Genomic DNA, 55,051 nt, shown 5'->3' with positions numbered 1-55,051 from the left:
ACCGCGTTCACCGTCAATCCGGCGTCGGGCGTCGCCACGATGGCCGAGTATGTCGAGTCGGTGCGCAAGAGCCCCAAGCAGGGCTCGATCGGCGTGCCCAGCCCGGTGAGCATGGGCGCGCTGGTGATCTACCAGCTGGGCAAGCAGCTGAACCTGCCGCTGCAGGCCGTGCCGTACCGCGGCGGCGCGCCGCTGCTGGCCGACCTGCTGGGCAACCAGGTCCCCTGCAGCGGCTCGATCCTGCCGGACTACCTGGAGATGCACCGGGCCGGCAAGCTGCGGGTGCTCGCCCATTGCAGCGACAAGCGCTCGCCGCTGGCGCCGGACATCCCGACGCTGGCCGAGGCCGGCTACCCGGGCTATGTCGCCGTGACGTCGTTCGGGCTGTATGCGAAGGCGGGCATTCCCGCCAACGTCGCGGCCGACTATGCGGCCATCGTCAACGAGGCGCTGGCCAGTGCGCCGGTGGTGGAGTCGCTGCACCGCATGGGCCTGGTGCCGGTGGGCGGCACGCCCGAGCAGTTCAAGGCCAAGGTGCTGGCCGACCGCGCGCGCTGGGCGCCGGTCATCAAGGAATCCGGGATCCGGATGGACAGCTGACATGGAAGACATCCAGCAGCGCGTCACGGCCATCGGCCTGACGCCGAAACAGACCAACGGCATGCAGTACCGGCACGTCGGCCGCTCGGGACTGATCGCCTCGGCGATCGGGGTCGGCTGCTTTGCGTTCGGCGGCTACGTCGACCAGGCCACCACCTGCGCGGTGGTGGACCAGGCGCTCGACCTGGGCATCAACTACTTCGACACCGCCAACAGCTACGGCATCGGCAAGTCGGAAGAGGCGCTGGGGACGGCGCTGCAGGGCGGCAAGCGGCAGCAGGCGCTGATCGCCACCAAGTTCGGCAACCGCACCGGCGACGGGCCGAACGACATCGGCGCCTCGCGCATGGCCACCATCCGCGCCTGCGAGGACAGCCTGCGGCGCCTGCAGACCGACTACATCGACCTGTACCAGCTGCACTGGCCCGACCACGCGACGCCGATCGAGGAGACGCTGCGGGCGCTGGACGACCTCGTCACCGCCGGCAAGGTGCGCTACATCGGCGCTTCCAACATGTTTGCCTGGGAGCTGTGCGAGGCGCACTTCACCGCCGAGAAATACGGGCTGGGCAAGTTCATTTCGGCGCAGGACCACTACAGCCTGCTGTACCGCGACATCGAGAAGCGCTTCGAGCCCTTCTGCGTCAAGTACGGCATCGGCATGACGCATTACTTCCCGCTGGCGGCCGGCATGCTCACCGGCGTGCACCAGCGCGGCGCCATCGTCGCCGGCTCGCGCCAGGACCGGAACCCGAACACCGCCGCCTGGCAGTCGGACCGCAACTGGGACGTGACCGAGAAGCTGCAGGCCTTCGCGCAGCAGCGCGGCTGGACGCTGGCGCAGATGGCGCTGGCCTGGCTGCTGTCGCGGCCGGCGACCTTCACCGTGATCGCCGGCGCCGACAAGCCGCAGCACCTGGTCGACAACGTCAAGGCGCTGGAGATCCGGTTCACGCAGCAGGACCTGGTCGAGATCGACCGCATCACGCTGGTGGACGAGGACCGCTCGGTCGCGCCGCCGTACCGCACGCTGCGGCCGGAGAAGGTCCACGAATTCGAGGCCATGCAACTGGCCCGCGCCGGCGCTCCCAGCCGCGCGGCGCATTAACCCCTCCGTTCGGGCCGAGCCTGTCGAAGCCCTTCGACAAGCTCGGGGCGAACGGTGTCTCAGGAGAAAGAAGTGCTCACCACCGTCAAGAACCAGCAACTCACGGTCCACAACCCGGTCGGCTATCCGCCCAGGGTCAGCCGCAAGCAGCCGGCGCCGCGGCCCTCCAGCCTGGACGGCAAGACCGTCTACCTGATCGACAGCCGCTTCGACGATTCGGTGGAACTGCTCAAGCAGATCCAGGTGTGGTTCGCCGCCAGGATGCCTGGACTCAAGACCGAGCTGCGCTCCATGGCCAGCTACTACGGCAAGGACGATCCTCACCTGTGGGCCGAAATCCGGGCCGCCGGCGGCGTCGCCATCATCGGCGTCGGCCATTGCAGCACCTGCGCGCCGGCCGTGTCCACCCATGCGATCACGCTGGAGACGCAGTACGGCGTGCCGACGGTGGCGATCCACACCGACAAGTTCGTCAAGGTGGTGCAGTCGGTCACCCGCATGGGCGGGCTGGCGATGGCGCCGCTGGTGTTCGTGCCGCAGCCGGTGATGGGCAAGAGCGCGTCCGAACTGTGCGCCTATGTCGAGGGCAACGACCCCTACACCGGCCAGCCGGTGATGAAGGAGATCGTCGATGCGCTCACCAAGGGCCTGGCCGCCGCCGCCCCCGGCGACGAGCCCTATGCGCGCAGCACGCCGCGGCTGGAGGAGCCCGCCACCGAGGACGAACTGCACGCGCTGTTCGAGCAGAAGCTCTGGACCGACCACCTGCCCATCGTGCTGCCGACGGAAGCACGGGTCGCCGCCATGCTGCGCGCCACCAGCCGCAAGCCCGACGAGGTGGTTGGCCGCATGCAGCCCACGCCCAACCGCGGGCTGTGGGAATACACGGTGGAGAAGGTCGCCGTCAACGCGGTGATGGCCGGCTGCAAGCCGGAGTACCTGCCGGTCCTGCTGGCGCTGGCGGCCACCGGCATCTCGGCCCGGGGCAGCACGTCCAGCTCCGCCGCCGCGATGACGGTGGTCAACGGCCCGATCCGCACCGAGATCGGCATGAACTGCGGCATCGGCGCGATGGGCCCGTACAACCATGCCAACGCCACCATCGGCCGCGCCTACGGTCTGCTGTCGCAGAACCTGCAGGGCGGCTCCGTCCCCGGCGAGACCTTCATGGGCTCGATCGGCAGCAACTACACCTACAACAGCATCACCTTCGCCGAGAACGAGGAGCGCAGCCCCTGGGAGCCGCTGCACGTGCAGAAGGGCTTCGGCAAGGAGACGAGCACGGTCACGGTTTTCCATGGCTGCCGTTCGACGACGTTTTGCCTGGGCCTGCGCAAGGAGCACTGGCGCGAGCACGTCAAGGACATGCTGCTGGGCACCGACGCGATCACCGCGCCGGTGCTGCTGCTGGACCCGCTGACCGCGCGCCAGTTCGTCGAGCGCGGCGGCTTCGACACCAAGGACAAGCTGATCCAGTGGCTGCACGAGACCGCCGAGATGCCGGCCGGGCGCTACTGGGACCTGCAGCTGGTGCAGAACTACATCTACACGCGCGCCACCTTCGGCGAGTCGCCCAAGGCCAGATACCTCAACGTGCCCGACGACACGCCGGTGCGCATGTTCGAGGCCAAGGACATCAACGTGCTGGTGGTCGGCGGCGAAGCCAACGGCTACTGGCAGATGATGGGCGCGCACCACAAGGCGACGGTGTCGGTGGACGAGTGGCGCTGATGCGGCAAGTCGATCTCGCCATCGTCGGCGCCGGCGTCGCCGGCCTGTCCGCCGCCACCGTCGCCGCCCAGCATGGCCTGAGCGTGCTGGTGATCGAGCGCATGGGCGCCGGCGGCCAGGTGATGAACGTCGAGACCATCCACAACATGCCGGGCTTTCCGAACGGCATCTCCGGCTTCGAGCTGGGACCGCTGCTGCAGGAGCAGGCGGAAGCGGCGGGGGCGCAATTCATGCTGGACACGGTCGCCACCGTCCGGGCTGCGCCGGTCCTTCGACAAGCTCAGGACGATGGTGAGTCGGGCCCTTCGGCAAGCTCGGGGCAAGCGGCATTTGTCGTCGAATGCGAAGGCGAGTCGGTCCAGGCCCGCGCGGTCCTGGTCGCCGCCGGTTCGATCCGCCGCAAGCTGGGCGTGCCGGGAGAAGAGCTGGAGGGCCGCGGCGTCTCGCACTGCGCCTCCTGCGACGGCCCGATGTTCCGCGGCCAGCCGGTATGCGTGGTGGGCGGCGGCGATTCGGCCTTCGGCGAGGCGGCGGTGCTGGCCGGCCAGGCCAGCCGGGTCACGCTGGTGTTCAGCGGACGGCGGCCCCATGCGCAGAAGCTGCTGGTCGACGCCATCGCCGGCCTGCCGCAGGTGCAGCTGGTGGCGGACTCGGAAGTGACGGCCATCACCGCGCAGGACGGCGTCACCGGCTTGCGGATCCGCCAGGACGACGGCACCGTGCGCGAGCTGCCGGCCCGGGGCGTGTTCGTCTATGCCGGCCTGCAGCCGGCCAGCGCATTCCTGGCGGACACGCTCAGGCTCGACGCCGCCGGCCGCATCCTGACCGATGCGCACTTCGGCAGCTCGGTGCCCGGTATCTTCGCGGCCGGCGACATCCGCGCCGGCGCCGCGTGGCTGCTGGCCAGCGCGGCGGGCGAGGGCGCCGCCGCGGCCGTGGCGGCCTGCCGCTACCTGCAGGAGGACAGCGGCAGCTGAGGCCGGCCGGCGGCCCTCTGCCGCGCCGAAACCAGGTCGGCCGCCGCTCGCGCAGGCAAAAGCGGTATCTAATGGGGCAGTGCCTCGCTGCCAGCGAGGCGGTACCAGGGGCAGCCGTGCTGTTTTTCAACGAATGGAGAGTCGCCGCCCGCGCCGCCTCGGCCGCCGAGCGCGCGGTCTCCGAAGCCTTCATGCTGTTCTTCAACGGCAAGGGACCGGCGCCATCGGAGGAGCAGGTGGAGCTGGCCAAGCGCAGCCGGGAACTGGCCGACGACCTGTTCAACGTGGCCTGCCGCGACTGGGGCGACCACCGCGGGCGCCCGCCGACCCGCGACTGAGCGCCGGCGCGGCGTTTGTGCCGGCCGGCCGGGCAGTGTGTAATGCCCGGAACGACCGGAGCCGCCCCGTGCTGTTTTTCAACGAATGGAGAGTCGCTGCCCGCGCCGCTTCGGCCGCGGAACGCGCGGTGACGCACGCCTACATGCTGTACCTCGGCGGCCACGGGGAGCCGCCCACGGCGCAACTGATCGACGCCGCCAAGCGCAAGCGCGCCCTGGCGGACGACCTGTTCAGTGTGGCGCTGGAAAGGTGGCGCGAAGGCGGCCGCGGCCCGCTGCGCGATTGAGCGGGCGCGTTGCCGCGGCCCGCCCCGGCTCAGGCCATGGCCTGGCCGGCCTTCTGCAGCAATGGCAGGGTGATGGTGAACTCGCTGCCCCGGCCCAGGCCTTCGCTGGTGACCGAGATCGAGCCGCCGTGGTCGCGCACCAGCCGGTCCGCCAGGGTGAGGCCGACGCCCAGGCCGGCCTGGTCGTCGGACGAGCGGCTGCGCGCCTGCACGAACATGCCGAACACCTGCGGCAGCATCTCGGCGTCGATGCCGGCGCCGTTGTCCCTGACCGCGATCAGGGCCTTGGTGCCGATGGTGCGCAGCTGCACCTCGATGCGCCCTTCGTCCGGCGTGTACTTGGCGGCGTTCTGCAGCACGTTGCCCACCACCTGCAGCAGCCGCGAGGAGTCGCCGTGCACCCACAGGTCTTCCTGGGTCGGCGTGAAGGCGACGGCGTGATGCCGGGCCTGGATCGCGGCGGCCGTCATCTCCAGCGCGTCCTTGACCAGCGAGTTCAGCTCCACCGGCGAGGCCTGCAGTTCCACCTTGCCCTTGTCGACCCGGGTGACGTCGGTGAGGTCGTCCACCAGCCGCACCAGGTGGGTGATCTGGCGCGCCATCACGTCGCTGCGCTGCACCAGCTCCTCCGGCGAGATGTTGGCCTTGCGGCGCAGGATGGCCAGCGTCATGTTGAGCGTGGCCAGCGGGTTGCGCAGCTCGTGCGCCAGGATCGCGAGGAACTCGTTCTTGCGCAGGTCGGCCTGCTCCAGCACCAGTTGCCGGCGGCGCGTTTCCTCCAGCGCCTCCATCATCTCTCGGTTCTGCTGCTCCAGTTCTTCCATCGCGCTGCGCGGCTTGCGCGTGACCAGCTCCTCCACCCGGGCGTTGACGTCCTGCACCGACAGCAGCCTGGCGCTGCGCGGCAGCGCCATCTCCATGGTGACGACGGTGCCGCCGCCGTCCGGCGTGCGCAGCACCATGTGGTCGACCAGCCGGCGGGCGCCGACGATGCCGGTGACGCCGTTGACGGCCTTGTCGCGCCGGTGCAGCCCCTGCGACACCAGCTGCAGGTTGTGGATGCCCGGGCCCTTGTCGGTGATCTCGGCCACCAGCGCCTGCCCGGCGCAGTGCAGCGACTGGGTGTCGAACAGGAAGGTCAGCGCGCCTTCGCCGGCGTACTGCGCGGTGTTGCGGGCGATCTCGGAGACGGCCGTGACCAGCCGGGTGCGCTGCAGGGTTTCCAGCCCGAACAGCTCGCCGACCTGGCGGGCGCGCTCGCGCGCCAGCGTCAGGCTGTGCGGTCCGATCTTGACTGTGACGAGGCGATGGCGCATCAGCTTCTCCTGGCCACCAGGATGGTGGCGTCGTCGGTGTCGCGGGCATGGTCGCGGAACAGGACCGAGGCGATCAGGCTGGGGTGGCGCGACAGCAGCCCCGGATAGCGGGCCGGGCCCCAGCGGCCCGACAGGCCGTCGGTGTAGAGCACGGCCACCGCGGTCGGCTCCCACGGCACGGTGTGGGTGCGGGTGGCGCGCATGCGGTAGCCGACGGTGCCCTCGATCGACAGCAGGTGCCTGGACTCGGTCCCGAGGTGGACGGCGGCGGCGATGTTGCCGATGCCGCAGTAGTCGGCGGTGTTGGCCTGCCGGTCCAGCGCCAGGATGCCCATCACCGCGCCGCGGGTCTCCTTGAGCTCTTCGTGGGCCTTGGCCATGATCCCGGCCGGCGTGTCGGCCGGCCCCGCCGCCTCGAACACCGAGATCGCCCGGGCCGAGGCGCGCGCCGCCAGCGGGCCGTGGCCCAGGCCGTCGACGATGCACAGCAGCTGGCGGTTGCCGAAGTCGCGCACGCTCCAGGCGTCCCCGCATTCGACCTGCCCCTTCTTGGGCGTTGAGCGAACCGCGAATTCGAAGGGGGCGAGCGCCGCCACCGGTTTGCGCGGCGCCGCATGGGCCACCCGCGCCACCATCGCGGTGCCCTGGCCGGACACGCTGTAGACGTCGAAGAAGGTGGACGAACGCATGATCACGCCCAGCCCGATGCCCAGGCTGCCGGCCGTGGAGTGGCCGTCGCGGGTGGCTGCGACGAAATCGGCGAAGCCCGGGCCGCTGTCCACCGCCAGCAGCTGCACGCCGTGCTGCTTGCCCTCGACATAGCGCGTGAGCGTGACCGCGCCGCCCTTGCCGTACTTGACCAGGTTGCTGGACAGCTCGGTGGCCACCAGCGCCAGCTTGCCGCTCTCCGGCTCGGTCAGGTGTTCGGCGCGCGCCAGTTCCGCCGCGACGCGGCGCACTTCCGCGACCTGGCTGGCCTCGTGGACTTCTATCGTCGTTTCCATTGGCGGATCGTGATGCGCGTGCCCAGCCCGGGCTGGGACGCGATGTCGAATTCATTGACCAGCCGGCGCGAGCCGCCCAGTCCCAGTCCCAGGCTCTTGGCCGAGCTGTAGCCGTCGGTCAGGGCCAGCTCGATGTCCTCGATGCCCGGGCCGGTGTCCTCGAACACCAGCTGCAGGCCGGCGCGCATGTCCTGGCGCAGCTCGCCGATGGTCATGGTGCCGCCCTTGCCGTGCACCAGCATGTTGCGCCCCAGTTCGCTGGCGGCGGTGACCAGCTTGGTCCGCTCCAGCGAGCTGAAGTCCAGCCGCGTGGCCCATTCCAGCACCAGCCGGCGCGCCGCATGCAGCTGCTCCAGCGTGCGGATCGGCACGCCGGCCGTTTTCAGGCCGCTGATGGAGCTTCTCCTGGCTCGTCCAGAGACTCGCGCAGCAGCCGCATTCCCTTGTCCACGTTCAGCGCGGTCTTGATGCCGGCCAGCGTCACGCCCAGCTCCACCAGCGTGATGGCGACGGCGGGGCGCATGCCGGTCAGCACCGTGGTGGCGTCCATCACGCGCGAGATGCCGGCGATCTGCGCCAGCGCGCGGCCGATGAAGGAGTCGACGATCTCCAGCGCCGAGATGTCGATCAGCACCCCGCGGGCGCCGGTCTTGGCCAGCTTGGTGGTCAGGTCGTCCTGCAGCGTCATCGCCAGCTCGTCGTGCAGCTCCACCTGGATGGTGACCAGCAGGAAGTGGCCCAGCTGGAGGATCGGGATCTGTTCCAAGGTCAGCTGCCCATGGCGGCGGGGGCCGGCAGCCTGACGATCGACAGGTTGCTCTTCTTCAGGGCCACCCGCAGCGCGTCGGCCAGGTTCGACTTGGTCGTGACGTCGCCCAGTTCCACGCCGAGGTGGACGATGGTCTGCGCGATCTGCGGGCGGATGCCGGAGATGATGCATTCGGCGCCCATCAGCCGGGCGGCGGCGACGGTCTTGAGCAGATGCTGCGCCACCAGCGTGTCCACGGTCGGCACGCCGGTGATGTCGATGATGGCGACCACCGCTTCGTGTTCGACGATCGCCTCCAGCAGGCTTTCCATCACCACCTGGGTGCGTTCGCTGTCCAGCGTGCCGATCAGCGGCACGGCGACGATGCCTTCCCACAGCTTGATCACCGGGGTGGACAGGTCCAGCAGCTCCTGCTGCTGGCGGTCGATCACCTGCTCGCGGCCCAGCTGGTAGGCCTCGATGGTGACCAGGCCCAGCTTGTCCAGCATGGTGGAGACGCCCCACATGGATTCGTTCAGCGCCTTGGGGTCTTCCTCGTAGGCCTTGCGCAGCGCCGCGAACAGCGGCTGCTTGAGCGAGAACACGAAGGTCGCGGTTTCGGAGGAGGAGAAGCCGGCGATGGCGCGGTTCTTCGACAGGTTGGACAGCAGGGCGCGCACGTCGTCCCAGTGCGGGCCGCTCAGTTCGTCGTCGTAGCCGTGCTTGACCGCCATCGACAGGCCGGACAGGAAGGAGCGCGACTGTTCCTGGACTTCGTTGGCGTCGAGGGTGCGGCGGCCGCTGAGCGTGAGCTGGGAGTCGACCCAGCTGCCAAGAATCGACGATTCCTGGTTCTTGAGGATGGCGGTCAGGCCTTGGGTGTTCACGGAGCGTCCTTCTGTTCAGCACGCCGTTGGCAACGGACAGGTCGGTGAACAGCCGCGATTATGCGCCTCCACCCGCTGAGCTCAGGCCTCAGGGGGGATCGCAAAACGGGATTGCTGCTCAAAGGTGGCCTCAGTTGGACGGAGGGTAGGCGTCCAGCAGTTTCTGCTGCATGAAGTGCAGCCGCGCCAGCTGCCACAGGCCGATCGGCTGGTGGCCGCGCCGGCGGTTGGCCGCCGCGATCCGGAACAGCGTGCGCTGCTTGGCGAAGATGATGCGCAGCGCCCGCACCAGGCCGAAGGCCGGGTCCCAGGCCTCGATCGCTTCCGAGCCGGCGCCGTTGACCTCCATGATGCGCACCCGGCCGGCGCGCAGCGCGTCCAGGCCGTCGAAGCGCACGTCGAAGCGGCCGAAGTGGAACTGCGCCATGTCGCGCGCGATGCCGTCGATGCGCGTGGCCAGGGCCGGCGTGATGCAGGCCGAGCCGTCGCGGTACAGGCCGCCGACTCGGGTGGAACCGATGGTGGCCAGCCGCACCCGCTCGCCGGCCGCCGGCACCCGCGCGCCGTCCAGCGCCAGGCTGTGGCCCGCGTGGCGCACCCGGCCGGCGCGCGGATCGGCCGCGATCAGCGCGTCGATCGAGGAAATGCCGTCGCCCGTGACCTGCGGAAAGTAGCGCAGCGCCAGGCCGATGATGCGGCCCTGGGCGGCGCCCGGATCGCGGGCATAGAAGATGCCGGCCTCGCCTTCCTCGGCGAGGTATTCCTGCAGCACGATCGCCTGCTCCGCCGGAAAGTCGGCGATGTAGCGGGCCAGCTCCGGCTCGCTGTCGATGCGCCGCACGCCGAAGCCGCACATGCCCAGGTCCGGCTTGGCGATCAGCGGATAGCCGATGCCTTCCTGCGCCAGCGCCGCGCGCACCGTCGCGAGCGAGCCGCGTGCCTGCGCGGGCAGGGCGCAGTGGCGGGCCGTGGCCGACATGGCGAGCGCGCCCATGCTGCGGAAGTATTCGAGCTTGGTTTCGCCCACCAGGCCGCCGGAGGTGATCGCGGGGTTGGCCGCCGAGGGCAGCGTCAGGCTGCCGTGGCGCAGCGCCAGCCACAGCCACTGCAGCACCAGCGGCACGCAGATCAGCCACTTGGGCATGCGCTCCAGCGTGCTGCGGGCGCCGCCGGCGCCGCGCTCAGGCAGCGGCGAGGCCACGGCGGTAGCGCGGGGGCAGGTCGGCCAGCCGCACCAGCAGCGGCAGGTCGGCGCTGTTGAAGTGCGGGTCCCAGGCCGGCGGGCCGAGCACCCGCGCGCCCAGGCGCAGGTAGCCCTGGATCAGCGGCGGCGGTTCGGCATCCAGGTGCTGCAGGTCGCGCTCGGCCGGCAGCGGCAGCGGCCGGCGCGGCGCGATGCGCAGCGGCGACGCCGCCATGTGGGTGCGGCGCAGCCGGTTCCAGACACCGGCGGCGGCCGTGCCGCCGGGGCTGAGCGGGATGCTGGCACAGCCGATCATCGTGTCCAGTTTGTTGTGCGCCATGAATTGCGCCAGCGCGCCCCACAGCGCCAGGATGACGGCGCCGCGCCGGTGCTGCGGATGCACGCAGCTGCGTCCCAGCTCCAGCATGCGGGAACGCAGCGGCGCCAGCGGCGCCAGGTCGAACTCGCTGTCGGCGTAGGTGGAGCCGGCGCGCCGGGCCTGCGACGGCGTCAGGGCGCGGTAGGTGCCGATCACTTCGCCGGTTTCCTCGTCGCGCACCAGCAGGTGCTCGCAGAAATCGTCGTAGCGGTCGACGTCGTGGCCCGGCAGCGCGGTCTGCAGCCGCGCCCCCAGTTCCCCGGCGAACACGGCGTGGCGCAGGCGCTGCGCCTGTCTGACTTCATCGCCGTGCCTGGCCCACGCCACCGACAGGCCGCGGGTCGCGACCACTCCCTCGTTGTTCATCGGTTCGAGCATAGGGGCTCGCCGGCCGCGCGGCTGTCGGACGAAACCGTGACTGCCGCGTCCAGCAAGGATGAGGCAGCGGCCTACACGCCGCGGCGGCGGATGCGGCGAATATCGGCCATCTATGACTGTCAATGCGCTGGGAGAGTCCCTGGTCCTGGTCGGCCGCTGGCTGCAGCAATCGGGCTACCGTTTCATCACGCCGACGCCCGCCACCCATGCGCGCGTCAATGCACGTCCCGACGCGCAACTGGGGCGCGATCCGAGGGACGTGTTCGGCTGGAGCCGGCCGTTCCAGCCCGGGCTGCTGCCTGCGCAGGTGCTGGGCTGGCTGGACGCGGGCGGCCTGCTGCAGCGCCAGGACGGCTTGCTGCGCAGCCGGGTGCGCTTCTCGACGCTCGGCGACCGGCTGTACGCCCATTCGGCCTATCCGACCTCCGACGCCGATGCGGTGTTCTTCGGGCCCGACACCTACCGCTTCGCGGCCCTGATCGACGCGCAGTTGCAGCGCGAGCCGCTGCCGGCCGGCGCCACGATCCTGGACGTCGGCTGCGGCGCCGGGCCCGGCGGCATGGTGGCTGCGCTGGCCGGCGCCGCGGCGCGACCGGAGCTGCTGCTGGCCGACATCAATCCGCAGGCGCTGCTGCATGCGCGCGCCAATGCGGCGCTGGCAGGCCTGGAGCGGGTGGGCTTCGTGCAATCGGACCTCTATGCGCAGGCGCCGGGCCGGTTCGACCTGATCGTCGCCAATCCGCCCTACCTGGTGGATGCGTCGGCGCGCACCTACCGCCACGGCGGCGGGCCGCTGGGGGGCGGGCTGTCCGAGCGCATCGTGGCCGAAGGCCTGCCGCGGCTGGCGCCCGGCGGCCGGCTGCTGCTGTACACCGGCGCGGCGATCGTGGACGGGCGCGACCCGCTGGCCGAGGCGCTGATGCCGCTGGTGCAGGCGGCCGGCTGCGAGTGGCGCTACTGGGAGCTGGACCCCGATGTGTTCGGCGAGGAACTGGATGCGCCGGCCTACCGCCAGGCCGAACGGATCGCCGCCGTGGCGCTGGTGGCGCGGAGGCCGCCGGCGTGAGGTTCCTGGGCGTCGGCGACAGCAACGACCTGGCGGCGATGTACCACGGCCTGGCGCAACGCGGGCACGAGGTCAGGGTGTCCGTCGCCGACGAGGCCAGCCGCGACGTCTATGCCGGCATGCTGGACTTCACGGCCGACTGGCGGGCCGAACTGGGCTGGCTGCGCCAGGCCGGCGACGCCGGCGTGGCGCTGTTCGAATCGGCGTCGATGGGCGAGCAGCAGGACGCCTTGCGGCGCGAGGGCTTCCAGGTTGTCGGCGGCAGCGCACTGGGCGACCGGCTGGAAGCCGACCGCGACTACGGCCAGCAGGTGCTGCGCAGCATCGGCCTGCACACGGCGGCCAGCCACCACTTCAACGGCTACGACGCCGCCATCGACTTCCTGCGCGCCAACGGCGGGCGCTTCGTGCTCAAGTTCAACGGCGCGGACAGCCCGCGGACCCGCAACTACGTCGGCGAGCTGGAGGACAGCGCCGACATGCTGGCGCTGCTGCAGATGTACCGCGACCATCCGCCGGCCGGCGCCGCCGCGCCCGACTTCGTGCTGATGGAGCACGTGCAGGGCGTGGAGGTCGGCGTCGGCGCCTATTTCAACGGCGCGCAGTTCCTGCAGCCGGCCTGCATCGACTTCGAGCACAAGCGCTTCTTCGCCGGCGAGCTCGGCGAGCTGACCGGCGAGATGGGCACCATCGTGAGCTACCGCGGCTGGGCGCGGCTGTTCGACGCCGTGCTGGCGCCGCTGGCGCCGCTGCTGGCCGGCGGCGGCTACTGCGGCTACATCAACGTCAACCTGATCGCCAACGACGTGGGCCTGTGGCCGCTGGAGTTCACCAGCCGCTTCGGCTATCCGGGCTTTGCCATCTGCGAGGCCCTGCACCTGGAGCCGTGGGAGCACATCTTCGCCCGCATGCTGCGGCGCGACGGCCTGCAGCTGGCGACCCGCGACGGCTTTTCCTGCGGCGTCGTGCTGACGGTGCCGCCCTTTCCCTACCGGCACGGCTACGAGGAGCTGTCCAAGGGCGAGCCGATCTGCCTGCGGCCCGGCGCCGGCGAGGCCGAGCGCGACGCGCTGCATTTCGCCGAGGTCGCACGGGTGCGCGGCCAGCTTGTCACCAGCGGTTGCACCGGCTATGTGGGTGTGGCCACCGGCGCCGGCCAGACCGTGCAGCAGGCCTGCGACGCGGCGTACCGCGCGGCCCGGCAGGTGGTGGTGCCCAACCTGCGCTACCGCACCGACATCGGCGAACGCGTGCGCACGCACGACCTGGCGCGCCTGCAGCAGCTCGGCTGGCTGGGCTGACAGCACCGTAGGAAGGCTCCCACGGGCAAAGGGGGCAGCGGGCGCTAGCTGCGTGCGCCAATGCACGCCACAGTGGGTCTCTACCAGAAGGACCCAAGCGAACCGATGTACATCGCCGAACACGAATGGTCCGCGCCGCGGACCGCCATCCTGCCGACCGACGCCGAGGCCGGCCGCAACCTGTCGCGCAGCGCTGGCGAGGGGCGCATCCGCGCCCTGTACCGGCGGCTGGCCGAGGGCGATTGGGACGACGCCGGCCGCGCCGAAGCGGCGCAGTTCCTGCGCGAGCAGCTGGCCGCGGCCGGCACGCCGGACGCACTCCCCGAGTCGCCGCAGGACCTGACGGCGTGGATGCAGGCCAATGCGCAAGCCGTGGCCGCCAACTACAGCATCTACCTGGAGCAGCGCGCCGGCGGTGCGCCGCGCCGCTACTTCGGCAACCGCGCCCACGCGCTGCACTTCCTGCGCTCGGTGGCGCCGACCAAGCTGGTCGACGGCGCCTGGCTGTACGGCCTGCTGCCGCACTGGCGCAACGGCCGCTTCGACGACCTGGTGCGCACCTATGTGGAGGAACTGGGCGAGGGCGCGGCCGACAAGAACCACGTGCTGCTCTATCGCAAGCTGCTGGTGCGCTACGGCCTCGATCCGCTGGACGATTTGAGCGACGAGCTGCACGTGCAGGGCCTGGTGCAGCTTGCGCTGGCCTGCAACGCCGAGGACTTCCTGCCCGAGGTGATCGGCTTCAACCTCGGCTACGAGCAGCTGCCGCTGCACCTGTTGATCAGCGCCTACGAGCTCAACGAGCTGGGGCTGGACCCGTATTACTTCACCCTGCACGTGACGGTCGACAACTGCGACAGCGGGCACGCGATGCGCGCCTGCAAGGCGGTGCTGGAGACGCTGCCGCGCATCGGCGACGCTTCGGACTACTGGCGCCGCATCCGCGCCGGCGCCCGGCTGGCGGATGCCGGCGCCGGCACCGGCGCCGTCATCGCGGGCTTCGACATCGAGGCCGAGGTGGTGCGCATCCTGGCCAACAAGAGCGGCGCGGGCCGCGGCGCCCATTCGGACTACTGCCAGGTGGCCGGGCGCAAGGTCAACGACTGGCTGTCGCAGCCGCAGCAGGTGCCGGCCTTCCTGGCGGCGCTGCAGCAGGCCGGCTGGATCAAGCTGGGCGCGCCGGTGGAGCAGAGCCGCTTCTGGGGCCTGCTGCAGGGCGAGCGGGCCGAGATGTTCGGCGTCTTCAGCAGCTACGAGCTGCAGGTGATCCACGACTGGATCCGCGGCGATGCCGCCAGCGACGGCCAGCCCTTTGCCGAGCATGAAGCACCGGCCGGGCGCAGCCGCCGGCCCACCTTCCGCGCCCAGGCCAAACTGGCCGCCGCGCGCGGCCAGGCCGCGCCGGTGGCGGCGGGCGACGACGCCGGGATGCTCGATCCCGACCTGCAGGCGCTGTGCGAGCAGCTGCCGCGGCTGGCGGACGAGCGGCAGATGCAGTTGCTGGTGCAGGCCATGTCGCCGGCCCAGCACTGGACCCCGGCCGGGCTGCATGCCACACGGCTGTTCTGGGAGCGGGTCAGGAGCTGAAGCGGCGGCGGGTGGGACTGTCATGCCGGACTTGATCCGGCAGCCAGACCTTTGCCAGCCGTTCGGATAACGTCAGGCCCGGCTTGTTCCTGATCGACGGTATTGCCGTATACGCCAGCGTCTGGGTCGCGGATCAAGTCCGGACGACAACCAGCTCAATCCACCCGCGCCAGGTTCGACAGCAGCGTCTCCACCGCGCCCATGTCGGCGGGCTTGGTCAGGTGGTGGTCGAAGCCGGCTTCGCTGGAGCGCTCGCGGTCCTCGCGCGCGCCCCAGCCGGTGAGGGCGACCAGGAAGGCGCGGTCCATGCCGGGCAACTCGCGCAGCTTGCGCGCCACCTCGTAGCCGTTCATGCCGGGCAGGCCGATGTCCAGGAACACCACCTGCGGCTGGAACGCCTGCGCCACCTCGATCGCCTGGTAGCCGTCGTTGGCGATGCGCGTGGCATGCCCGCTCATGTCCAGCAGCGCGCCCAGGGTGTCGGCGGCATCGGTGTTGTCGTCCACCACCAGCACCCGCAGTCCGCCCTCGGCATCGTCGGGCGCCAGCGCCGGCGCGGGCGCGGCGACAGCGAACGCGGGAGCGGCCGGTGGCGCCGCGGTCGGCGCCGCCACCGGCTGGCGCGATGGAGCGGGGCCGGGCGCGGCGGCCGGCGTGTCGGGCGCCAGCGGCAGCCGCACGGTGAAGGTGCTGCCGCGGCCGACGCCTTCGCTGCTGGCCTGCACGGTCCCGCCGTGCAGCTCCACCAGCCGCCGCACCAGCGACAGCCCGATGCCCAGCCCGCCCTGGGCCCGCTCCATGTTGCGGCCGACCTGGGTGAACATCTCGAACACGGTGGGCATGGACGAAGGCGGGATGCCGATGCCGGTGTCCGCCACCGCGATCACCACGAAGTCGCCCTCGCGGTGGGCGCTCAGGCCGATGCGTCCCCGCGCCGGCGTGTACTTGGCGGCGTTGTTCAGCAGGTTGCTCACCACCTGCGCCACCCGCGTCAGGTCCACGTCGAGCATCAGCTCCTCGTCCGGCATCTGAACGTGCAGCTCGTGCCGGCCGGCTTCGATCAGCGGCAGGCTGGTCTCCACCGCGCTGGCGATCACGGTCTGCAGGTCCACCCGCTCCTTCTTCAATTCGACCTTGCCGGTGGAGATGCGGGCGATGTCCAGCAGGTCGTCGACCAGGTGGACCATGTGGTTGATCTGGCGCTCCATCATGCTGCGGGTGCGCTCGATCGCGACCGGGTCCGAGGCCGACAGCCGCATCACCTGCAGGCCGCTGGACAGCGGCGCCAGCGGGTTGCGCAGCTCGTGCGCCAGGGTGGCCAGGAATTCCGTCTTGCGGCGGTCCGACTCGGCCAGTTCGGCGGCCAGCCGGCGCAGATCGTCGTCGGCCTGCTTGCGCGCCGTGATGTCGGTGAACAGCACCGCCACGGTGCTGCTGTCGGCGCCGCCGAGGCGGGCCGCGTAGACGTCGAACCAGCGGCCCATCGCCTGGGCCTCGTCGATGAAGCGCACCGGCTGCCCGGTGAGCACCACCTGGCCGTAGACATCGAACCACTTGGACTCGTGGCCGGGCACCAGTTCGGTCACGCGCTTGCCCACCGGATCCTGCAGGCCGGTCTGGTGCGCGAAGGCGGGATTGATTTCCAGGAAGCGGTAGTCGATGGGCCGGCGCTGGGCGTCGAAGATCACGTCGATCAGGCAGAAGCCCTCGTCGATCGCCTCGAATAGCGCGCGGTAGCGCTCTTCGCTCACCCGCAGCCGCTCCTGGAAGCGGTGGCGCTCGGTGATGTCGGCGGCGGTGCCCAGGACGCGCTGCAACACGCCGTCGGTGGCGATCTGGCGGCGGCCCCGGAATTCCAGCCAGCGCACCTCATGGTCCGGATGGCGGAAGAAGCGGCCGACGAACTGGAAGGGCTCACCCCGCTCCATGGTGGCCGCCGCCGCCGCCATGAAGGCATCCCGGTCGTCGGGATGCAGGAACTCGGAGACGAAGCGGGCCGCGTTCAGCGGCTCGGCGTCGCGCGGCAGGCCGAACATGTCGTACAGCCAGTCGTGCTCCCAGACCACGGTGTCGGTCTCGGTTTCCCACAGCCAGACGCCCAGGCCGCCGGCCTCGGTGGCCAGCCGGACCCGCTCCTTGCTGGCGTTGATCAGTTCGGCGGCCGCTTCGGCTTCTTCGCGCCGGCCCTGTTCGCGCACGGCCGCCTCGCGCGCCAGTTCGGCCTCGCGCACCGCCGTGACGTCGTGCATCGACACCACGGCGCCCAGCTTCTGCCCGTCGTCGTCGTACAGCGGCCGGCCGCTGGCGACCACCGTGCGCGGGTTGCCGCCGTGCGGCGCGATCACCATCCGCAGGTCGCTGACGTGCTCGCCGGCCAGCGCGCGCGCCAGCGGGATCTCCGACGTCGGCAGCAGGCTGCCGTCCTCGCGGAACAGGCTGTAATGCGCGGCCCATTGCTCGGGCGGCAGCGCGTCCTGCGGCAGGCCATGGAAGCTGCGGGTCGCGCGGTTGAACAGGGTCAGCTTGCCGTCGGCGTCGCAGGCGACCACGCCGTCTTCGATCGCCTCCAGCACCGCCGCCAGGAAGGCGCGCTCCTGCGAGGCGCGGCGTCCGGCGGCCCGCAGTTCGTCCTTGCCGCGCTGCAGCTCGATGAAGAACGCCACCTTGGCCTTGATGATGACCGGGATCAGGGGCTTGGTCAGGAAGTCCACCGCGCCCATGGAATAGGCTTCCTCCGCCGACAGCTCGGAGCCGTCCGCGGTCACGAAGATGATCGGCGTGGCGCGCGAACGCGGCCGCGACCGGATCAGCTTGGCGGCTTCGAAGCCGTCCATGCCGGGCATCCGCACGTCCATCAGGATCGCCGCGAAGTCCGCGTCCTGCGCCTTGCGCAGGGCATCCTCGCCGGAGACGGCCCGCACCAGGTTGGCCCCCAGCGGCTCCAGCACCACCTCCAGCGCCAGCAGGTTGGCGGGCTCGTCGTCGACGAGCAGAACATTGACTGCGGAATTGCTTTGCACAGTGACGCGGCGGGGGGGTAAACAGGGCAGTTTAAGCGCAACCGCCGGGCTCAGGGGCTGGCCAGCGCCGGGGCGTCAGGCCATGCAGTGCAGCGGCAAGTCGTGCTCGCGGGCGACCCGCTCGATTTCGTCGCGCGTGCGGCCGGCGAAGTACGAGGCGATCGCGGCGCGGGTGGCTGGTGAACGCATGGCCGGGTCCGGCGCCGCCACCCCGGCCACCCGGCACAGCGCCGCGGCAAAGTGCGGCTCCAGCGCGGCCACCGCCACCCGGCCGTCGCTGCACGGATAGACCGCATAGCCGGCGTGCGCGCCGCCGACCGCGCCGTCGGCGGTGGTCAGGCCCCACTGCCGCGGCAGCGAGAGATAGTGCGCGGCATCGGCCAGCGCCACCTCGAACAGCGCGCCCTGCGGATGGTTCTCGCCGCTGCCGCCATAGCGTTCGTTGCGCACCAGCGCCGCCTGCAGCACCGCCTCGCTGGCCAGCAGCGAGCCGCTCATGTCGGCGTAGAGCGTGGCCGGCAGCTCCAGCCCGCCGACCAGGCCGTTGTCGGCCAGGTAGGTCAGGTCGTGGCCCGGCTCTTCGGCGCGCGCGCCGGCGGCGCCGACGATGGCCACCTGCGACAGCTGCGGATAGCGGGTGTGCAGATCCTTCCAGCCCAGCCCCAGCTTGGCCAGCGCCGAGGGGCGAAAGGACGTCAGCAGCACGTCGGTCCTGGCCAGTTCGCGGTGCAGGATGGCCTGGCCGGCCGCGCTCTTGAGGTCGGCCTGGACCACCCTGACGCCTTCGTGCAGCTGTGCGTAAGCGGTTGGGTTGTAGTGGCCCATCGGGTCGCCCGCGGGCGGCTCCAGCTTGGCGCAGGTGGCGCCCATCCTGCGGCAACGCATCAGCGCCGCCGGGCCCGGCAGGTTCAGCGCCAGGCTGAGGACACGGAAACCCTGGAGAACGCGGAGCTGGCTGGGCATGTGGGGAGGGCGCAATCGTTTGTGCAAGACTAGCAGAGATGCCAGTCCAACCGATCGAGGCGATCGCCGCCGCCCTCTTTGCCGCCGCCTTGCTCCACACCTTCGCCACCAGGCTGTTCGCCACGCTGGCGCACCGCCATCCGCGCCATGCCGGCCTGTTCCACCTGCTGGGCGAGGTGGAGGTGGTGTTCGGCTTCTGGGCCATGCTGCTGATCGTGGCGATGGCGCTGGTCTCCGGGGCCGGACCGGCCATCGACTACGCCGAATCGCGCCAGTACGCGGAGCCGCTGTTCGTGTTCGTGATCATGGTGGTGGCGGCGTCGCGCCCGGTGCTGGAGCTGGTGCAGGCGCTGCTGCGCTGGTCGGCCGCGCGGCTGCCGGGCCGCGCGGAGGTCACCGAGATCTGGCTGGGCCTGGCGCTGGTGCCGCTGCTGGGATCGCTCATCACCGAGCCGGCCGCCATGACGCTGGCCGCGCTGATGCTGGCGCCCAGCGTGTTCCGCCCCGGCATGCCGGAATGGAAGAAGTACGCCGCCCTGGGCGTGCTGTTCGTCAACGTGTCGATCGGCGGCACGCTGACCTCCTATGCGGCGCCGCCGGTGCTGATGGTGGCCGCGGCCTGGAACTGGGATTCGGCCTTCATGCTGCGCGAGTTCGGCTGGAAGGCCTTGCTGGCAGTGCTGGTCAACGCCAGCGTGGTGGTGGTGCTGCTGGCACCCGAGGCGCGGCGGCTGGACCCGGCCGGTGCCGACGGCCAGCGCCGGCCGGTGCCGCTGGCGGTGAGCCTGGTCCACCTGGCCTTCCTGGCCGCGGTGGTGGCGACGGCGCACCACCCGGTGATCTTCCTGGGCCTGTTCCTGTTCTTCCTGGGCTTCACCCAGGCCTATGCCCGCCACCAGGATCCGCTGGTGCTCAAGGAAGCCCTGCTGGTGGGCTTCTTCCTGGCCGGGCTGGTGGTGCTGGGCGGCATGCAGCAATGGTGGCTGCAGCCGCTGGTGGCCGGGCTGGCGCCGCTGGCGCTGTTCTTCAGCGCGCTGGGTCTCACGGCCATCACCGACAACGCGGCGCTGACCTACCTCGGCTCGCTGATTCCCAACCTGCCGGCCGACAGCCGCGCCATGCTGGTGGCCGGCGCGGTCGCCGGCGGCGGCCTGACGGTGATCGCCAACGCGCCCAACCCGGCCGGCGTCGCCCTGCTGCGGCGCGGCTTCAACGATGAATCGATCGGCGCCGGCGGCTTGCTGGCTGGCGCGCTGCTGCCCACCGCCACCGCGTGCGCCGCCTTTCTGCTGCTATGAGGAGTTCCCGATGACCGCTGACGACCTGAAGGCCTGGATCGGCCGCACCGAAACCCTGCACGACCAGGTGACGCCGGCGCCGGTGCGCATGCTGCGCGCCACGCTGGACCTGCCGCCCGACCCCGCGCCGGCGGAATTGCCGCCGCTGTGGCACTGGCTGTACTTCCTGCCCTCGGCGCGCCGGAGCGAGCTGGGGCCGGACGGCCATCCCCGGCGCGGCGGCTTCCTGCCGCCGGTGCCGCTGCCGCGCCGCATGTGGGCCGGCGGCCAGCTGGAGTTCTTCCATCCGCTGCGGCTGGGCGACGCCATCGAGCGGGTCTCCACCATCGACGACGTGGCGCTCAAGTCCGGCCGCAGCGGCGCGCTGTGCTTCGTGCGGGTGCGCCACGAGATCCACTCGCCGCGTGGCCTGGCGCTGCGCGAGTTCCACGACATCGTCTACCGGCCCGATCCGGTGCCGGGCGCGGCCGTGGCCGCCGGCGAGCCGGCGCCGCAGGGCCAGTGGAGCGAGCGCGTCGTGCCCGACGACGTGCTGCTGTTCCGCTACTCGGCGCTGACCTTCAACGGCCACCGCATCCATTACGACCGCAAGTACGTGACCGGCGTCGAAGGCTATCCCGGCCTGGTGGTCCACGGCCCCCTGCTGGCGACCCTGCTGGCGGGCCTGGGCGGGCGCCAGTTCGCCGGACGCCAGGCTTCCTCCTTCGTGTTCCGCGCGCTCAAGCCGGTGTTCGACCTGCATCCCTTCGACATCTGCGGCCGGCCCGATGGCCAGGCGGCCGCCGACCTGTGGGTGCGGGACCACGAGGGCCACAAGACCATGGCGGCGCGGCTGGAGTTGCGCGCCTGAAGGCCGCCGACAGTGGGGGAACATACCGATGGCCGCGGCCGCGGGCTGGGCTAGGCTCGGCCATCGTTGTCAATGCTGGAGTCCACCCGATGCAAGTTCGCCGCACCTTCCTCCTGGCCGGCCTGGCCGCACTGTTTGCCGCCGGCGCGTCCGCGCAGACCGCGTGGCCCACCCGGACCATCTCGCTGGTCGTTCCGTTCGCCGCCGGCGGGCCCACCGACGTGGTGGCGCGCTCGCTGGCCGCCTCGATGAGCAAGACCCTGGGCCAGACCGTGCTGGTGGAAAACAAGCTCGGCGCCGGCGGCACGGTGGCGGCTGCCTTCGTCGCCCGCGCGCAACCGGACGGGTACACCTTTTTCATTCACCACAACGGCATGGCGACCTCCACGGCGCTGTACCGCAAGCTGCCCTACAACCCGCTGACGGACTTCGAATACATCAGCCAGGCGGTGGACGTGCCGATGACGCTGCTGGCGCGCAAGGACTTCCCGGCCAACAACCTGCCCGAGCTGATCGCCTACGTCAGGGCCAACGCCAGCAAGATCAACCTGGCCAACGCCGGCCTGGGCGCGGTCTCGCAGCTGTGCGGAATGATGTTCGAGCGCGCCATCGGCGTGAAGCTGACGGCGGTGCCGTTCCAGGGCACGGCGCCGGCGATGAATGCGCTGCTGGGCGGCCAGGTGGACCTGCTGTGCGACCAGACCACCCAGACCATTCCGCAGATCAAGGCCGGCAGCGTCAAGTTCTACGGCGTCACCACCAAGAACCGGATCAAGGCCTTGCCCGATGCGCCGACGCTGGCCGAGCAGGGCCTGAAGGACTTCGAGGTGCTGGTGTGGCACGGCATCTACGCGCCAAAGGGAACGCCCAAGCCGATCCTGGAGAAGATGAACATGGCGGTGCGGGCGGCGCTGCGGGACCCGGACGTGGTCAAGCGCATGGCCGACCTGGGCGCCGAGGTCGCGTCCGACAGCAAGCTCACGCCCGAGGGGCTGCAGACCTGGCTGAAGGCCGAGATCGACAAGTGGGGTCCGATCATCAAGGCCAACGGCGCCTTCGCCGACTGAGGCTGGCCGCGGGCGCCCCGCATCGGCGATCATTGCGCCATGGCAAGCTCGAACACCCGTTATGGCGCAGTGGCCCAGGCCTTCCACTGGCTCACGGCCGCCCTGGTGCTGGCGGCGTTCCTCTACGGTCCCGGCGGCTCCGAGGAGCGGGTCTATTCCGCCGCCCGCGCGGCCGACCGCCAGCTGCATGAAACGCTGGGCCTGTGCGTGCTGGCGCTGGTGGTCCTGCGGCTGCTGTGGCGCCTGGTGGACACCAGACCCGAGCCGGTCGAGGTGGCGCGCTGGATGGGGCTGGCGGCCAGGGCCATGCAGGCGGGGCTCTACCTGCTGCTGTTCGCCGTGCCGCTGACCGCGGTTGCGGGCGCCTGGCTGGAGGGCCATCCGCTGACGCTGCTGGGCGGCCTGGAGATCGGTCCCTGGCTGGCGCCCGCCCATGACACCGGCACGCTGGTGGCCGAGATCCACACCTGGCTGGGCGATGCCATCCTGTGGCTGGCCGGGGCGCACGCGCTGGCGGCGCTGTTCCACCACTTCATGCTGCACGACGGCGTGCTGCTGTCGATGCTGCCGGGGCGCGGGCCGGCCCGCCGCTAGCGCCGCCCGGCGTGCATCCCCGATGGCATCCGACCGCAAGCCCGAGGCCGCGCCGGCCCGCATCCACTTCGACCTGACCACGCTGCGGCTGTTCATCGCCACCGCCGAACTCGGCGGCGTGACCAAGGCGGCCGAGCGCATGCACCTGGCGCCGGCCGCGGCTTCGCGCCGGATCCAGGAGTTCGAGGGCCAGTTCCAGCTGGCGCTGTTCCGGCGGCTGCCGCACGGCATGGCGCTGACCGATGCCGGCCGCGCGCTGCTGGCGCATGCCCGCGCCATGCTGCACACGACGGCCCGGATGCAGGACGATGCCGCCTCCTACCTGCACGGCGAGAAGGGCGTGGTGCGGATCGCCGCCTGCAAGTCGGTGGTGCTGCAGTTCCTGCCGACCGACATCCTGCGCTGTGCCCAGGCCTGCCCCGGCGTGCGGATCGACCTGCAGGAGATGAACAGCCATGGCGTGCTGCAGGCCATGAGCCGCGGCCTGGCCGACGTCGGCATCTACGAAAGCAGCCTGGGGCCGGCCGGCATGCCGACCTCGCCCTACCGCGACGACCGGCTGGTGGTGTTGGCGCCGCGCGGCCATCCGCTGGCGCAGCAGTCCAGCGTCGACATGGCCGACATCCTGGCCTGGGACGTGATCTCGCTGGACGAGGGCTCGGCCATCCTGATCAACCTGGAGCGCCAGGCCTCGGACGCCAGCCGGGTGCTGCGCACCCCGATCCGGGTCGGCAGCTTCGACAGCATGGCGGCCATGATCGCCCAGGGCATCGGCATCGGCGTGATGCCGCAGGCGGTGGCGGAGTCGATCGCCGGCGGCCCGGCGTTCTGCCGGCTGCCGATCGAGGGCGCCTGGGCCAGCCGCCGCTTCGTGCTGTGCCGGCCGGCCGCCGGCGTGCTGCCCTCGGCGGCGCAGAGCGTGGTCAACGTGCTGCTGGCATCGCAATCCGCGAATCCTGCCTAAGGAAAACAACGATTGCCGGCGCCCCGGGGATCGCCCACAGTCGGGCCACGCCGTATTTCAGGCTGCCGCAACAGGAGACAACACATGATTCGACGCAGGACATTCGCCGTCGGCGCCGCCGCCCTGGCGGCCGCCCCCATGCTGAGGGCGCAGGCGCTGCCCAACGGCCCGGTGAAGATCGTGGTGGGCTTCGCGCCCGGCGGCGGCACCGACATCCTGGCCCGGGTCATCGGCCAGAAGCTCGGCGAGATGTGGAAGACCACCATCCTGGTGGAGAACCGCGCCGGCGCCACCGGCGTGATCGCGGCCGACTACGTCGCCCACCAGCCGCCCGACGGCAACACGCTGCTGATGGCGCACATCAACAGCCACGCCATCGCGCCGGCGCTGTTCCCGAAGATGAACTACGACGCCAACCGCGACTTCACGCCGCTGGTGCTGGTGGGCGTCACGCCCAACCTGCTGATCGGCAACGAGCACCAGAAGTCGCGCACCGTGGCGCAGCTGGTCGCCGAATGCAAGGCCAACCCGGGCAAGGTCAGCTTCGGCTCGGCCGGCACCGGCTCGGCCCAGCACCTGGCGCTGGAGATGTTCAAGCTGCAGGCCGGCGTGCAGGCCCTGCACGTCCCGTACAAGGGCTCGGGCCCGATGCTGACCGACCTGATCGGCGGCCAGATCAACTACAGCTTCGACACCATGACGGCCGCCACGCCGCACGTGCAGAGCGGCAAGGCGATCGCCATCGCCCAGACCCGCCAGAAGCGCGCCAAGGGCCATCCCAACGTGCCGACGATGGCCGAGTCGGGCTTCCCCGGCTTCGAAGCCACTACCTGGTACGGCCTGGTCGGTCCCAAGGGCATGCAGCCGGCGATGGCGCGGCGCATGAACGAGGACATCAACAAGGTGCTGGCGATGCCGGACGTGATCGAGAAATTCGACCAGTACGGCGCCGAGGACGGCGGCGGCTCGGCCGAGAAATTCGCGCAGTTCATCCGCGACGAGGGCATCAAGTGGGCCAAGGTGGTCAAGGACGCCAACGTCAGGATGGACGCGTAGCCCGCGACCAGGAATTCAACGTGAGCAACGACAACACGGGCGCCAGCGGCGCCCGCGCGGCACGGCCGTTGCCGCTCGCCGGCGTGAAGGTGCTGGACATCTGCCAGGTGATGGCCGGCCCGTTCGCCTGCATGCTGCTGGGCGACCTGGGCGCCGACGTCATCAAGATCGAACCGCCCAAGGGCGGCGACCAGACCCGCGGCTCCATGGGCTTCAAGATGAAGGGCGACGACAGCCTGGGCTTCCTGAACATGAACCGCAACAAGCGCAGCGTGGCGCTCAACCTCAAGTCCGAGGCCGGGCGCGAGGTGCTGCTGCGGCTGGTGCGGGAGGCGGACATCCTGGTGGAGAACTACCGGCCCGGCGCGATGAAGCGGCTCGGCCTGGGCTACGAGGTGCTCAAGGAGATCAACCCGCGGCTGGTCTACACCAGCATCTCCGGCTTCGGCCAGACCGGCCCCTGGGCCGACCGGCCCGGCTTCGACCTGATGGCGCAGGCCATGTCGGGCGTGATGAGCGTCACCGGCTACCCGGGCGGGCCGCCGGTGAAGGCCGGCGTGCCGGTGGCCGATATCGGCTGCGCGCTGTTCGCGGTCTACGGCACGCTGTCGGCCTACATCGGTGCCAGGGCGACCGGGCAGGGCCAGCACGTGGATGCGGCGCTGTTCGATGCGGCGATGTCGTTCTCGGTCTGGGACATCTGCGACTACTGGGGCACCGGCGTGGAGCCGCAGCCGCTGGGCACCTCCAACAAGATGACGGCGCCGTACCAGGCGATGGCCTGTTCGGACGGCTACTTCGTGATGGGCGCCAACAACCAGAAGCTGTGGGCCAAGCTGTGCATCCTGCTCGGGCGCGAGGAGTTGCTCGACGACCCGCGCTTCACCACCATCTCGCAGCGGCTGGCCAACCGCGCCGCGCTGGAGCAGGAACTGGAGCGCAGCTTCCGCCAGCAGCCCAAGGACTACTGGGTGTCCACGCTGCTGGAGGCAGGCATCCCGGCCGGGCCGATCCTGACCTACCCCGAGGCCTTCGGCAGCGAGCACGCCAAGGCCCGGAACATGCGGATGGAGATCGACCATCCGGTGGAAGGCAAGGTGCCCAACATCGGCTTCCCGGTCAAGCTGTCGGGCACCCCGCAGCAGGTGCGCCGCCATCCGCCGCTCTTGGGCGAGCACAACGAGGAAGTGCTGGCGCAGCTGGGCATCGGCGCTGCCGAGCGCGCCGCGCTGGCGGCCGGCGGAGCGTTCGCGGAATGAGCGCGGCGCAGAACCGCTTCAGGCGATCGAACGCCCCCTCGGGGGGCAGCCCGGCTTCGACGGGCGTGGAGGCCACATGAGCGAAGGCACGGTCCACCTCGAACGCGCGGGCGCGCTGGCCACGGTCACCTTCGACCGGCCGCAGGAGCGCAACGCGATGACCTGGGCCATGTACGGCCAGCTCGGCGTGCTGTGCGAGCAGCTGCGCCAGGACAGCTCGGTGCGCGCGGTGCTGTTCCGCGGCGCCGGCGGCAAGGCCTTCGTGGCCGGCACCGACATCGCGCAGTTCCTGGAATTCAGGGGCGGCGATGCCGGGGTGGCCTACGAGCAGCGCATCGACTCGTGCATCGGCATGCTGGAGGCGCTGCCCATGCCGACCATCGCGCTGGTGGAGGGCTGGGCCGTGGGCGGCGGCGTCGCCATCGCCACCGCCTGCGATTTCAGGATCGCCACGCCGGAATCGAAGTTCGGCGTGCCGATCGCCAGGACGCTGGGCAACTGCCTGTCGATGTCCAACATGGCGCGGCTGGTGCAGGCCCTCGGCGCGCAGCGCGTCAGGCGCATGCTGCTGCTGGCCGAGATGGTCACGGCGGGCGAGGCGCTGGCCTGCGGCTACCTGCACGCCGTCGCCGACGCCGGCGAGCTGCAAGGGCAGGGCGTCGCCCTGGCGCAGCAACTGGCCGCGCTGGCGCCGGTGACGCAGGCGGTGGCCAAGGAGGCGTTGCGGCGGCTGCAGCAGCACCACCTGCCCGATGCCGAAGACCTGATCCGCCGCGCCTACGGCAGCAAGGATTTTCGCGAAGGCGTGCAGGCGTTCACCGCCAAGCGCCCGCCGGTTTGGTCGGGGGAGTGACGCGCAGCGTCATCCCGCGGCGCGCCAGGCGGTGCCCGACGCGGGCTCACACTGCGGCGGTCGGCGCGGCGCGCCGACTTCGCTGCGACATCCGGTCCGGGACCGGCGTCGCACAACTCACAGAGGGCCTAAGGCCCCTCTGTTCGGACAAGTGCGACGAGTCAGACAACGAGGCGCGCTGAGCGCGCTCCGGTCCCGGACCGAATGTCGCAGCCGCCGCAGAGATCGCCCGCGCCGGACACCACCTGCCGCGCAGGGGGAGATGTCGGCACGCGTGCGCCGCCGGATCGTCGACGGCGAGGCCGGGCAGGGTGCGGCGCGTCATGGAATCGGAAAAACACAGGGCAGCCGGGGCGCCGCACCGGCCGCCGTGCCGATGCGCTGCGCCCTGTCCGGCCTCGCCGTCCGCGCGGAGGTCGAACGATGCGCGGGGGCTTGGAGGGCGAGGAAATGGATCCCGGGTCAAAACTGGGATGACAGCCCCTGTGGGGACGACAGCGCTATCAGAGCGGCAAGCCGACGTAGTTCTCCGCGAGGGCCGTGGAGGCCGCGCGCGAGTGGACCAGGTAATCGAGCTCCGCCTCCTGCACCTTCTGGTCGAAGCCGCCGGTGTCGGGGAAGCGGTGCATCAGGCTGGTCAGCCACCAGCTGAAGCGCTCGGCCTTCCAGACCCGCTTGAGGCAGACCTGCGAATAGCTGTCGATGCCCGCCGGACTCTTGTCCTTGAAATGCTCGATGAAGGCGCGCGACAGGTACTTCACGTCCGACGCCGCCAGGTTCAGTCCCTTGGCGCCGGTGGGCGGCACGATGTGCGCGGCGTCGCCGGCCAGGAACAGGCGGCCGAAGCGCATCGGCTCGGCCACGAAGCTGCGCAGCGGGGCGATGCTCTTCTCGATGCTGGGGCCGGTGACGATGCGGCCGGCCAGCTCCGGGTCCAGCCGGCTGCGCAGCTCGTCCCAGAAGCGCTGGTCGCTCCAGTCCTCCACCTTGTCGTCCAGCGGGCACTGCACGTAGTAGCGGCTGCGGGTGAGGCTGCGCATCGAGCAAAGGGAGAAGCCGCGCTCGCTGTTGCCGTAGACGATGGCGTGCGGCGACACCGGCGGCACGTCGGCCAGCACGCCGAGCCAGCCGAACGGATAGACCTTCTCGTACTCGGTGACCTTGTCCTTGACGCTGGCGCGGCTGACGCCGTGGAAGCCGTCGCAGCCGGCGATGAAGTCGCACTCCAGCACATGGCTTTGCCCGTCCTTCTCGTAGCTGACGCGCGGCTTGCTGCCGTCGAAATCGAGCGGCTGGACGTTGGCGGCCTGGTAGATGGTGACCAGGCCGGCTGCCTTGCGCGCCTCCATCAGGTCGTGCGTCACCTCGGTCTGGCCATAGGCCGTGACCACCTTGCCGCCGGTCAGGCCGTGGACGTCGATCGGATGGCGCGCGCCGCCGAACACCAGCTCGATGCTGTGGTGCACCGTGCCGTGCCCGTCGACGCCGGCGCCGACGCCGGCCTCGCGCAGCAGGTCCACCGTCACCTGCTCCAGGATGCCGGCCCGGATCCGGCCCAGCACGTACTCGCCGCTCTGGCGCTCGAGGATCACGTTGTCGATGCCGGCCTTGTGCAGCAGCTGCCCGAGCAGCAGGCCCGAGGGGCCGGCACCGATGATGGCAACCTGGGTTTTCATGGCTTGTCTCCTGTGGAGCAGCGAGCTTAGGCCCGCCGCCCGCGCGGCGCCAGCGGGGCAGGGCGGCCCTTGCGCGATCATCGCCGCGATTGCGCGATCACCGTGCAGAGCCTCGGATGCGGGCATGATGTGGGCATGGCGATCGCGAAGGCGGATTTCATCGAGGGCATGGCCAAGGGCATGGCGGTGCTGGAGAGCTTCGACACCGAGCGCCAGCGGCTGAACGCGACGCTGGCGGCGCAGCGCGCCGGCATCACCCGGGCGGCGGCGCGCCGGCACCTGCTGACGCTGGCCCACCTGGGCTACCTGGAGACCGACGGCAGCTACTTCTGGCTGGCGCCCAAGGTGCTGCGCTTTTCCGGCAGCTACCTGGCGTCGGCGCGGCTGCCGCGCCTGCTGCAGCCCACGCTCAACCGGCTGTCGGCGCTGGCCGGCGAGCCGGTCTCGGCGGTGGTGCTGGATGGCGCCTCGGTGGTGATCGTGGCGCGCAGCGGCTCCAACGCGGTGCTGGCCTACGGGCTGCACCTGGGCGCGCGCCTTCCGGCCCATGCGACCTCGACCGGCCGCGTGCTGCTGGCGGCGAAGACGAAGACGGAGTTCAACGCCTGGATGAAGGGCCGGGAGCTGCCGCGGCTGACGGCGCACACCACCGTGGACCCGAAGGCCCTGCGCGCCATCATCGAGCAGGTGCGGGCCGACGACTTCTGCGTCGCGCAGGAGGAGCACGAGATCGGCGTCCATGCGCTGGCCGTCCCGCTGCGCAACATGCAGGGCCAGACGGTGGCCGCGCTCAACGTCGTGACCTCCGCCCAGCGGCTGGAGCCGCGTACGATGCAGCGCGATTTGCTGCCGCTGCTGCTGGAGGCCGCGCGCGAGTTGCGGCCGCTGCTGTAGCGCCTTTGTCGCCCCGGCCTTGCGCCGGAACCCATGCTTCTGCTTCCCGCGGACGCGCCCTTTACACGCCCAGGTATTGCTCCAGCAACTGCGGCCGCGACCGCAGTTCCTCGGAGCTGCCGGCGAAGACCACTTCGCCCTTGACCAGGATCACGTTGCGGTCCGTGATCTGCGTGACGTGCTTCCAGTTCTTGTCGACGATGACGCTGGAGATGCCGGACGCGCGGATCAGTCCGCAGATCCGCCAGATCTCGCGCGCCACCAGCGGCGCCAGGCCTTCGGTCGCCTCGTCCAGGATCAGCACGTCGGGATTGGTCATCAGCGCGCGGCCGATGGTCAGCATCTGCTGCTCGCCGCCGGACAGCTGCTGGCCACCGTGGCCCAGGCGCTCGCGCAGGCGCGGGAAGGTCTCCAGCACGCGCTCGTAGGTCCAGTCGCGCTGGCCGCGGGTGCCGGCGCGCGCGGCCATCTTCAGGTTCTCCACCACGCTCAGGTTGCCGAAGATGCCGCGGCCCTCGGGCACGTAGGCCACGCCCAGCCGCGCAACCTCGTAGGGCGGGCGGCCGGTCATGTCGCGGCCCATCACCGTCACCGTGCCGGAGCGCGGCCTGACGATGCCCATCAGGCTCTTGAGCAGCGTGCTCTTGCCCATGCCGTTGCGGCCCATCAGGCCGATGGTCTCGCTGCGCGCCACCGAGAAGTCCACGCCGCGCAGGATGTGGCTGGCGTCGTAATAGGTGTTGAGGCCCTTGGCGTCGATAAGGGCTTGGACGGGCTCAGCCCGAACGGGGGATGTCATCCGTGCTCCTCCCCGAGATAGGCCGACTGCACATTGGCATCGGCGCGCACCTGTGCCGGCGTGCCGCTGGCGATCACCTGGCCGTTGACCATCACGGTCAGGCGGTCGGCCAGCGCGAACACCGCGTCCATGTCGTGTTCCACCAGCAGCACCGCGTGGCCGGGCTTGATCCGCTGCAGCAGGCCGACCATGCGCTCGGCTTCGGCCGTGCCCATGCCGGCCAGCGGTTCGTCCAGCAGCAGCACCCGCGGCTCGGTGGCCAGCGTCATCGCGATCTCCAGCTGGCGCTGCTCGCCATGGCTGGCGGTGCCGGCGATGGCGTCGCGCCGGCCCTGCAGCCCCGCCAGTTCCAGCGCGCGTTCGGCCCGGGCGTTGGTGTCGGCGAAACTGCTGGCGCGGCGCAGCCAGCTGGCCGCACGGGGAGCGCGCGACTGCGCCGCCAGCCGCACGTTCTCCCACACCGTGAACGGCAGAAAGATGTTGGTCTTCTGGTAGCTGCGGCCCAGGCCCTGGCGCGAGATCCGCTCGGGCGTCCAGCCGGTGACGTCGGCGCCGCCCAGCACGATGCTGCCGGTGCTGGGCGCCAGGTCGCCCGACAGCAGGTTGGTCAGCGTCGACTTGCCGGCGCCGTTGGGGCCGATGACGGCGTGGATGCGGCCCAGCTCCAGCCGCACCGACACGTCGTTGACGGCGGCCAGGCCGCCGAAGCGCTTGGTCAGCCGGCTGGCCTCGAGCAGCACTTCACTCACGGCGGCCGTCCTTGCGGTGGATGAAGCGCTCCACCAGTCCGATCAGCCCGCGCGGCGCGAACACCACCACCAGCACGATGAACAGGCCCATCCACAGCTGCCAGTGCTTGCCCAGGTTCACCGCGCCGACCGTGGGCAGGTCCTTGAACACCAGCAGCAGGTACTCGAAGGCGAAGGCGCCGGCGATGGCGCCGGCGAAGTTGCCCATGCCGCCCAGGATCACCATCATGATGGCGTGCGCGCTCATCTGGAATCCCATCAGCTCGGGGTTGACGAAGCCGGTGCGCGCGCCCCACAGGTAGCCGGCCAGCCCGGCCAGCGCGCCGGCCAGCGTGAAGGCCGCCAGCTTGTAGCCGAAGGTGCCGTAGCCCATGGCGCGCATCCGGTGCTCGTTGATGCGGATGCCCGCCAGCACCCGCCCGAAGGGGCTGAACAGCAGCCGACGCAGGAAGGCGTAGACCAGCACCAGCAGCGCCAGCGTGAAGTAGTAGAAGACCAGCTTGTGCTCCAGGTCGAACACGACGGCACCCGGCTTGAAGTTGACGTAGATGCCGTCCGAGCCGCCCAGCGCCTTGTTGTCGAAGAACAGGAAGAACACCATCTGGGCGAAGGCCATCGTCACCATGATGAAGTAGATGCCGCGGGTGCGGACCACGAAGAAGCCGATCACCAGCGCCGCCAGCGCCGACGCCGCCATCGCCGCCGGCAGGGTCCACCACAGGCTGGCGCCGGCGTCGGCCGGCGTGAGGAAGGCCAGCGCGTAGCCGGCCAGGCCGAAGTACACGGCGTGGCCCAGCGACACCAGCCCCGTCACGCCCAGCAGCAGATCCAGGCTCATCGCGAAGATGCCCAGGATCATCATCTGCACCACCATGCCGGCGTAGAACTCGCTGCCGACCAAGGGAAAGGCCAGCAGCGCCAGCAGCGCCAGCGCCACCACCGCCTGCAGGCTGCGGGGCAGGACTTCGAGGTTGGCCTTCATTGCTTGAACAGGCCTTCCGGCTTCCACAGCAGCACGGCCGCCATCAGCATGTAGACCAGCATGCCGGCCACCGAGGGCAGCAGCACCTTGCCGAAGGTGTCCACCAGGCCGACCAGCAGCGCCGCGATCAGCGCGCCGCGCACCGAGCCGATGCCGCCGATCACCACCACCACGAAGCACATGATCAGCACCTGCGAGCCCATGTTCGGATAGACGCTGGAGATCGGCGCAGCCACCATGCCGGCGACGCTGGCCAGGGCCACGCCCAGCCCGAACACCACGGCGTAGATCAGCTTGATGTTCACGCCCAGCGCCTCGGCCATCTCGCGGTTGAAGGCGCCGGCGCGGATCTTCATGCCCAGGCGGGTCCTGGAGATCAGCAGGTACAGGCCGGCGGCCAGCGCGATGCAGACGGCGGAGATGAACAGGCGGTACACGGGATACGACAGGTTCTCCGTCAGCGGGATCGACGCCGACAGCAGGTCCGGGATCTTCACGCCGTGCACGTCGTCGCCCCAGAAGATCGAGCGCAGTTCCTCGAAGATGTAGATCAGCCCGAAGGTGAGCAGCACCTGGTCCAGGTGGTCGCGGTGGTAGAAGTGGCGAAACAGCAGCCGCTCCAGCGCCAGCCCGAACACGACCGACAGCACGGCGCCGCCGGCGATGGCCAGCGCCAGGCTGCCGGTCATGCTGGAGAGCCACCACGCCAGGTAGGCACCCAGCATGTAGAAGCTGCCGTGCGCCAGGTTGACGACGCCCATGATGCCGAAGATCAGCGTCAGGCCGGCCGCCAGCATGAACAGCAGCAGGCCGTACTGCACGCTGTTGAGAAGCTGGATCAGGAAATTGGCGAGGTCCATGGGTGCGGGGCGAAAAAAATGGGAGGTTCGCAAACCTCCCATTCTTGCAGGCGGACGGCCTCAGGCCATCTTGCAGCCGGCGCCCGAATCGGCCAGCGCCTTGGCGGCGATGCCGATCACCTTGTTCTCGCGGTTCTCCACCACCCGCAGGTACATGTCCTGTACCGGGTTGTGCGACTTGCTCATGGTCCACTTGCCGCGCGGGCTGTCGATGGTGGCCGACTCCATCGCGGCATAGAGCGCCTTCTTGTTGTTCAGGTCGCCCTTGACCGCGGCCGCGCCCTGCACCAGCAGCTGTCCCGAGTCGTAGCCCTGCACCGCATACACGTCCGGCTGCATGCGGAATTCCTTGGCGTAGGCCAGGCGGAACTGCTTGTTGCGCGGCGTGTCCAGCGAATCGCTGTAATGCATGGTGGTGATGATGCCGTCGGCGGCGGGGCCGGCGGCGTCCAGCACGCCCTCGGTGAGGAAGCCTGAACCGTACAGCGGGATCTTGCCCTTCAGGCCGGCCGCGGCGTAATCCTTGATGAACTTGGCGGCGCCGCCGCCGGCGAAGAAACAGGCCACCGCGTCGGGCTTGAGCGAGGCGATCTCGGTCAGCAGCGCCTGGAATTCCACGTTCGGGAACGGCAGGCCCAGCTCCTTGATGATGGTGCCGCCGGCCTTGGTGTAGCTGTCGCGGAAGCCCTCGAAGGCCTCGTCGCCGGCCGCGTACTTCCACGTGATCCAGACCGCCTTCTTGTGGCCGCGGTCGACCATGGCCTTGCCCAGCGCCAGGGTCGGCTGCGAATTGGTGAACGAGGTGCGGAAGACGTTGGGCGCGCACAGGGCGCGGGTGGCGGCGTGGACGCCGGCGTTCGGGATCAGGCACAGCGTGCCGCTCTCGCGCACCACCTTCTGGATGCCCATCTGCACGCCGGAGTGCACGGTGCCGATCAGCACGTCCACCTTGTCGCGCTGGACCAGGCGGGTGGCGTTTTCCACGCCCTTGGACGGCTCCGATTCGTCGTCCACCTTGAACCACTCGATCTCGCGGCCACCGAGCTTGCCGCCCTTTTCGTTGATCGCCATGCGCACGCCGTTCTCGATGGCGACGCCCAGCTGCGCGAAGGTTCCGGTGTAGGGCAGCATGAAGCCGACGCGCACCTTGTTCGATTGCGCGCGCGCGATCTGCGGCAGCAGCAGGCCGGTCGAGGCGGCGCCGATCACGGCGGCACTGCGGGTGAGGACGAGGCGGCGGGTGGTCATGACGGGGGTCTCCTTCAGCGGTGGTTTATTTAAGCTTCAAGTATTTTTACCCAAGGGGCGCGGCCGTCGCACCATGACTTACCCGGATGGGCCCGCCAGCGGCCGTCAGCGTCCCGCGCGCAGCTTGAAGCGCTGGATCTTGCCGGTGGCGGTCTTGGGCAGCTCGGGCACGAACTCGATCCAGCGCGGGTACTTGTAGGGCGCCAGCTGGTTCTTCACGTGCTGCTGCAGGTCGGCGGCGCTGGCCGCCTGGCCGGGCTTGAGCACCACGAAGGCCTTGGGCTTGACCAGTTCGTCGCTGTCGGCCACGCCGATCACCGCCGCCTCCAGCACCGCGGGATGCGTCATCAGCGAGCCTTCCACCTCGAACGGCGAGACGTAGATGCCCCCGACCTTGAGCATGTCGTCGCTGCGCCCGCCGTAGGTGTAGTAGCCCTCGGCATCGCGCGTGTACTTGTCGCCGCTGCGGGTCCATTCGCCGGCGAAGGTGGACTTGGTCCGGGCCCGGTTGTTCCAGTACATCAGCGCCGACGACGGCCCGCTGATCTGCAGCTCGCCCAGTTCGTCGTCGCCGCATTCGCGGCCGTCGTCATCCACGATGCGCAGCTGGTAGCCCGGCACCGCCTTGCCGGTGGTGCCGTAGCGCACCTGGCCCGGGCGGTTGGACAGGAAGATGTGCAGCATCTCGGTGCTGCCGATGCCGTCCAGGACCTCGCAGCCGTAGTCGGCGGTCCAGCGGCGGCCGATCTCCGCCGGCAGCGCCTCGCCGGCGCTGGTGCAGACGCGCAGGCGCAGCTGCTGCTTGTTCGGCCGGCCGGCGTCGTTCAGCAGTGCGGCGTACAGCGTGGGCACGCCGTAGAAGATGGTCGGCTGGAACTTCTTCAGGATGCCGAACACCGCCTCCGGCGTCGGCCGCGCCGCCAGCAGCACGGTGGTGGCGCCCACGCTCAGCGGAAAGGTCAGGGCATTGCCCAGGCCATAGGCGAAGAACAGCTTGGCCGCGGAATACACCACGTCGTCCTCGCGGATGCCCAGCACGCCGCGGCCATAGAGTTCCGCGGTCTGCACCAGGTGGCTGTGCAGGTGCACCGTGCCCTTGGGGGTGCCGGTGCTGCCGCTGGAGTAGAGCCAGAAGCAGATGTCGTCGCTGCAGGTGTCCGCCACCACCGGCGTCGCCGCCGCTTCCTGCAGCAGTTCGGCGACGGTGGTGCGGGCGGCCTCGCCCTGGGCGCCGGCGACGATCACCGTCTCCAGCGAATCGATGTCGCCGATCACGTCGCGGAAGGCGGGCCACAGCGGCTGCGACACGACCAGGCCCTGGGCCCGCGAGTCGCGCAGCATGAAATCGAAGTCCTTCGCCGTCAGCAGCGTGTTGGCCGCGACCGGCACCACGCCTGCCAGGATGCAGCCCAGGAACACCACCGGCCACTCCAGCGTGTCCAGCATCGCGACCAGCATCCGGCTCTCCGGCGCAAAGCCGTGGCCGCGCAGCGCGTTGGCAAAGCGATGCGCCTGGTCGGCGAGCTCTCCGTAGGTGAGCCGGGCGCCGGTGGCGGCGTCGATGTACGCCACCTTGCCGGGCCGCGACGCGTTGCGTTCGAGCAGGTCGTGCGCGGCGTTGTAGTCGCGCGGAATGGTGACGACCGGCGGATTGGCCCGGAGGTCTGCGCTGCTCAGATGCATGTCTCTCGTCTCCTGTTTCCTGTCGTCCCGGCTCGGCCCGGGACCCATCCGCATCGGCGCGTGGGACCGTCCGGATCCCGGCTCTTTCTTATTCCGTTTGAGCCGGCTGCAGCGCCTGCGCCAGCCACTCGCGGCACCAGGCGGTGCCCTCGGTCTCGGGCATGGTGCCGGCGCTGGCGTCGTGGCACCAGACCTCGCCGATGCGCTGCGCGCCCAGGCCCTGCAGGCGCTCGTCGAACTTCTTGCCGCCGAAGCAGAAGGTCTGCAGGTAGGTGCGGTCGCCCAGCGCGATCACGCCGTAGCGGACGTGGCCCAGGAACCTGGGCTGGGCGTCCAGCGACTCGTACAGGGCGCGGGCGTTGTCGGGCACGTCGCCGGAGCCGTAGGTGGACGAACAAATGAGATATAGTGCATCTTCGTCGAAGACGCTGATGTCCCGGCCGTCCATCAGCAGCACCTCGATCTCCTCGATCAGGTCGGCGCAATCCATCTGGATCGCCTGGGCCACATAGTCAGCGGTGCTGGTCATGGTGGCGACCAGGATCTTGAGTTTCATCGGGGTCTCCGGAACATGCAATAAACTGCTTGACTTGGTATTGGTAGGAAGTATACTGCAATCTTGATTTTTCGCAAATGTTTGTCGAAAAGAACTTGATTCCCATGCACCTGGCCGCCGATTCGGATACCAATGTCACGCTGAGCGAGCTCGGCGGGCGCGTGCGGGCCTGGCGCGCCCGCCGGGGCATGACGCGCAAGCAGCTGGCGCTGGACTCCGGCCTGTCCGAGCGTTTCCTGGCCGACGTCGAAAGCGGCAAGGGCAACGTCTCCATCAATTCGCTGGAAGCGGCGGCCCGGGCATTGAACATCACCATCCTGGAGCTGCTGCAGGACGCGCCGCGTCCGCCGCTGGCGCGGGCCCAGGGCCTGCTGGCCAGGCTGGACGACAACCAGCTGGAACAGGCGCATGCGCTGCTGGCCGCCACCTTCGGCCTGGGCGACGAGCAGGGGCGCGAGCGGCGGATCGCGCTGATCGGGCTGCGCGGCGCCGGCAAGTCGACGCTGGGCGCCCAGCTCGCGGCCCATCGCGGCGTGCCCTTCGTGGAACTGGATCGCGAGATCGAGCGCGAGGCCGGCACCAGCATGAACGAGATCCTGCTGCTGCACGGCCAGGCCGGCTACCGCCGCTACGAGCGCCGGGCGCTGCTGCGCATCGCCGAAGACCATGCCGCTGGCGTCGTCATGACCACCGGTGGCAGCATCGTCAGCGAGCGCGAGACCTTCGACCTGCTGCAAAGCCGCTTCTATTGCGTCTGGCTGAAGGCCAGTCCGGAAGAACACATGAGCCGCGTGGTCGCCCAGGGCGACATGCGGCCCTTCGACACCACGCGCGGCGCCACCAGCGAAGCGATGGACGACCTGCGCCGCATCCTGGCCAGCCGCGAGGCCCTCTACGCGCGGGCCGACGCCGTGGTGGACACGGCGGCCAGGAGCGTCAAGCAATCCCTCAGAGACCTGGAACGAGCCGTTCCGCTGGAGAAGAAACAATGAATGCGATGACCGAACCCCTGCTGTTCAAGCGGGGCGAGCGCGAGCTGGTGAGCTTTGCCACCCAGCCGTCCAACTACCAGCACTGGACGCTGAGCGTGGAAGGCGACGTGGCCCGCCTGAAACTCGATATCAACGAGGACGGCGGCATCAAGCCGGGCTACAAGCTCAAGCTCAATAGCTACGACCTGGGCGTCGACATCGAGCTGCACGACGCGATCAACCGCGTGCGCTTCGAGCACCCGCAGGTCAAGGTGGTGGTGTTCGAGTCCGGCAAGGAGAAGATCTGGTGTTCCGGCGCCAACATCTACATGCTGGGCCTGTCCACCCACGCATGGAAGGTGAACTTCTGCAAGTTCACCAATGAAACGCGCAACGGGCTGGAGGATTCCTCGCGCAACGATGGCTTGAAGAGCATAGCCGCAGTCACCGGCGCCTGCGCCGGGGGCGGCTACGAGCTGGCCCTGGCCTGCGACCGCATCGTGATGGTGGACGACCGTTCCTCCACCGTCAGCCTGCCCGAGGTGCCGCTGCTGGGCGTGCTGCCCGGCACCGGCGGGCTCACGCGCATCACCGACAAGCGCAAGGTGCGGCGCGACCTGGCCGACATCTTCTGCACCACCAGCGAAGGGGTGCGGGCCGACCGCGCGAAGGACTGGAAGCTGGTCGACGCGCTGGCCAAGCCGCAGCAGTTCGCGCAGCTGGTGGAAAGCGAAGTGGCGGCGCTGCGCGCGCAGTCCACGCGCAACGGGACCAAGGGCATCGCGCTGACGCCGCTGCAACCGGCGATCGACGAGCTGGGCTACCACTACACGACGGTGGACGCGCAGGTCAACCGCGAAACGCGCATCGCGACGATCACCGTCAAGGCGCCGGCCGCGGCCATCGAGTCGACGCCGGCAGCGATCGAAGCGGCAGGGGCCGGCTGGTGGCCGCTGAAGCTGGCGCGCGAACTGGACGACCTGATCCTGAACCTGCGCACCAACGAACTGGAAACCGGCACCTGGGTGATCCAGACCCGCGGCGATGCCAACAAGGTGATGGCCGCCGACGCCGTGCTGGAGCAGCACAAGGACCACTGGCTGGTGCGCGAAACCATCGGCGCGCTGCGCCGCACACTGGCCCGGCTGGACGTGACCAGCCGCTCGCTGATCGCGCTGGTGGACGCCGGCTCCTGCTTCGCCGGCACCTTCTACGAACTGGCGCTGGCCTGCGACCGCATCTACATGCTGGACCTGCCGGATTCGCCGGACGCCGCGCCTTCGCTGCAACTGAACGCCGCCAACTTCGGCCGCTACCCGGTGGTCAACGGCCTGACGCGGCTGCAGACCCGCTTCAACGAGGACGGCGCCACCATCGCGCAATTGCAGGGACTGCAGGACGCGCCGCTGCGCGCCGACCAGGCGCTGGCCCTGGGGCTGGTGACGCTGGCGCCGGACGACATCGACTGGGACGACGAGATCCGCATCATGCTGGAGGAGCGCGCGTCCCTGTCGCCCGACGCGCTGACCGGCCTGGAAGCGTCGCTGCGTTTTCCCGGCCGGGAAAGCATGGAGACGCGCATCTTCGCCCGCCTGTCCGCCTGGCAAAACTGGATCTTCATCCGCCCCAACGCCGTCGGCGAGGAGGGCGCCCTCAAGCTGTTCGGCACCGGTAAGAAGGCGAAGTTCGACTGGAAGCGCATCTAGGGGCCGGACAGCCGGACGCAGAACACGCAGAAGTTGCGCAGAAGACGCAGAAGGAATTCAAGTTTTCAAGTCTGCTATCCGGCTGTTCTTTTGCGCCTTCTGCGTTGTTTCTGCGCCTTCTGCGTCCGGATGTCCGCATTCAATGAGTTGAGACAAAGAAAGCACATATGAGCACCATCGACCTGCAATCCCTGATCCCCAACAACGTCCACCTCGGCGAGAACCGGCAACTGCAGCGCGCTCTGGAGCACTGGCAGCCGGCCTTCCTGAACTGGTGGGACGAGATGGGGCCGAGCGACTTCAAGGCGCGCGAGGTGTACCTGCGCACCGCCGTCGGCGTCGATGCCCAGGGCTGGGCCAGCTACGGCTACACGCCGATGCCCGATTACCGGTGGGGCATCTTCCTGGCCGATAAGGAGGAGGGCCGCAAGATCGGCTTCGGCGACCACATGGGCGAGGAGGTGTGGCAGGACGTGCCCGGCGAATACCGCAGCACCTTCCGCCGCCTGATCGTCACGCAGGGCGACACCGAGCCGGCCTCGGTGGAACAGCAGCGTTTGCTTGGCCACACCGCGCCCTCGCTGTACGACCTGCGCAACCTGTTCCAGGTCAACGTGGAGGAGGGCCGCCACCTGTGGGCGATGGTGTACCTGCTGCACGCGCACTTCGGCCGCGACGGCCGCGAGGAGGCGGAGGAACTGCTGATGCGCCACAGCGGCGACGCCGACAAGCCGCGCATCCTGGGCACCTTCAACGAGCCGATGGACAACTGGCTGTCGTTCTTCATGTTCACCTACTTCACCGACCGCGACGGCAAGTTCCAGCTCAAGTCCTTTGCCGAAAGCGCCTTCGATCCGCTGGCCCGCACCACCCGCTTCATGCTGACGGAGGAAGCGCACCACATGTTCGTCGGCGAGACCGGCGTCGGCCGCGTCATCAAGCGCACGCTGGAAGTGATGAAGGAGCTGGACACCGACGACGTCGCCACGCTGCGCGCGGCCGGCGTGATCGACCTGCCGACGGTGCAGAAGTTCATGAACTTCTGGTTCACCAGCTCGCTGGACCTGTTCGGCTCGGAGGCGTCGTCCAACGCCGCCAACTACTTCAGCAACGGCATCAAGGGCCGGCCCGACGAGGCCAAGTTCGCCGACCACGTCGAGCGCGACACCGAGATGCAGATCAACGTCCCGGACGGCAAGGGCGGCGTCCGGAACGAGACGGTTTCCACCCGCAACGGCATGAACGAGATCACCCGCCTGGAGTACGTGAAGGACTGCAACATCGGCGTCACCCGCTGGAACATGGGCATCAAGCGGGCCGGCGTCGACTTCGAGCTGAAACTGCCGGCCACGCGCTTTCGCCGGCAGGTCGGCGTCTGGGCCAACATCCCGACCGATCCGCAGGGCCAGCCGATCTCGCAGGCCGAGTTCGACGCGAAGAAGGACGGCTGGCTGCCCACCCCGGCCGACACCGCCTTCGTCAAGAGCCTGATGCAGCGCGTCACCGAGCCGGGCAAGATGGCCGGCTGGATCGCGCCGCCCGACCGCGGCATCAACGCCAATCCGGTCGACTACGAATACGTGAAGCTCTGATCAGGCCAAGCCCAGCGCCAGCGGCGACCGCGACCCGGCCAGGGGCAGGGCGGCGTCCATCCGGAACACCGACACCGCGCGCACCAGCAGTTCCGCCTGCCGGCTGAGGCTTTCGGCGGCGGCCGCAGCCTCCTCGACCAGGGAGGCATTGCCCTGGGTGACCTGGTCCATCTGCGTCACCGCGTGGCTCACTTCGGCCACGCCCTTGTTCTGTTCCTGCGTGGCGCTGCTGATCTCGGCCAGCAGCGTCGTCATCTCCTGCACCTGGCGCACCACCTGGCCCATGCTGTCGCCGGCGTGGGCGGCCTGCCGCTCGCCGGCGCCCACCTTGTCCACGCTGGCGCCGATCAGGACCTTGATCTCCTTGGCGGCTGCGGCGCTGCGCTGGGCCAGGTTGCGGACTTCCGCCGCGACCACGGCGAAGCCGCGGCCCTGGTCGCCGGCGCGGGCCGCTTCGACGGCGGCGTTCAGCGCCAGGATGTTGGTCTGGAACGCGATGCCGTCGATGACTCCCGTGATTTCCGAAATGCGGCGGCTGGACGCCGTGATCTCCGCCATGGTCGCCACCAGTTCCGACACGGCCTGGCCGCTGAGGCGGGCCGACAGGGTGGTGGCGGTCGCCATCTCGCTGGCCGTGCGCGTCGCCTCGGCGTTGGCCCGGACGGTGGCGTTGATCTGCTCCATCGACGCGGCGGTCTGCTGCAGGTTGCTGGCCTGTTCCTCGGTGCGCTGGCTCAGGTCCTGGTTGCCGCTGGCGATCTGGACGCTGCCGCTGGCGATGCTGTCGCTGCTCTGGCGCACGGTTCCCACCAGCTGCACCAGGTTGTCGTTCATGCGGGCCAGTGCGCCCAGCAACTGCGCCGCCTCGTCGTTGCCCTGCACCTCGATGCGCGAGGTCAGGTCGCCGGTGGCGACCGCTTGCGCCACCTGCAGCGCGCGCACCAGCCGGCGCACGATGTCGCGGCTGATCGACCAGCCCGCCACCAGCAGCAGCAGGCAGGCCAGCACGGTGCCGACGCCCACGACGATGCCGGTGCGCTCGGAGGTGGCGCGGCTCGTGTGCTCCGCCGTGCGGGCGCTCTGCGCGATCAGGCTGCTGATGGCGTCCATGTCGGTGGCGACCGAACCGAACGTCGCCAGGAATTCGCCCAGCTGCGCCTGGGCGGCGGCGTCGTCGCCATCGGCCACCGTGGCCACCGCATTTGCCTGGCGGACGTACGCCTCCAGGGCAGGGCGCATCTTGGCGAGTGCGGCATGGATGGCGGGATTGAGTTCCATCGCCTCGACCTTGCGCGTCGATTCGGCCAGCTGCGTGGCGTGCGCCTGCACCTGGGCGCGCCCGGCCTTCACCGCGTCGGCCCCGGCCCCCCTGCCGGCGAGCACCGCTGCCAGCACATCGCCGCGCAGCACGTCGCGGGCCTGGCCAGCCTCCATGTGCTGCCGCAGCGCCTCCTGCGCCTGCAGCACGTGGTCGGCGCCGACGGTGAGGTAGTGGCGGGCAACCAGCCCCGCGATGCCCGAGCCGGCCAGGGCAAGGATGGCCAGCAGACTCAGCCCGATCAGCTTGCCTTGGATGGTTTGGTGGAACTTCATGGGCGTAAGTAAAGGTGAATACAGGTAACCTAATGTTACCATCTTGGCTGTATGAACCGTGAGATAAATGCAGTCGCCCACTGGACCGGCAGCCTCGAATCGCATCGCCGCCACACCTTTCCCGGGACCGCCCGTGCGCGCAAGGTAAACTCGACGGCTTCGGAGCGTAGCGCAGCCTGGTAGCGCATCTGGTTTGGGACCAGAGGGTCGGAGGTTCGAATCCTCTCGCTCCGACCACAACAAAGACAAGGCCCACTGCGTGGGCCTTTCGTCCATCTGCCCGTAGCTCAGTTGGATAGAGCACTCGCCTTCTAAGCGAGTTGTCGGGGGTTCGATTCCCTCCGGGCAGGCCACTCCTTCATTGCCGCGCCCGGCCGTCAAGGCCCGCCAGCCGACGATGCACTCCTGAAGCAGTGCGAGGTGCTGCATCCTTTAGCTCCAAGCAGCGACGTTCGGTTGAATTGCGCCTTCACCAGCAAGGCGCCATACGCAACCAAGCCGAGAGTCGCAGCAAAAAGATGAACGAGGCGCTTGGCCTCGGCCGTCGAAAGCTGATCGGATTGAGGAAATCGCTGCGGGCCGGTCGCTTCGTTCGGCACCCATTTAGCGATTGTCAGAGTTGACGTGCCTCGCGTTTCCCACCTACTCCTTTGTGATGCACGGTTTATGGCGCATGCCTTTCGTGAACTTCCATCGATCACTTGCCCGATTGGGCCCTTGTTGATATCTTTGACAACGACGCAAGTCGGGGGGTCTCACATGAAGAAGGCAGTGGCAGTCGCATTGGTCGCGCTCGCATCGCATTGCGCATGGAAATGAACCAATGTGGCCACACATACCGCCTGGGCAAAGACATCTTCTTCGCACCGTCTGATACGGATCGCACCGTCGCGGTCATTCCATGGTCGCCGGTTACTCCGACGTTTGAGCTCAATGGGCAATCTGCGCTTCCGACGGCTGGACCCTTCTGCTCCGGCCGACTTGCTCGAGTGGCAATTGGTGTTCCGGGGCACGCCGTCCTTTGTCTATGCAACGCAAGGGCGTTCGCCAACGGATGCAGACGCCGAGCGGATCATGCGCACGATGCCGGTGGGGAGGGCGCAGGAGGACATCTTCGCTTTCGCCATCGAGCTTGGCGGTGTGCTGCGCGGCGGCGCCAGCCTGGAAGGCGTGGTTGATGCGGAGAACGGGCGCTTCGCCGCGCTTTGGGGGCGTCCGGGCTTTCGAGAACTCTATCGCCGAGGGCTTCCGTGGTTAGTGGGCCCTGCAATCGTTGGCGCCAAGGACCTGAGCTCCAACAGGTCCGTGAACACGGACGCCCGAAGTCGCCCCGCAGTTTCGCCGCGCCGTTCATTTGTCGCCGGGCAACTCCGGCTTTAGCCGCCACACCAGACCAAGGGAGTCCGAAATGGCCCAGAACCAAACGTCCATGTCGCTGCTGCAGGGCTCATGCCACTGTGGGGCTGTCCGCCTCACCCTGCCGTCCGCGCCCGAGAAAGCCACGAAGTGCAACTGCTCGATCTGCCGCCGCCTTGGCGGGCTGTGGGCGTACTACGAGTTCGGAACGGTGCAAATCGAGGGCCATCCGGAAAACACAAGCTCGTACGTCTGGGGGGACAAGACGCTCCGCACTGTGCGGTGCAGCACTTGCGGGTGCGCCACGCATTGGGAACCCCTTGCGCCGGGGGCCGGGGCCAAGCACGGCGTCAATCTGAACAACTTCGAACCACGCCTCCAAGAGGGTGTTCAGGTGCGCCGCTTCGACGGCGCAGACACGTGGACATTCACCGACTGAGATACCGAGCGTGCCAACAACTCCAAAGCCGGCTGCTTCCGGGCCATAGCGGTCGTCGGAGGCGCCGCAGATCGGCGCAGAATGCGTTGCATGATCGAGTGCAATCAATCGCATCGCGCGACGACATGAGAAGGCAGGCAGAGCACCGAATACGCCGGGCTGCCTCCCTGGCGCGGCCAGGGTGGATCTGGGCGGCAGCCGTGGTCATGAACGCGCCCGCGGTTGCCGGCACCGCATTCCTTGCCTGGCTTGCATTCACTGCCGATGAGCCGGCGCTGACGACCGTGACGGGCGTGCTCTTCGTGCTGGCCCTCGCCTGGGCTTTCCTGGGTACAGCCGATTCCTGGCAAGTTCTACATCGTTTCGCCCGGCGTTTCGGCCGATAGCGCAATGCAGTCTCCCGGCGCGCCGGCTCCCGATGCCCGGACGCGCGCGATCGCAGCGTCCTACACCACCTGCCGCTCCCGCCCCTCCCAATAGGGCTTGCGCAAATCCTTCTTCAGGATCTTGCCGGTCGGATTGCGGGGCAGGGCGTCGACGACGTCGATGGTCTTGGGGCACTTGAAGGCGGCGATGCGCTCGCGGCACCACGCCAGCGTTTCCTGCGGATCGAAGTCTGCGCCCGGCCGCAGCACCACCACTGCCTTGGGCACCTCGCCCCATCGCTCGTCCGGGACACCGATCACGGCCACATCCTGGATCGCCGGATGCTCGGCCAGCACGCGCTCGATCTCGGCAGGGTAGATGTTCTCGCCGCCGCTGATGATCAGGTCCTTGATGCGGTCGGTGATGTAGATGTAGCCGTCGGCGTCCATGTGCCCGCCGTCGCCGGAACGCAGCCAGCCATCGGGCGTGAACGCCGCGGCGGTCGCCTCCGGCTTGCCCCAGTAGCCGCCCATGCGCTGCTCGCTGCGCACCCAGATCTCGCCAGGCGTGCCGGGCGGCAGGAGTTCACCCGTGGCGGGCTCGTGAATTTCGATCTCCACGCCGGTGATCGGCTTGCCGGCCGAGATCAGCCGGTGGGCGACGGCCGGGTTCGCGTGGTCCTCGGGCCCCAGCAGGCTCACGGCGCCGGACTGCTCCGTCATTCCGTACACCTGGTACAGCACGCCGGGAAACAGGGCCAGCGACGCCCGCAGCACGGGCAGCGGCATCGGCGACGCGCCGTAGCAGAGCACTTCCAGGCTGGAATAGTCGCGCGCCGCGGCGCCGGGCACCTGGTTCATGGCGGCCATCAGCGCCGGCACGAAGAACGTGTGCGTGATCTTCTCGGCTTCCAGCATCTGCAGCGCGGCCACCGGGTCCGGCGTGCGCATCAGGATGACGCTGGCCCCGACGGTCAGCGCCACCAGTGCCGTGCTGGTGCCGCCGACGTGGAACAGCGGCATCGCCACCTGCACCCGCGAACTCGTGCGGTAGGACTGGGTGGCGCTCAGGTGGCGCGAATGCGCGAGCATGCCGCGGTGCGTGAGCATGGCCCCCTTGGGAAAGCCGGTGGTACCCGACGTGTACAGCTGCAGGAAGCAGTGGTCGGGGTCCGCCGGATACACGGTCGGATCGGGTTCCTGCGCGGCCAGCCAGCCTTCGTATTCGTCCTGCGGGCCGCCGACCCGGATCACCCGCTCCAGCATGGGAAGCGACGGGCGCAACGCGTCGACCGCGCCGGCAAATTCCGGGCCGACAAACAGGACCCGCGCCTTCGCATCGTTGATCACGTAGGCGATCTCGGGGGGCGCCAGGCGGAAGTTGACCACTGCGTTCGCGGTGCCGGCCTGCGCGCAGGCCAGCGTCAGTTCGAGGCAGGAGGGGTGATTCAGGTCGAGCACCGCGACCCTGTCGCCCGGCACCAGGCCGGCCGCCCGCTGGGCCGCCGCGTTGCGGCGGACTCTCTGCGCGAGTTGCGCCCAGGTTCGGTCGATACCGGCAAAACGCATGGCGATGGCGTCGGGTTGCCGCGCTTCCCAATACGCGGGGATGGCGGCGACGTGGGTGAACTCGGACATGCGGGCTCCTGCGTTGCGGTTGTGGGTGGTCGTCGGGCCGTCCCAGCTGCAAGTTGCGAGCGTCCTGTTGCGATCCCGACCCGGCGCCTGCTCGCGACTTCCGGCGCAGTATAGGTTGGTGCTGCGCGGAGGTGCACGGGGCGAGCAGTTCCAACGACATTGCGGATCGGGCCTGATGCGGCAAAATCCTTCCCAAAGAGGGCCGCCCATCAACAAGAATCTCTGGAAGAACGCGGACTACATGCGCCTGTGGAGCGCGCAGGTCGTTTCGACCTTCGGCTCGTCGGCGTCGTCGGTGATCTACCCGTTGCTGATCCTGGCGCTGACCAATTCGCCGTCGGCGGCCGGCATTGCGTCGGCGCTGCGCATCCTGCCGTACCTGGCGTTTTCGATCCCGGTGGGCGCGCTGGTGGATCGCTGGGACCGCAAGCGCGTGATGGTCGTCTGCGACCTGGGACGCCTGGCAGCTGTTTCCTGCATCCCGATTGCCATCTGGTTCGATGCGCTGGCGCTGTGGCAAATCTATGTCGTGTCCGCCGTCGAAGGCTCATTCTTCGTCCTGTTCAACATCGCCGAAGTGGCCGCGCTGCCTCGTGTCGTGCCCAACGAGCAGCTGCCCGCCGCGACGGCGCAGAACCACGCCGCCTTCAGCGCCGCCGTGGTGGCCGGGCCTTCTGCAGGCACGCTGCTGTACCAGTGGCTGGGACGGGCGGCGCCGTTCGTGTTCGACGCGCTGACGTATCTGGTTTCCGCGCTCTCCGTTTTGGCCATTCGCACGCCATTGCGCAGGGAGGCCCCCGCGACCCAGGGGAATCTGCGCCAGGAGATCGCGCAGGGCCTTCGCTGGCTGTGGGATCGACCCGTGATCCGCACCACGGCCTTCCTCACGGGCGGCGTCAACTTCGTCTACGCGGCCACGCCGCTGATCATGATCGTGCTGGCCAAGCAGATGAACGCCACCGACATGGACATCGGCGTGATGTTCAGTGTGGGCGGCCTGGGCGGCGTGTTCGGCTCCTTGCTGGCCGGCCGGGTGCAACGCCGGTTCACGTTCGGGCAGGTGATCATCGCTATCGTCTGGGCACAGGCGCTCATCTTCCCGCTCTACCTTCTTGCACCCAACGTGCTGCTGCTCGGGGCGGTGTTCGCGGCGATCTATCTCCTGGCGCCGATCTACAACGTCGTGCAGTTCAGTTACCGCATTGCCCAGATCCCCGATGCGCTGCAGGGGCGCGTGAACAGCGTGTTCCGGCTGTTGGCGGTGGGCTTGCAGCCGCTCGGCGCGGCGCTGTGCGGCTTCCTGCTGGAGTACGCCGGCGCGGCGTGGACGGTCGGCCTGTTCGGGCTTTGCTACCTCGCGCTGGCCGTCTGGGCCGCGTGCAGCCGATCGGTGCGCGAGGCGCCGGCGTTCAATGCTGCGGTGGCCGCGTAGCGGGCAGCATTCAACGCCGAGGCAAGGGGGCCATGGCGTCGGGCACTTCCACGTCCGGCCGGACCGCGTGACCGGGCTGGTCCTCCCGGGTCACCAGACCCGCGGAGTCAGACTCGCTCTCCGGAGCGCCAGGCGCGAGCGGCTCAGGAGGAGCGCGCCAGGTTGGTCTTGCGACCCGAGCCGCCGACGGGGCCGGAGGGGACCTTGTTGCGCCCCGAGCCGATCTTCTTGCTTGCGCCAGGGAGCTTGTTGAAGGTGGTCCATGCGCGCGCCTCGGCCTCGGGGGGGCGGACCACGCCTTTTTGCTCGCGGCCCTTTTCGATGGCGCCCGCTTGGCGCTTTTGCTTGTCGATCTTGGCGGACTTGTCCCCTTGCGGCATGTCGGGCTCCTGAAGATGCATGTTCCCGCATTATTTTGCGCCGATCGATCTCGCGGCGTCGGAGAACGGCTCTTTGGAAGAAGGAAATCGCGCTCCTTCGTTCGGTTCTAATGGCAGCCATGAGTACGACCTACCGCATGCCCGGCGCAGTCTTGACCGAACGCGAGCACACGGTTCCCCTTGTTCACGGGGACCCGTCGCGTGGCACGATCGCTGTGTTCACGCGCGAAGTTGCAGCCCCGGATGGCCTGGACCGGCCCTACCTGGTGTTCCTGCAGGGCGGCCCCGGCTTCGAGGCCGCCCGCCCGACGAGCCCGCCGTCAGGGTGGATGGCGCGTGCCCTGGCCGACTTCCGCGTCCTGCTGCTCGACCAGCGAGGCACAGGGCGCTCGACGCCGGTCGGGCCGGTCATCCCGGGGGCCGCGGCCGCCGACCAGGCCGAGTACCTGACGCATTTCCGCGCCGACTCGATCGTGCGCGACCTCGAACTGATTCGCGCCGACCTCGGTGTCGACCGCTGGAGTCTGCTCGGCCAGAGCTTCGGTGGATTCACCTCGCTCACCTACCTGTCGCTTGCGCCGGAGGGACTGCGGGAGGTCCTGATCACCGGCGGCCTCGCGCCAATCAACGCTCTACCTGTCGACGAGGTCTACGCGGCGACATGGGTGCGCGTTCGCGAGGCGAATCAGCGCTATCACGACCGCTACCCGGGAGACCTCGAGCGTTTGCGAACGACCCTGCGCCGGCTCGACGCGGAAGACGTCCGCTTGCCCAATGGCGACCGCCTCACATCGCGCCGGTTCCGGCAGACCGGCATGTGGCTCGGCGACAGCGCGGGATTCGAGCGGCTGCACCACCTGCTCGAACTGCCTTTGGGCTCGGCGGCATTCCTCCTCGATGCGCAGATGGCGTCGAGCTGGGAGCGCAATCCGATCTACGCGACGCTCCATGAGTCCTCGTACGCCGACGGCGGTGCCACCGGCTGGTCGGCCCACCGGCTCGCGCCCGAGGAGGCAATGTCCGGCGACCTGCTCGCTGCCGAGCACGTCTTTCCCTGGATGTGGGATGACTATGCGGGCTTGCGGGCGCACCGCGACGCGGCGCAGCTGCTGGCCCGGCATGCATGGCCGCGCCTGTATGACGCTGACCGCCTCGCGCGCAACGACGTCCCGGTGGCAGCGACCGTGTACGTGGACGATGTCTACGTGGAGCGATCGTTTGCCGAGGAGACGGCCCGCGGCGTGCGCGGGCTGCGGGCCTGGGTGACCAACGAGTACGCCCACAACGGCTTGCGGGCCGATGGCGAGCGCATCCTGGGGCGCCTGCTCGACATGGTGCGTGGCAGGGCGTGAACCCGACCGACGAGACCCTCGTCGAAAATCGCCGCGTTCAGGCCAGCGCCTGTTGGAACGTCGCCAGCAGCCGCGCCCAGGCGCGCTCGGATTGGGCGGCGTCGTAGACCTGGGTGTCGGGCGGACACCAGCCATGGGCGGCCGGATACACCTCCACCTCCCCCGGCAGCTTTGCTGCGTCGAGCGCGGCGCGCAGGGCGACCTTGGCCTGGGGATCCTGCTTGTCGTCGCTTTCGGCCACGGCGATGAGATATCGGGCCTTCGTCTGGGCGATCAGGCGATGCGGGCTGTCCGGCGCGGCTGTCACCATGGCGGCGCCGTGGAAGGTGGCGACAGCGCCCACGCGGCCGGGTGCCACGGTCGCGGTGCGCACGGCGATCGGCCCGCCCATGCAGTACCCGGTGGTCCCGATCTTGCGCGCCTTGTCCACTTCAGGCTGCGTGTCGAGCCAGGCGACGAAGGCCTTGCCATCGGTGAGATGCATGGCCGGCGTCAGGGCCTGCATCAGAGGCATCACCTCGGCGATGGGCGTCTTGCCGCCCTGCGGGGCGGTCGGCGCCTTCTTCTGCCGATAGAAGGGGTTCACCACCAGCACGCTGTAACCCGATTCCGCCAGGCGCCGCCCCATCTGCCTGAAGGCGGGGCGCAGGCCGAAGATGTCGGGCCACACCAGCACCCCGGGTGCCGGGCCGGACGTGGGGGCGACGAAGTACGCGTCGCACGTGCCATCCGGCGTGGTGATGGTCACGTCACGTTCGGCCACTGCAACGGCATCGGCAACGCTGGGCAGAGCCGTGAGCATGCCGGCGGATGCGGCCCACGCGGCGAAATCGCGGCGGGTGTATTTCTTGAGTTCTTCCTGGTCGTTCACATCACACATGGTGGTCACCTCTTGAAGAGCGGGGAGCATAGTATGTCCGCGCGAGATGCAGACAGCAATGCAGGCCGTGGTCGCGTCACGCACCACCGGACTGGTTCATCTTTTCACATCGAGTCTGGTGGCGGGGCGAACGCTCCGCCAGGGCAGGCGGGGGTCGGCCTCGTAGTCGGCGACCACCCAGGTTCGCGTCGCGTGAGCGGCCATGTCGGCCAGGAACTCGCGGATCACGCGGGCCGATGCCGCGTCCAGGGCGACAAAGGGCTGGTCCAGGCAGGTGATGGTGGCGCCGCTCGCCAGCAATCCCACCACGGCCACCTTGCGCCGGCTGCCGGTCGACAGCATGAACAGCTTCTTGTGGAGGTGCGCCGCCAGGTCCAGGGCCGCAGTCAGCTCCTGCTGCAACGTCGGGTTCCAGCGCGGGCAGCGCGGCCGCAAGGCGCTCCAGACCTGGAGCGGAGTCTGGTCCTGGTGCCCCGGCAGCGACAGGTCGAGCCAGAGGCCATCGGGGCAGGGCGCCTGCCCCGGAGCGGGCGCAAGATCGCCGGCCAGGCGGCGCAGCAGGCTGGTCTTGCCCGAGCCTTCGTCGCCGGTGACGGCGACGAGGCCGGGCGGCAGGGGGAGGAGCGCGGCGACAGTGGGCATCTGCGGACTATGCCTGGTGGCAGCGCAACCCGCCGGTTTGTGTCCTCTTGTGGAGTGCCTGGTCCCCACGGACAATCGCAAGTCCGTCTTTGTCGAGGTGATCGTGACCGCAAGTGAAACACGGGCTCACGCCACGCTGGAGAAACTCATTAGACGGACGGTCTCGCCGCGGGCTCTGCCTGCCAATGGTCCGCCGGCCATTTCCATTCGTTAGGCAGCAAGCATGCAGTTGCGCCGGATCGTCATCGTCTTCCTCGCTCATGCGCTGGTGGTAGGGGCGTTCGCGGGTAACGCTGAAATCCCGGTTCCAGCTCCTGGCGAGCCGGAGCGGATCGCGATGCTCGAGGCCTTTGTCTACAAGCCGAATGGCCCCGGGCCGTTTCCAGTCCTGATCCTGAACCACGGCTCGGCCGGGGGGATGCCGCAGGAGTCCATCGCCTGGAAACGGGATGCGGCGTATTGGAGTCAGCGCGGCTACCTCGTCGTAGCACCCATGCGCCGAGGACGCGGCAAGAGTTCCGGCACCTCCCTTGAGTCCGAGGACAAGAACTGCAAGGTCTCGGAGTGGTTCAACACGTTGCCGCAGTCGCTGCAGGATCTCGATGCCGTCATTGAGTTCGCCGAAAAGATTCCCGAAGCCATTGCCGGCGCTGTGACGATGATCGGGGTGTCCCGCGGTGGTTTTCTGTCTGTGGCCTATGCGGCAGAAGGCAGGCACCGGTCGAAGGTTCGGTCGGTGGTCAATCTCGTGGGTGGATGGGTTGCCCAGGCTGAAGACCAATGCGCCCAGGATTTCAATGCGATCGCGTTCGAGCGCTACGGCAGGCAGACAAGGACGCCGATGTTGTGGCTCTACGGGACGGGGGACCTGTTCTATGGAGATGCATCCGTCAGCGAATATGCTGATACGTTCAAGAAGTCCGGCGGCATCGCAGATTTCCGCTTGATCGAAGGTGTTCCGGAGAACGGACACTGGCTGCCCCGATATCCGGCGAAGTGGAGGAAACTGGTCGATGACTTTCTGCACACCACGAATGCAGCCTTACCAAAGCCGTCCCCGGACGTCGCCGCACCGTTCCATGGTCTGCGGTGACATCCGACCTTAGGCCGCATGCACCCCCGCATCCGTCTGGCGCAATCGGGTGACGCCCGCGCCATTTCCGATCTCGTACGGGCAAGCTTCCGGGCCCACATCGCCCCGGATTGGCAGGCCGAGGCGCAAGAAGCCTTTGTCAGCGAAACGACGGCTGAGAAGTTGGCCGGACCGATCGTGGACGCAGCATTCGCAGCCGTCTATGAGGAGGTGGATGGGCCCGTTGTTGGTGTGATCCTGCTGCCTCGCCCCAGCCTCGTGCAGCTATGCTTCGTGGCCACAACGCACTTGCGCCGCGGAATTGGGAGATCCCTTTGGGAAGAGGCGCGAATTTTCCTTGAAACGCAAGTTCCCGACACCAAGACGGTCGAACTCAATGCATCGCCGTATGCGGTCGCGGCGTACACGGCCATGGGCTTCTTTCCGATCTCCAGGCCCTATCGGCGGCAGGGGGCAGTGGCGACGCGCATGGCTTGCTGGCTGCCGGCCAGAGCACTAGAGGGCGCGCCCGATGCGGCCTAAACAGGTCAATCGACGTTCGAGTGCACTGCTGATGCGGGACCTTGCGATCCGAGCAGTCACGGCGAACGACGATCTCGTCGAGCTGACGGAACTGATACACGCCGCCTATGCGCTCCACGCCAAGAGTGGCCTCAGGTTCTGGGGCACGCACCAGAGCGTGCTCGACACTTCCAGGCGGCTCGCTTCGGGTCAGGGTTTGCTGGCCTTGGCGAAGGGGAAGATGGTTGGCACCATCACGGGTCGCCCACCCCAGGACAACTCTCCAGTGCCGCTCTTTCGCATGCCCGACGTGTGGAGCTTCTGCCAGTTCGCCGTCCACCCCGACGTAAGGGGACAGGGCGTTGGCACGGCGCTGCATGAGAGGGCACTGATGCACGCGGCCTCGCAGGGCGCCAGGCGCATGGCTTTGGACACGGCCGCTCCAGCAGCAGGCCTCATTCGAATGTACAAGTCCTGGGGTTACGAAGAGTGCGGCAACTGTGACTGGCGCCCGCACACGAACTACCTGAGCACGCTCATGGTGAGGGCGGTCGATGCGCTTTGACAGGTTCGCCACCGCGGTGCGGGTGACGACGATGCTGCTGGCTGATTCATTGGCGCCAGTGGAGAACGTGGCCGCCACGGCGAGTGGGCATCAGATGACGACTGGTTGGATGATGCGGTTGAGCGGCCATCGCCAAGCCGGTCGAGAACATGGCTCTTGACGTCCCGTCCAGATGCGCGATACGGTCAGTTGATGCCTGCTTCCCACACCATCGCGACGCTTGACCAACTGCAGCAACTCTTCGGCCCTGTCGGGCAAGCGTCGCTGCGCAAGGAAACGTCCTTCGTTCCCCCGGAGTATCGGCGCTGGATCGAGGTTTCACCGTTCGCGGTGCTGGCGACTAGCGGGGCCCGAGGTCTCGATGCGTCGCCACGGGGCGATCCGGCGGGGTTCGTGGTCGTGGAGGACGAAAGGACCCTGCTGCTGCCGGAACGGCGAGGCAACAACCGCATCGACAGCCTGCGCAACATCCTGACAGACCCGCGCGTTGCATTGCTCTTCCTTATTCCTGGCGTCGGAGAGACGCTTCGCGTGAACGGGCGCGCCTCGATCAGCACCGATCCCGAGTTGCTGGATCGCCTGGCGGTGGATGGCAAGCGACCGCAGTGCGTGCTGCGCATCTCGGTTGACGCTGTGTTCTTCCAGTGCGCGCGGGCCATGCAGCGTTCGCGCCTCTGGTCGGACGCCACTGAACGGCCGGCCGGCGTTCCGACCGCGGGCGAGATGCTCCAGGCGCTGACGGCTGGTGGCATCGATGGCCAGCGCTACGACGTGGAACTGCCGGCGCGTCAGCGCGCGACCCTCTACTAACCGGAAGCATTGTGCGGTCCGGCCCCGTGCGCTGCCGCCTTCACGCGCGCGTGTTGAGGTAGGCGCGAATCTTGTCCGGGTCGCCCCCGACCTCGGTGATGATCCGCTTGAGCTCGTGCACGCTCACGCCCAGCCGGTTCGACCACTCCCGCAAATCCTCGGGGTGATCGATGCGGATGCGCTCCGGACCGGGGTTTCCCAAGCGCGACGTCTCTTGCATGTGTGTCTCCGGCAATCAGCTGGCATTGTCCGCTTCCGGGCTACAAGCGGTCATTCGCGCAAGTTGCACCGTATAGAAGGCCTCCTTGTCGGAGCGTTCTGGCCGTTCCAAAGATGACGGCGCACTGCCGAAAGCGCGATCTGGTCGACCGCCGGTGGAGCCCTTCATAATCAAGGCCTGCCCTCCGCTGGTCTGAGATGCCTACCTTTCGTCATGGATAAATTCTTGCTGCAGCAGCAGGTGCTGAAACGGCTCGCCGAAGACTTGCTGCAAGCCGAACAGGCAGTGCGGGCGGCCCATGAAACGGCGACCCACGAAGAAAATGTCGCCGAGAACAAATACGACACATTGGGACTCGAAGCCGCCTACCTGGCCACCGGCCAGGTTCGGCGCGCGCAAGCCATCCGCAAGGCGCTGGCCAATTGGCGCCAATTCCGCCCGCCTCCTTACGACGTCAGAAAAGGGATACAGCTCGGCGCGCTGGTCTGCCTGGTCGATTCCGACGACAAGCAGCAACTCCTCTTTCTCGGCCCGGATGGGGGCAGCATGAAGTTGGTCAGCGGCACTCAGGTCGTTCAGGTCATCAGCAGCGAAGCCCCTTTGGGCAGGGCCATTCTGGGCAAATGCGAGGGTGATGAGGTGTCGATACAGGTCGCTCCGATCCGACAGCAGTTTGAGGTGCTGCGGGTTCATTAAGCCGTGAACGATTCCTGTGGGTCGTAAACAGCCATTGCGTATCATCATTGCACGATGATCAAGTGCGTCTTTTTCGATTACGACGGCGTCCTGACAACCGACCGTACTGGATCCGTCACGACGTGCGGTTTCCTCAGCAAGCGGACCGGCATCCCACTCGAACGCATCCAGGCGGCACTTGTGCCGCACAACAGGGCACTCACGCTGGGCCTGACGACCTATGAGCGGGTTTGGCCTGATTTCTGCGCGACCATCGAGCGCAAGCTACCGGTGACGTTGCTTGTCGAAGCCTTCGACAGCACGCCAGCGAACCCGGCAATGTTCGAACTTGCGCAGGAGCTGCGAACCCAATGCCGACTCGGCATCATCACGGACAACAAGTCAGATCGGATGCGACGCCTACGGCTGCGTCAGAATCTGGATCGTTTGTTCGACCCGATCGTCATCTCGGCGGACCTTGGCTGCTCGAAGGAGTCCGTGGACATTTTCGAGCATGCTCTAGCTGTGAAGCGTCAAGAGGTTCTTTCTTGACGGGCTGAGTCTGGAGATCGGCGGTAGT

55 protein-coding genes and 2 tRNA genes (1 of these 57 cut by a window edge) are annotated in these 55,051 nt (G+C 68.9%); 34 read left to right on the top strand and 23 right to left on the bottom strand.

The window, feature by feature from the left end:
- From ACFPOE_RS04695 to ACFPOE_RS04670, 6 genes are all read left to right on the top strand, one after another.
- Positions 1-600: the 3' portion of a tripartite tricarboxylate transporter substrate-binding protein gene (locus ACFPOE_RS04695; protein ID WP_376848857.1), read on the top strand. 384 nt of this gene lie to the left of the window's left edge; only the last 600 of its 984 coding nucleotides appear in the window; the start codon falls outside the window, past its left edge; the stop codon is at positions 598-600.
- Position 601: 1 nt separating this feature from the next.
- On the top strand, positions 602-1,708 hold the full coding sequence (locus ACFPOE_RS04690) for an aldo/keto reductase (protein WP_376848856.1): 1,107 nt from the start codon (positions 602-604) through the stop codon (positions 1,706-1,708).
- A 72-nt stretch (positions 1,709-1,780) separates the two neighbouring features.
- Positions 1,781-3,439: a UGSC family (seleno)protein gene (locus ACFPOE_RS04685; protein WP_376848855.1), complete on the top strand. Its 1,659-nt coding sequence runs from the start codon at positions 1,781-1,783 to the stop codon at positions 3,437-3,439.
- Positions 3,439-4,416: an NAD(P)/FAD-dependent oxidoreductase gene (locus tag ACFPOE_RS04680; protein ID WP_376848854.1), complete on the top strand. Its 978-nt coding sequence runs from the start codon at positions 3,439-3,441 to the stop codon at positions 4,414-4,416. The genes ACFPOE_RS04685 and ACFPOE_RS04680 overlap by 1 nt, the downstream gene beginning before the upstream one ends.
- A gap of 116 nt (positions 4,417-4,532) precedes the next feature.
- Positions 4,533-4,754 carry a hypothetical protein gene (locus ACFPOE_RS04675; RefSeq protein WP_376848853.1) on the top strand — a complete coding sequence of 74 codons (222 nt, stop codon included), beginning with the start codon at positions 4,533-4,535 and terminating at the stop codon, positions 4,752-4,754.
- 68 nt (positions 4,755-4,822) lie between these two features.
- Positions 4,823-5,041, top strand: a complete 219-nt coding sequence (locus tag ACFPOE_RS04670) for a hypothetical protein (protein ID WP_376848852.1) — start codon at positions 4,823-4,825, stop codon at positions 5,039-5,041.
- Positions 5,042-5,070: 29 nt separating this feature from the next.
- On the opposite strand, the gene ACFPOE_RS04665 is transcribed toward ACFPOE_RS04670, so the two are convergent.
- The 7 genes from ACFPOE_RS04665 to ACFPOE_RS04635 form a co-directional block, all read right to left on the bottom strand.
- Entirely contained in the window at positions 5,071-6,357 is a 1,287-nt protein-coding gene (locus ACFPOE_RS04665) for an ATP-binding protein (RefSeq protein WP_376848851.1), read from the bottom strand.
- A complete protein-coding gene (locus ACFPOE_RS04660; RefSeq protein ID WP_376848850.1) occupies positions 6,357-7,361 on the bottom strand; it encodes an ATP-binding protein in 1,005 nt (334 codons plus the stop codon). The genes ACFPOE_RS04665 and ACFPOE_RS04660 overlap by 1 nt, the downstream gene beginning before the upstream one ends.
- Entirely contained in the window at positions 7,346-7,732 is a 387-nt protein-coding gene (locus ACFPOE_RS04655) for an anti-sigma regulatory factor (RefSeq protein WP_376848849.1), read from the bottom strand. The genes ACFPOE_RS04660 and ACFPOE_RS04655 overlap by 16 nt, the downstream gene beginning before the upstream one ends.
- Before the next feature lie 11 nt (positions 7,733-7,743).
- Entirely contained in the window at positions 7,744-8,127 is a 384-nt protein-coding gene (locus ACFPOE_RS04650) for an STAS domain-containing protein (RefSeq protein WP_376848848.1), read from the bottom strand.
- Positions 8,128-8,129: 2 nt separating this feature from the next.
- Positions 8,130-8,996, bottom strand: coding sequence for an STAS domain-containing protein (locus tag ACFPOE_RS04645; protein WP_376848847.1), 867 nt, complete (start codon positions 8,994-8,996; stop codon positions 8,130-8,132).
- Between the two features lie 130 nt (positions 8,997-9,126).
- On the bottom strand, positions 9,127-10,197 hold the full coding sequence (locus ACFPOE_RS04640) for an ATP-grasp domain-containing protein (protein ID WP_376848846.1): 1,071 nt from the start codon (positions 10,195-10,197) through the stop codon (positions 9,127-9,129).
- The gene (locus ACFPOE_RS04635; protein ID WP_376848845.1) at positions 10,178-10,924 is read right to left on the bottom strand and encodes a GNAT family N-acetyltransferase; all 747 of its coding nucleotides are present in this window, start codon (positions 10,922-10,924) and stop codon (positions 10,178-10,180) included. The genes ACFPOE_RS04640 and ACFPOE_RS04635 overlap by 20 nt, the downstream gene beginning before the upstream one ends.
- Before the next feature lie 124 nt (positions 10,925-11,048).
- Here ACFPOE_RS04635 and ACFPOE_RS04630 point away from each other — a divergent pair, with 124 nt between their 5' ends.
- The 3 genes from ACFPOE_RS04630 to ACFPOE_RS04620 all read left to right on the top strand — a co-directional run bounded on the left by ACFPOE_RS04630 (position 11,049) and on the right by ACFPOE_RS04620 (position 14,890).
- A complete protein-coding gene (locus ACFPOE_RS04630) occupies positions 11,049-12,002 on the top strand; it encodes a methyltransferase (protein WP_376848844.1) in 954 nt (317 codons plus the stop codon).
- Positions 11,999-13,303: a phosphoribosylglycinamide synthetase C domain-containing protein gene (locus ACFPOE_RS04625; RefSeq protein ID WP_376848843.1), complete on the top strand. Its 1,305-nt coding sequence runs from the start codon at positions 11,999-12,001 to the stop codon at positions 13,301-13,303. Before ACFPOE_RS04630 ends, ACFPOE_RS04625 begins: the two co-directional genes overlap by 4 nt.
- Positions 13,304-13,408: 105 nt before the next feature.
- Positions 13,409-14,890 (top strand): iron-containing redox enzyme family protein, encoded by a 1,482-nt coding sequence (locus tag ACFPOE_RS04620; RefSeq protein ID WP_376848842.1) that lies wholly within the window; start codon positions 13,409-13,411, stop codon positions 14,888-14,890.
- A gap of 155 nt (positions 14,891-15,045) precedes the next feature.
- Here the strand turns inward: ACFPOE_RS04620 and ACFPOE_RS04615 are convergent, their stop codons facing one another.
- Together ACFPOE_RS04615 and ACFPOE_RS04610 are read right to left on the bottom strand one after the other, a co-directional pair.
- The gene (locus tag ACFPOE_RS04615) at positions 15,046-17,910 is read right to left on the bottom strand and encodes a response regulator (RefSeq protein ID WP_376848841.1); all 2,865 of its coding nucleotides are present in this window, start codon (positions 17,908-17,910) and stop codon (positions 15,046-15,048) included.
- Positions 17,911-17,985: 75 nt separating this feature from the next.
- Positions 17,986-18,873 carry a CoA transferase gene (locus ACFPOE_RS04610; protein WP_376848840.1) on the bottom strand — a complete coding sequence of 296 codons (888 nt, stop codon included), beginning with the start codon at positions 18,871-18,873 and terminating at the stop codon, positions 17,986-17,988.
- Between the two features lie 38 nt (positions 18,874-18,911).
- On the opposite strand from ACFPOE_RS04610, the gene ACFPOE_RS04605 reads away from it, so the two are divergent.
- The 8 genes from ACFPOE_RS04605 to ACFPOE_RS04570 all read left to right on the top strand — a co-directional run bounded on the left by ACFPOE_RS04605 (position 18,912) and on the right by ACFPOE_RS04570 (position 26,814).
- Positions 18,912-20,171, top strand: a complete 1,260-nt coding sequence (locus ACFPOE_RS04605; RefSeq protein WP_376848839.1) for a putative Na+/H+ antiporter — start codon at positions 18,912-18,914, stop codon at positions 20,169-20,171.
- A gap of 10 nt (positions 20,172-20,181) precedes the next feature.
- Positions 20,182-21,021 (top strand): HTD2 family dehydratase, encoded by an 840-nt coding sequence (locus ACFPOE_RS04600; protein WP_376848838.1) that lies wholly within the window; start codon positions 20,182-20,184, stop codon positions 21,019-21,021.
- An 89-nt stretch (positions 21,022-21,110) separates the two neighbouring features.
- On the top strand, positions 21,111-22,088 hold the full coding sequence (locus tag ACFPOE_RS04595) for a tripartite tricarboxylate transporter substrate-binding protein (protein ID WP_376848837.1): 978 nt from the start codon (positions 21,111-21,113) through the stop codon (positions 22,086-22,088).
- Between the two features lie 39 nt (positions 22,089-22,127).
- On the top strand, positions 22,128-22,682 hold the full coding sequence (locus ACFPOE_RS04590; RefSeq protein WP_376848836.1) for a cytochrome b: 555 nt from the start codon (positions 22,128-22,130) through the stop codon (positions 22,680-22,682).
- Between the two features lie 22 nt (positions 22,683-22,704).
- A complete protein-coding gene (locus ACFPOE_RS04585) occupies positions 22,705-23,646 on the top strand; it encodes a LysR substrate-binding domain-containing protein (protein ID WP_376848835.1) in 942 nt (313 codons plus the stop codon).
- 87 nt (positions 23,647-23,733) lie between these two features.
- Positions 23,734-24,702, top strand: coding sequence for a Bug family tripartite tricarboxylate transporter substrate binding protein (locus ACFPOE_RS04580; protein WP_376848970.1), 969 nt, complete (start codon positions 23,734-23,736; stop codon positions 24,700-24,702).
- Positions 24,703-24,722: 20 nt separating this feature from the next.
- Positions 24,723-25,961: a CaiB/BaiF CoA transferase family protein gene (locus tag ACFPOE_RS04575; RefSeq protein WP_376848834.1), complete on the top strand. Its 1,239-nt coding sequence runs from the start codon at positions 24,723-24,725 to the stop codon at positions 25,959-25,961.
- A 76-nt stretch (positions 25,962-26,037) separates the two neighbouring features.
- Positions 26,038-26,814 (top strand): enoyl-CoA hydratase/isomerase family protein, encoded by a 777-nt coding sequence (locus ACFPOE_RS04570; protein WP_376848833.1) that lies wholly within the window; start codon positions 26,038-26,040, stop codon positions 26,812-26,814.
- 503 nt (positions 26,815-27,317) lie between these two features.
- Here the strand turns inward: ACFPOE_RS04570 and pobA are convergent.
- On the bottom strand, positions 27,318-28,490 hold the full coding sequence (gene pobA, locus ACFPOE_RS04565; RefSeq protein ID WP_376848832.1) for a 4-hydroxybenzoate 3-monooxygenase: 1,173 nt from the start codon (positions 28,488-28,490) through the stop codon (positions 27,318-27,320).
- A gap of 135 nt (positions 28,491-28,625) precedes the next feature.
- On the opposite strand from pobA, the gene ACFPOE_RS04560 reads away from it, so the two are divergent.
- The gene (locus ACFPOE_RS04560) at positions 28,626-29,384 is read left to right on the top strand and encodes an IclR family transcriptional regulator domain-containing protein (RefSeq protein ID WP_376848831.1); all 759 of its coding nucleotides are present in this window, start codon (positions 28,626-28,628) and stop codon (positions 29,382-29,384) included.
- Positions 29,385-29,445: 61 nt separating this feature from the next.
- Here ACFPOE_RS04560 and ACFPOE_RS04555 read toward each other — a convergent pair whose 3' ends face one another.
- The 7 genes from ACFPOE_RS04555 to ACFPOE_RS04525 form a co-directional block, all read right to left on the bottom strand.
- Entirely contained in the window at positions 29,446-30,183 is a 738-nt protein-coding gene (locus ACFPOE_RS04555) for an ABC transporter ATP-binding protein (protein ID WP_376848830.1), read from the bottom strand.
- Complete coding sequence (locus ACFPOE_RS04550; RefSeq protein ID WP_376848829.1) at positions 30,180-30,932, bottom strand: ABC transporter ATP-binding protein; 753 nt, start codon at positions 30,930-30,932, stop codon at positions 30,180-30,182. The genes ACFPOE_RS04555 and ACFPOE_RS04550 overlap by 4 nt, the downstream gene beginning before the upstream one ends.
- Positions 30,925-31,914: a branched-chain amino acid ABC transporter permease gene (locus ACFPOE_RS04545; RefSeq protein WP_376848828.1), complete on the bottom strand. Its 990-nt coding sequence runs from the start codon at positions 31,912-31,914 to the stop codon at positions 30,925-30,927. The genes ACFPOE_RS04550 and ACFPOE_RS04545 overlap by 8 nt, the downstream gene beginning before the upstream one ends.
- Entirely contained in the window at positions 31,911-32,774 is an 864-nt protein-coding gene (locus ACFPOE_RS04540) for a branched-chain amino acid ABC transporter permease (RefSeq protein WP_376848827.1), read from the bottom strand. The genes ACFPOE_RS04545 and ACFPOE_RS04540 overlap by 4 nt, the downstream gene beginning before the upstream one ends.
- A gap of 60 nt (positions 32,775-32,834) precedes the next feature.
- The gene (locus ACFPOE_RS04535; protein ID WP_376848826.1) at positions 32,835-34,022 is read right to left on the bottom strand and encodes an ABC transporter substrate-binding protein; all 1,188 of its coding nucleotides are present in this window, start codon (positions 34,020-34,022) and stop codon (positions 32,835-32,837) included.
- A 105-nt stretch (positions 34,023-34,127) separates the two neighbouring features.
- The gene (locus tag ACFPOE_RS04530; protein WP_376848825.1) at positions 34,128-35,705 is read right to left on the bottom strand and encodes a benzoate-CoA ligase family protein; all 1,578 of its coding nucleotides are present in this window, start codon (positions 35,703-35,705) and stop codon (positions 34,128-34,130) included.
- Positions 35,706-35,793: 88 nt separating this feature from the next.
- Positions 35,794-36,261, bottom strand: a complete 468-nt coding sequence (locus ACFPOE_RS04525) for a flavodoxin domain-containing protein (protein ID WP_376848824.1) — start codon at positions 36,259-36,261, stop codon at positions 35,794-35,796.
- Between the two features lie 104 nt (positions 36,262-36,365).
- Here ACFPOE_RS04525 and ACFPOE_RS04520 point away from each other — a divergent pair, with 104 nt between their 5' ends.
- The 3 genes from ACFPOE_RS04520 (at position 36,366) to boxB (ending at position 40,530) form a co-directional block, all read left to right on the top strand.
- Positions 36,366-37,253: a helix-turn-helix transcriptional regulator gene (locus tag ACFPOE_RS04520; RefSeq protein WP_376848969.1), complete on the top strand. Its 888-nt coding sequence runs from the start codon at positions 36,366-36,368 to the stop codon at positions 37,251-37,253.
- Complete coding sequence (boxC, locus tag ACFPOE_RS04515) at positions 37,250-38,938, top strand: 2,3-epoxybenzoyl-CoA dihydrolase (protein WP_376848823.1); 1,689 nt, start codon at positions 37,250-37,252, stop codon at positions 38,936-38,938. Before ACFPOE_RS04520 ends, boxC begins: the two co-directional genes overlap by 4 nt.
- A gap of 167 nt (positions 38,939-39,105) precedes the next feature.
- Positions 39,106-40,530, top strand: coding sequence for a benzoyl-CoA 2,3-epoxidase subunit BoxB (gene boxB / locus ACFPOE_RS04510; RefSeq protein WP_376848822.1), 1,425 nt, complete (start codon positions 39,106-39,108; stop codon positions 40,528-40,530).
- Here boxB and ACFPOE_RS04505 read toward each other — a convergent pair whose 3' ends face one another.
- On the bottom strand, positions 40,531-42,123 hold the full coding sequence (locus ACFPOE_RS04505) for a methyl-accepting chemotaxis protein (RefSeq protein WP_376848821.1): 1,593 nt from the start codon (positions 42,121-42,123) through the stop codon (positions 40,531-40,533).
- A gap of 160 nt (positions 42,124-42,283) precedes the next feature.
- On the opposite strand from ACFPOE_RS04505, the gene ACFPOE_RS04500 reads away from it, so the two are divergent.
- The 5 genes from ACFPOE_RS04500 (at position 42,284) to ACFPOE_RS04480 (ending at position 44,304) form a co-directional block, all read left to right on the top strand.
- Positions 42,284-42,360 (top strand) — tRNA-Pro (locus ACFPOE_RS04500).
- A gap of 39 nt (positions 42,361-42,399) precedes the next feature.
- Positions 42,400-42,476 (top strand) — tRNA-Arg (locus ACFPOE_RS04495).
- 580 nt (positions 42,477-43,056) lie between these two features.
- Entirely contained in the window at positions 43,057-43,503 is a 447-nt protein-coding gene (locus ACFPOE_RS04490; protein WP_376848820.1) for a hypothetical protein, read from the top strand.
- Between the two features lie 49 nt (positions 43,504-43,552).
- Positions 43,553-43,918, top strand: coding sequence for a GFA family protein (locus ACFPOE_RS04485; RefSeq protein WP_376848819.1), 366 nt, complete (start codon positions 43,553-43,555; stop codon positions 43,916-43,918).
- 206 nt (positions 43,919-44,124) lie between these two features.
- Positions 44,125-44,304 carry a hypothetical protein gene (locus tag ACFPOE_RS04480; protein ID WP_376848818.1) on the top strand — a complete coding sequence of 60 codons (180 nt, stop codon included), beginning with the start codon at positions 44,125-44,127 and terminating at the stop codon, positions 44,302-44,304.
- Positions 44,305-44,364: 60 nt separating this feature from the next.
- Here ACFPOE_RS04480 and ACFPOE_RS04475 read toward each other — a convergent pair whose 3' ends face one another.
- Positions 44,365-45,921 (bottom strand): long-chain-fatty-acid--CoA ligase, encoded by a 1,557-nt coding sequence (locus ACFPOE_RS04475; RefSeq protein WP_376848817.1) that lies wholly within the window; start codon positions 45,919-45,921, stop codon positions 44,365-44,367.
- A gap of 175 nt (positions 45,922-46,096) precedes the next feature.
- On the opposite strand from ACFPOE_RS04475, the gene ACFPOE_RS04470 reads away from it, so the two are divergent.
- On the top strand, positions 46,097-47,353 hold the full coding sequence (locus ACFPOE_RS04470; protein ID WP_376848816.1) for an MFS transporter: 1,257 nt from the start codon (positions 46,097-46,099) through the stop codon (positions 47,351-47,353).
- A 143-nt stretch (positions 47,354-47,496) separates the two neighbouring features.
- Here ACFPOE_RS04470 and ACFPOE_RS04465 read toward each other — a convergent pair whose 3' ends face one another.
- Positions 47,497-47,733 carry a hypothetical protein gene (locus tag ACFPOE_RS04465; RefSeq protein ID WP_376848815.1) on the bottom strand — a complete coding sequence of 79 codons (237 nt, stop codon included), beginning with the start codon at positions 47,731-47,733 and terminating at the stop codon, positions 47,497-47,499.
- Positions 47,734-47,852: 119 nt separating this feature from the next.
- Between ACFPOE_RS04465 and ACFPOE_RS04460 the strand changes: the two genes are divergently transcribed.
- Positions 47,853-49,085, top strand: a complete 1,233-nt coding sequence (locus ACFPOE_RS04460) for an alpha/beta fold hydrolase (RefSeq protein ID WP_376848814.1) — start codon at positions 47,853-47,855, stop codon at positions 49,083-49,085.
- A gap of 37 nt (positions 49,086-49,122) precedes the next feature.
- On the opposite strand, the gene ACFPOE_RS04455 is transcribed toward ACFPOE_RS04460, so the two are convergent.
- A complete protein-coding gene (locus tag ACFPOE_RS04455; RefSeq protein WP_376848813.1) occupies positions 49,123-49,965 on the bottom strand; it encodes a dienelactone hydrolase family protein in 843 nt (280 codons plus the stop codon).
- A 96-nt stretch (positions 49,966-50,061) separates the two neighbouring features.
- On the bottom strand, positions 50,062-50,607 hold the full coding sequence (locus ACFPOE_RS04450) for an ABC transporter ATP-binding protein (protein ID WP_376848812.1): 546 nt from the start codon (positions 50,605-50,607) through the stop codon (positions 50,062-50,064).
- A gap of 223 nt (positions 50,608-50,830) precedes the next feature.
- On the opposite strand from ACFPOE_RS04450, the gene ACFPOE_RS04445 reads away from it, so the two are divergent.
- The 4 genes from ACFPOE_RS04445 (at position 50,831) to ACFPOE_RS04430 (ending at position 53,576) form a co-directional block, all read left to right on the top strand.
- Positions 50,831-51,700: an alpha/beta hydrolase family protein gene (locus ACFPOE_RS04445; protein ID WP_376848811.1), complete on the top strand. Its 870-nt coding sequence runs from the start codon at positions 50,831-50,833 to the stop codon at positions 51,698-51,700.
- 18 nt (positions 51,701-51,718) lie between these two features.
- On the top strand, positions 51,719-52,222 hold the full coding sequence (locus ACFPOE_RS04440) for a GNAT family N-acetyltransferase (RefSeq protein WP_376848810.1): 504 nt from the start codon (positions 51,719-51,721) through the stop codon (positions 52,220-52,222).
- A gap of 31 nt (positions 52,223-52,253) precedes the next feature.
- On the top strand, positions 52,254-52,766 hold the full coding sequence (locus ACFPOE_RS04435; RefSeq protein WP_376848809.1) for a GNAT family N-acetyltransferase: 513 nt from the start codon (positions 52,254-52,256) through the stop codon (positions 52,764-52,766).
- A gap of 192 nt (positions 52,767-52,958) precedes the next feature.
- Positions 52,959-53,576 carry a pyridoxamine 5'-phosphate oxidase family protein gene (locus tag ACFPOE_RS04430; protein ID WP_376848808.1) on the top strand — a complete coding sequence of 206 codons (618 nt, stop codon included), beginning with the start codon at positions 52,959-52,961 and terminating at the stop codon, positions 53,574-53,576.
- 40 nt (positions 53,577-53,616) lie between these two features.
- Here ACFPOE_RS04430 and ACFPOE_RS04425 read toward each other — a convergent pair whose 3' ends face one another.
- Positions 53,617-53,796, bottom strand: coding sequence for a DUF3606 domain-containing protein (locus ACFPOE_RS04425; protein WP_376848807.1), 180 nt, complete (start codon positions 53,794-53,796; stop codon positions 53,617-53,619).
- A gap of 213 nt (positions 53,797-54,009) precedes the next feature.
- On the opposite strand from ACFPOE_RS04425, the gene ACFPOE_RS04420 reads away from it, so the two are divergent.
- Positions 54,010-54,492, top strand: a complete 483-nt coding sequence (locus ACFPOE_RS04420; RefSeq protein ID WP_376848806.1) for a GreA/GreB family elongation factor — start codon at positions 54,010-54,012, stop codon at positions 54,490-54,492.
- Between the two features lie 54 nt (positions 54,493-54,546).
- Positions 54,547-55,023, top strand: coding sequence for an HAD family hydrolase (locus ACFPOE_RS04415; protein WP_376848805.1), 477 nt, complete (start codon positions 54,547-54,549; stop codon positions 55,021-55,023).
- The last annotated feature ends 28 nt before the right edge of the window (positions 55,024-55,051 follow it).

Origin of the sequence: Caenimonas terrae, assembly GCF_042655405.1 — a bacterium.
GTDB lineage: Bacteria > Pseudomonadota > Gammaproteobacteria > Burkholderiales > Burkholderiaceae_C > Ramlibacter > Ramlibacter terrae_A.
This window is presented reverse-complemented; position numbering and strand designations above follow the sequence as displayed.

Coding starts and splice junctions, on each gene's coding strand:
- ACFPOE_RS04690 (WP_376848856.1), top strand. CDS start 602: ATGGAAGACATCCAGCAGCGCGTCACGGCCATCGGCCTGACGCCGAAA.
- ACFPOE_RS04680 (WP_376848854.1), top strand. CDS start 3,439: ATGCGGCAAGTCGATCTCGCCATCGTCGGCGCCGGCGTCGCCGGCCTG.
- ACFPOE_RS04665 (WP_376848851.1), bottom strand. CDS start 6,357: ATGCGCCATCGCCTCGTCACAGTCAAGATCGGACCGCACAGCCTGACG.
- ACFPOE_RS04660 (WP_376848850.1), bottom strand. CDS start 7,361: ATGGAAACGACGATAGAAGTCCACGAGGCCAGCCAGGTCGCGGAAGTG.
- ACFPOE_RS04635 (WP_376848845.1), bottom strand. CDS start 10,924: ATGAACAACGAGGGAGTGGTCGCGACCCGCGGCCTGTCGGTGGCGTGG.
- ACFPOE_RS04630 (WP_376848844.1), top strand. CDS start 11,049: ATGACTGTCAATGCGCTGGGAGAGTCCCTGGTCCTGGTCGGCCGCTGG.
- ACFPOE_RS04620 (WP_376848842.1), top strand. CDS start 13,409: ATGTACATCGCCGAACACGAATGGTCCGCGCCGCGGACCGCCATCCTG.
- ACFPOE_RS04610 (WP_376848840.1), bottom strand. CDS start 18,873: ATGCCCAGCCAGCTCCGCGTTCTCCAGGGTTTCCGTGTCCTCAGCCTG.
- ACFPOE_RS04605 (WP_376848839.1), top strand. CDS start 18,912: ATGCCAGTCCAACCGATCGAGGCGATCGCCGCCGCCCTCTTTGCCGCC.
- ACFPOE_RS04600 (WP_376848838.1), top strand. CDS start 20,182: ATGACCGCTGACGACCTGAAGGCCTGGATCGGCCGCACCGAAACCCTG.
- ACFPOE_RS04595 (WP_376848837.1), top strand. CDS start 21,111: ATGCAAGTTCGCCGCACCTTCCTCCTGGCCGGCCTGGCCGCACTGTTT.
- ACFPOE_RS04590 (WP_376848836.1), top strand. CDS start 22,128: ATGGCAAGCTCGAACACCCGTTATGGCGCAGTGGCCCAGGCCTTCCAC.
- ACFPOE_RS04585 (WP_376848835.1), top strand. CDS start 22,705: ATGGCATCCGACCGCAAGCCCGAGGCCGCGCCGGCCCGCATCCACTTC.
- ACFPOE_RS04570 (WP_376848833.1), top strand. CDS start 26,038: ATGAGCGAAGGCACGGTCCACCTCGAACGCGCGGGCGCGCTGGCCACG.
- pobA (WP_376848832.1), bottom strand. CDS start 28,490: ATGAAAACCCAGGTTGCCATCATCGGTGCCGGCCCCTCGGGCCTGCTG.
- ACFPOE_RS04560 (WP_376848831.1), top strand. CDS start 28,626: ATGGCGATCGCGAAGGCGGATTTCATCGAGGGCATGGCCAAGGGCATG.
- ACFPOE_RS04555 (WP_376848830.1), bottom strand. CDS start 30,183: ATGACATCCCCCGTTCGGGCTGAGCCCGTCCAAGCCCTTATCGACGCC.
- ACFPOE_RS04545 (WP_376848828.1), bottom strand. CDS start 31,914: ATGAAGGCCAACCTCGAAGTCCTGCCCCGCAGCCTGCAGGCGGTGGTG.
- ACFPOE_RS04540 (WP_376848827.1), bottom strand. CDS start 32,774: ATGGACCTCGCCAATTTCCTGATCCAGCTTCTCAACAGCGTGCAGTAC.
- ACFPOE_RS04535 (WP_376848826.1), bottom strand. CDS start 34,022: ATGACCACCCGCCGCCTCGTCCTCACCCGCAGTGCCGCCGTGATCGGC.
- ACFPOE_RS04530 (WP_376848825.1), bottom strand. CDS start 35,705: ATGCATCTGAGCAGCGCAGACCTCCGGGCCAATCCGCCGGTCGTCACC.
- ACFPOE_RS04525 (WP_376848824.1), bottom strand. CDS start 36,261: ATGAAACTCAAGATCCTGGTCGCCACCATGACCAGCACCGCTGACTAT.
- ACFPOE_RS04520 (WP_376848969.1), top strand. CDS start 36,366: ATGCACCTGGCCGCCGATTCGGATACCAATGTCACGCTGAGCGAGCTC.
- boxC (WP_376848823.1), top strand. CDS start 37,250: ATGAATGCGATGACCGAACCCCTGCTGTTCAAGCGGGGCGAGCGCGAG.
- boxB (WP_376848822.1), top strand. CDS start 39,106: ATGAGCACCATCGACCTGCAATCCCTGATCCCCAACAACGTCCACCTC.
- ACFPOE_RS04505 (WP_376848821.1), bottom strand. CDS start 42,123: ATGAAGTTCCACCAAACCATCCAAGGCAAGCTGATCGGGCTGAGTCTG.
- ACFPOE_RS04490 (WP_376848820.1), top strand. CDS start 43,057: ATGGGCAATCTGCGCTTCCGACGGCTGGACCCTTCTGCTCCGGCCGAC.
- ACFPOE_RS04485 (WP_376848819.1), top strand. CDS start 43,553: ATGTCGCTGCTGCAGGGCTCATGCCACTGTGGGGCTGTCCGCCTCACC.
- ACFPOE_RS04480 (WP_376848818.1), top strand. CDS start 44,125: ATGAACGCGCCCGCGGTTGCCGGCACCGCATTCCTTGCCTGGCTTGCA.
- ACFPOE_RS04475 (WP_376848817.1), bottom strand. CDS start 45,921: ATGTCCGAGTTCACCCACGTCGCCGCCATCCCCGCGTATTGGGAAGCG.
- ACFPOE_RS04470 (WP_376848816.1), top strand. CDS start 46,097: ATGCGGCAAAATCCTTCCCAAAGAGGGCCGCCCATCAACAAGAATCTC.
- ACFPOE_RS04465 (WP_376848815.1), bottom strand. CDS start 47,733: ATGCCGCAAGGGGACAAGTCCGCCAAGATCGACAAGCAAAAGCGCCAA.
- ACFPOE_RS04460 (WP_376848814.1), top strand. CDS start 47,853: ATGAGTACGACCTACCGCATGCCCGGCGCAGTCTTGACCGAACGCGAG.
- ACFPOE_RS04455 (WP_376848813.1), bottom strand. CDS start 49,965: ATGTGTGATGTGAACGACCAGGAAGAACTCAAGAAATACACCCGCCGC.
- ACFPOE_RS04450 (WP_376848812.1), bottom strand. CDS start 50,607: ATGCCCACTGTCGCCGCGCTCCTCCCCCTGCCGCCCGGCCTCGTCGCC.
- ACFPOE_RS04445 (WP_376848811.1), top strand. CDS start 50,831: ATGCAGTTGCGCCGGATCGTCATCGTCTTCCTCGCTCATGCGCTGGTG.
- ACFPOE_RS04440 (WP_376848810.1), top strand. CDS start 51,719: ATGCACCCCCGCATCCGTCTGGCGCAATCGGGTGACGCCCGCGCCATT.
- ACFPOE_RS04435 (WP_376848809.1), top strand. CDS start 52,254: ATGCGGGACCTTGCGATCCGAGCAGTCACGGCGAACGACGATCTCGTC.
- ACFPOE_RS04430 (WP_376848808.1), top strand. CDS start 52,959: ATGCCTGCTTCCCACACCATCGCGACGCTTGACCAACTGCAGCAACTC.
- ACFPOE_RS04425 (WP_376848807.1), bottom strand. CDS start 53,796: ATGCAAGAGACGTCGCGCTTGGGAAACCCCGGTCCGGAGCGCATCCGC.
- ACFPOE_RS04420 (WP_376848806.1), top strand. CDS start 54,010: ATGGATAAATTCTTGCTGCAGCAGCAGGTGCTGAAACGGCTCGCCGAA.
- ACFPOE_RS04415 (WP_376848805.1), top strand. CDS start 54,547: ATGATCAAGTGCGTCTTTTTCGATTACGACGGCGTCCTGACAACCGAC.